This window comes from Acinetobacter lwoffii, assembly GCF_024129735.1.
Taxonomy (GTDB): Bacteria; Pseudomonadota; Gammaproteobacteria; order Pseudomonadales; family Moraxellaceae; genus Acinetobacter; species Acinetobacter lwoffii_H.
This window is the reverse complement of sequence record NZ_JAMXXK010000006.1, coordinates 1-57,671: the sequence shown is the minus strand read 5'-3', so window position 1 is coordinate 57,671 and position 57,671 is coordinate 1. Positions and strand designations below refer to the sequence as shown.

The 57,671-nt window shown below is 45.5% G+C and carries 55 protein-coding genes and 1 riboswitch (1 of these 56 running past the window's edge); of the genes, 27 read left to right on the top strand and 28 right to left on the bottom strand.

What is annotated here, in order from left to right; genetic code table 11:
- Positions 1-762, bottom strand: partial view of a triose-phosphate isomerase gene (tpiA, locus tag NI469_RS03165; protein ID WP_253174413.1) — the 5' portion only. 30 nt of this gene lie to the left of the window's left edge; 762 of the gene's 792 nt are visible here — the first part of the coding sequence; the start codon lies at positions 760-762; its stop codon lies off the left edge, out of view.
- 277 nt (positions 763-1,039) lie between these two features.
- Here tpiA and pilB point away from each other — a divergent pair, with 277 nt between their 5' ends.
- Genes pilB through coaE form a run of 4 tightly spaced genes read left to right on the top strand, consistent with a single transcriptional unit; the run spans position 1,040 to position 5,471 of the window.
- Positions 1,040-2,749, top strand: coding sequence for a type IV-A pilus assembly ATPase PilB (gene pilB, locus NI469_RS03160; protein ID WP_253146323.1), 1,710 nt, complete (start codon positions 1,040-1,042; stop codon positions 2,747-2,749).
- Between the two features lie 31 nt (positions 2,750-2,780).
- Entirely contained in the window at positions 2,781-4,010 is a 1,230-nt protein-coding gene (locus NI469_RS03155) for a type II secretion system F family protein (protein WP_253174412.1), read from the top strand.
- Entirely contained in the window at positions 4,010-4,870 is an 861-nt protein-coding gene (locus NI469_RS15825) for a prepilin peptidase (RefSeq protein ID WP_276534052.1), read from the top strand. The genes NI469_RS03155 and NI469_RS15825 overlap by 1 nt, the downstream gene beginning before the upstream one ends.
- 1 nt (position 4,871) lies before the next feature.
- Positions 4,872-5,471, top strand: coding sequence for a dephospho-CoA kinase (coaE, locus tag NI469_RS03140; RefSeq protein ID WP_253146321.1), 600 nt, complete (start codon positions 4,872-4,874; stop codon positions 5,469-5,471).
- Between the two features lie 21 nt (positions 5,472-5,492).
- On the opposite strand, the gene NI469_RS03135 is transcribed toward coaE, so the two are convergent.
- The 3 genes from NI469_RS03135 to ppnP all read right to left on the bottom strand — a co-directional run bounded on the left by NI469_RS03135 (position 5,493) and on the right by ppnP (position 7,630).
- A complete protein-coding gene (locus NI469_RS03135; protein WP_005108480.1) occupies positions 5,493-6,416 on the bottom strand; it encodes a DMT family transporter in 924 nt (307 codons plus the stop codon).
- Positions 6,417-6,422: 6 nt separating this feature from the next.
- Positions 6,423-7,172 carry a 23S rRNA (guanosine(2251)-2'-O)-methyltransferase RlmB gene (rlmB, locus tag NI469_RS03130; protein WP_180086789.1) on the bottom strand — a complete coding sequence of 250 codons (750 nt, stop codon included), beginning with the start codon at positions 7,170-7,172 and terminating at the stop codon, positions 6,423-6,425.
- Positions 7,173-7,306: 134 nt separating this feature from the next.
- Entirely contained in the window at positions 7,307-7,630 is a 324-nt protein-coding gene (gene ppnP / locus NI469_RS03125) for a pyrimidine/purine nucleoside phosphorylase (RefSeq protein WP_004281089.1), read from the bottom strand.
- Positions 7,631-8,072: 442 nt separating this feature from the next.
- Between ppnP and recN the strand changes: the two genes are divergently transcribed.
- A complete protein-coding gene (recN, locus tag NI469_RS03120; RefSeq protein ID WP_253146320.1) occupies positions 8,073-9,734 on the top strand; it encodes a DNA repair protein RecN in 1,662 nt (553 codons plus the stop codon).
- Positions 9,735-9,820: 86 nt separating this feature from the next.
- Here the strand turns inward: recN and NI469_RS03115 are convergent, their stop codons facing one another.
- From NI469_RS03115 to NI469_RS03100, 4 genes are read right to left on the bottom strand one after another with little or no spacing between them, the layout of a single operon-like run.
- The gene (locus NI469_RS03115; RefSeq protein ID WP_222110689.1) at positions 9,821-10,807 is read right to left on the bottom strand and encodes a CsgG/HfaB family protein; all 987 of its coding nucleotides are present in this window, start codon (positions 10,805-10,807) and stop codon (positions 9,821-9,823) included.
- Positions 10,808-10,859: 52 nt separating this feature from the next.
- The gene (gene lpoB / locus NI469_RS03110; protein ID WP_005108476.1) at positions 10,860-11,459 is read right to left on the bottom strand and encodes a penicillin-binding protein activator LpoB; all 600 of its coding nucleotides are present in this window, start codon (positions 11,457-11,459) and stop codon (positions 10,860-10,862) included.
- Between the two features lie 12 nt (positions 11,460-11,471).
- A complete protein-coding gene (locus NI469_RS03105; protein ID WP_005248406.1) occupies positions 11,472-11,873 on the bottom strand; it encodes a YcfL family putative periplasmic lipoprotein in 402 nt (133 codons plus the stop codon).
- Between the two features lie 19 nt (positions 11,874-11,892).
- Positions 11,893-13,251, bottom strand: coding sequence for a COG3014 family protein (locus NI469_RS03100; RefSeq protein WP_034438391.1), 1,359 nt, complete (start codon positions 13,249-13,251; stop codon positions 11,893-11,895).
- Positions 13,252-13,914: 663 nt separating this feature from the next.
- Here NI469_RS03100 and NI469_RS03095 point away from each other — a divergent pair.
- Together NI469_RS03095 and ruvX are read left to right on the top strand one after the other, a co-directional pair.
- A complete protein-coding gene (locus tag NI469_RS03095; protein ID WP_004281085.1) occupies positions 13,915-14,469 on the top strand; it encodes a YqgE/AlgH family protein in 555 nt (184 codons plus the stop codon).
- Complete coding sequence (gene ruvX, locus NI469_RS03090; RefSeq protein ID WP_222110688.1) at positions 14,462-14,905, top strand: Holliday junction resolvase RuvX; 444 nt, start codon at positions 14,462-14,464, stop codon at positions 14,903-14,905. Before NI469_RS03095 ends, ruvX begins: the two co-directional genes overlap by 8 nt.
- Before the next feature lie 64 nt (positions 14,906-14,969).
- Here the strand turns inward: ruvX and NI469_RS03085 are convergent, their stop codons facing one another.
- Positions 14,970-15,590: an alpha-ketoglutarate-dependent dioxygenase AlkB family protein gene (locus tag NI469_RS03085; RefSeq protein WP_253147142.1), complete on the bottom strand. Its 621-nt coding sequence runs from the start codon at positions 15,588-15,590 to the stop codon at positions 14,970-14,972.
- Positions 15,591-15,741: 151 nt separating this feature from the next.
- Here NI469_RS03085 and NI469_RS03080 point away from each other — a divergent pair, with 151 nt between their 5' ends.
- Positions 15,742-17,544, top strand: coding sequence for an ABC transporter ATP-binding protein (locus tag NI469_RS03080; protein ID WP_148334354.1), 1,803 nt, complete (start codon positions 15,742-15,744; stop codon positions 17,542-17,544).
- 60 nt (positions 17,545-17,604) lie between these two features.
- On the opposite strand, the gene phoU is transcribed toward NI469_RS03080, so the two are convergent.
- Both phoU and abuO read right to left on the bottom strand, forming a co-directional pair.
- A complete protein-coding gene (gene phoU / locus NI469_RS03075) occupies positions 17,605-18,324 on the bottom strand; it encodes a phosphate signaling complex protein PhoU (protein ID WP_253174411.1) in 720 nt (239 codons plus the stop codon).
- A 91-nt stretch (positions 18,325-18,415) separates the two neighbouring features.
- The gene (abuO, locus tag NI469_RS03070; RefSeq protein ID WP_253174410.1) at positions 18,416-19,774 is read right to left on the bottom strand and encodes a multidrug efflux outer membrane protein AbuO; all 1,359 of its coding nucleotides are present in this window, start codon (positions 19,772-19,774) and stop codon (positions 18,416-18,418) included.
- Between the two features lie 291 nt (positions 19,775-20,065).
- On the opposite strand from abuO, the gene NI469_RS03065 reads away from it, so the two are divergent.
- The 7 genes from NI469_RS03065 to NI469_RS03035 all read left to right on the top strand — a co-directional run bounded on the left by NI469_RS03065 (position 20,066) and on the right by NI469_RS03035 (position 26,821).
- The gene (locus NI469_RS03065; protein WP_253174409.1) at positions 20,066-21,097 is read left to right on the top strand and encodes a hypothetical protein; all 1,032 of its coding nucleotides are present in this window, start codon (positions 20,066-20,068) and stop codon (positions 21,095-21,097) included.
- A 108-nt stretch (positions 21,098-21,205) separates the two neighbouring features.
- A riboswitch (TPP riboswitch) is annotated at positions 21,206-21,338 on the top strand.
- Positions 21,339-21,425: 87 nt separating this feature from the next.
- Positions 21,426-23,321 (top strand): phosphomethylpyrimidine synthase ThiC, encoded by a 1,896-nt coding sequence (gene thiC, locus NI469_RS03060; RefSeq protein ID WP_253174408.1) that lies wholly within the window; start codon positions 21,426-21,428, stop codon positions 23,319-23,321.
- Between the two features lie 76 nt (positions 23,322-23,397).
- Positions 23,398-24,033 carry an NUDIX domain-containing protein gene (locus tag NI469_RS03055; RefSeq protein ID WP_253174407.1) on the top strand — a complete coding sequence of 212 codons (636 nt, stop codon included), beginning with the start codon at positions 23,398-23,400 and terminating at the stop codon, positions 24,031-24,033.
- The gene (locus NI469_RS03050; protein ID WP_004281073.1) at positions 24,030-24,842 is read left to right on the top strand and encodes a metallophosphoesterase; all 813 of its coding nucleotides are present in this window, start codon (positions 24,030-24,032) and stop codon (positions 24,840-24,842) included. Before NI469_RS03055 ends, NI469_RS03050 begins: the two co-directional genes overlap by 4 nt.
- 210 nt (positions 24,843-25,052) lie before the next feature.
- Positions 25,053-25,580 (top strand): RNA polymerase-binding protein DksA, encoded by a 528-nt coding sequence (gene dksA / locus NI469_RS03045; RefSeq protein WP_004281072.1) that lies wholly within the window; start codon positions 25,053-25,055, stop codon positions 25,578-25,580.
- Positions 25,581-25,582: 2 nt separating this feature from the next.
- Entirely contained in the window at positions 25,583-26,503 is a 921-nt protein-coding gene (gluQRS, locus tag NI469_RS03040; RefSeq protein WP_253174406.1) for a tRNA glutamyl-Q(34) synthetase GluQRS, read from the top strand.
- Between the two features lie 57 nt (positions 26,504-26,560).
- Entirely contained in the window at positions 26,561-26,821 is a 261-nt protein-coding gene (locus NI469_RS03035) for a zinc ribbon domain-containing protein (RefSeq protein ID WP_004281070.1), read from the top strand.
- Here NI469_RS03035 and ftsW read toward each other — a convergent pair.
- From ftsW to NI469_RS03010, 5 genes are all read right to left on the bottom strand, one after another.
- A complete protein-coding gene (gene ftsW / locus NI469_RS03030) occupies positions 26,810-28,006 on the bottom strand; it encodes a putative lipid II flippase FtsW (protein WP_004281069.1) in 1,197 nt (398 codons plus the stop codon). The genes NI469_RS03035 and ftsW overlap by 12 nt on opposite strands.
- Positions 28,007-28,026: 20 nt before the next feature.
- A complete protein-coding gene (murD, locus tag NI469_RS03025) occupies positions 28,027-29,373 on the bottom strand; it encodes a UDP-N-acetylmuramoyl-L-alanine--D-glutamate ligase (RefSeq protein ID WP_253174405.1) in 1,347 nt (448 codons plus the stop codon).
- A 162-nt stretch (positions 29,374-29,535) separates the two neighbouring features.
- Complete coding sequence (locus NI469_RS03020) at positions 29,536-29,787, bottom strand: DUF6587 family protein (RefSeq protein WP_180086774.1); 252 nt, start codon at positions 29,785-29,787, stop codon at positions 29,536-29,538.
- Positions 29,788-29,846: 59 nt separating this feature from the next.
- Positions 29,847-31,703 carry a ferrous iron transporter B gene (gene feoB, locus NI469_RS03015; protein ID WP_247143098.1) on the bottom strand — a complete coding sequence of 619 codons (1,857 nt, stop codon included), beginning with the start codon at positions 31,701-31,703 and terminating at the stop codon, positions 29,847-29,849.
- Positions 31,700-31,960, bottom strand: a complete 261-nt coding sequence (locus tag NI469_RS03010; RefSeq protein WP_253147148.1) for a FeoA family protein — start codon at positions 31,958-31,960, stop codon at positions 31,700-31,702. The genes feoB and NI469_RS03010 overlap by 4 nt, the downstream gene beginning before the upstream one ends.
- 174 nt (positions 31,961-32,134) lie before the next feature.
- Between NI469_RS03010 and xerD the strand changes: the two genes are divergently transcribed.
- The 4 genes from xerD to thrC all read left to right on the top strand — a co-directional run bounded on the left by xerD (position 32,135) and on the right by thrC (position 36,589).
- Positions 32,135-33,052 (top strand): site-specific tyrosine recombinase XerD, encoded by a 918-nt coding sequence (gene xerD / locus NI469_RS03005; RefSeq protein WP_005248421.1) that lies wholly within the window; start codon positions 32,135-32,137, stop codon positions 33,050-33,052.
- Between the two features lie 99 nt (positions 33,053-33,151).
- The gene (locus NI469_RS03000; protein ID WP_253174404.1) at positions 33,152-33,961 is read left to right on the top strand and encodes a DsbC family protein; all 810 of its coding nucleotides are present in this window, start codon (positions 33,152-33,154) and stop codon (positions 33,959-33,961) included.
- A gap of 126 nt (positions 33,962-34,087) precedes the next feature.
- A complete protein-coding gene (locus NI469_RS02995; protein ID WP_253147149.1) occupies positions 34,088-35,395 on the top strand; it encodes a homoserine dehydrogenase in 1,308 nt (435 codons plus the stop codon).
- 54 nt (positions 35,396-35,449) lie between these two features.
- Positions 35,450-36,589: a threonine synthase gene (gene thrC, locus NI469_RS02990; protein ID WP_005094446.1), complete on the top strand. Its 1,140-nt coding sequence runs from the start codon at positions 35,450-35,452 to the stop codon at positions 36,587-36,589.
- A 54-nt stretch (positions 36,590-36,643) separates the two neighbouring features.
- On the opposite strand, the gene NI469_RS02985 is transcribed toward thrC, so the two are convergent.
- Positions 36,644-37,705 (bottom strand): serine hydrolase, encoded by a 1,062-nt coding sequence (locus NI469_RS02985; RefSeq protein WP_253174403.1) that lies wholly within the window; start codon positions 37,703-37,705, stop codon positions 36,644-36,646.
- 219 nt (positions 37,706-37,924) lie between these two features.
- Here NI469_RS02985 and gacA point away from each other — a divergent pair, with 219 nt between their 5' ends.
- The 3 genes from gacA to NI469_RS02970 are packed head-to-tail and all read left to right on the top strand — an operon-like array spanning position 37,925 to position 41,587.
- A complete protein-coding gene (gene gacA, locus NI469_RS02980; RefSeq protein WP_253174402.1) occupies positions 37,925-38,560 on the top strand; it encodes a response regulator transcription factor GacA in 636 nt (211 codons plus the stop codon).
- 22 nt (positions 38,561-38,582) lie between these two features.
- The gene (locus tag NI469_RS02975) at positions 38,583-40,148 is read left to right on the top strand and encodes a sensor histidine kinase (protein WP_253174415.1); all 1,566 of its coding nucleotides are present in this window, start codon (positions 38,583-38,585) and stop codon (positions 40,146-40,148) included.
- A gap of 14 nt (positions 40,149-40,162) precedes the next feature.
- Positions 40,163-41,587, top strand: a complete 1,425-nt coding sequence (locus tag NI469_RS02970; protein ID WP_253174401.1) for a sigma-54-dependent transcriptional regulator — start codon at positions 40,163-40,165, stop codon at positions 41,585-41,587.
- Here NI469_RS02970 and NI469_RS02965 read toward each other — a convergent pair whose 3' ends face one another.
- The 4 genes from NI469_RS02965 to lptF all read right to left on the bottom strand — a co-directional run bounded on the left by NI469_RS02965 (position 41,588) and on the right by lptF (position 46,636).
- Positions 41,588-42,760, bottom strand: coding sequence for a S41 family peptidase (locus NI469_RS02965; protein ID WP_253147152.1), 1,173 nt, complete (start codon positions 42,758-42,760; stop codon positions 41,588-41,590).
- A gap of 30 nt (positions 42,761-42,790) precedes the next feature.
- Positions 42,791-44,338 carry a 2,3-bisphosphoglycerate-independent phosphoglycerate mutase gene (gene gpmI, locus NI469_RS02960; protein ID WP_253147153.1) on the bottom strand — a complete coding sequence of 516 codons (1,548 nt, stop codon included), beginning with the start codon at positions 44,336-44,338 and terminating at the stop codon, positions 42,791-42,793.
- A gap of 124 nt (positions 44,339-44,462) precedes the next feature.
- Entirely contained in the window at positions 44,463-45,533 is a 1,071-nt protein-coding gene (gene lptG / locus NI469_RS02955) for an LPS export ABC transporter permease LptG (RefSeq protein WP_004281054.1), read from the bottom strand.
- A gap of 2 nt (positions 45,534-45,535) precedes the next feature.
- On the bottom strand, positions 45,536-46,636 hold the full coding sequence (lptF, locus tag NI469_RS02950) for an LPS export ABC transporter permease LptF (RefSeq protein ID WP_004281053.1): 1,101 nt from the start codon (positions 46,634-46,636) through the stop codon (positions 45,536-45,538).
- Positions 46,637-46,792: 156 nt separating this feature from the next.
- On the opposite strand from lptF, the gene NI469_RS02945 reads away from it, so the two are divergent.
- From NI469_RS02945 to blhA, 3 genes are read left to right on the top strand one after another with little or no spacing between them, the layout of a single operon-like run.
- Entirely contained in the window at positions 46,793-48,241 is a 1,449-nt protein-coding gene (locus tag NI469_RS02945) for a leucyl aminopeptidase (RefSeq protein ID WP_253174400.1), read from the top strand.
- A complete protein-coding gene (locus tag NI469_RS02940; protein ID WP_004281051.1) occupies positions 48,234-48,641 on the top strand; it encodes a DNA polymerase III subunit chi in 408 nt (135 codons plus the stop codon). Before NI469_RS02945 ends, NI469_RS02940 begins: the two co-directional genes overlap by 8 nt.
- A 26-nt stretch (positions 48,642-48,667) precedes the next feature.
- A complete protein-coding gene (gene blhA, locus NI469_RS02935; protein ID WP_253147155.1) occupies positions 48,668-49,297 on the top strand; it encodes a cell division protein BlhA in 630 nt (209 codons plus the stop codon).
- A gap of 61 nt (positions 49,298-49,358) precedes the next feature.
- On the opposite strand, the gene NI469_RS02930 is transcribed toward blhA, so the two are convergent.
- From NI469_RS02930 to glnK, 7 genes are all read right to left on the bottom strand, one after another.
- Positions 49,359-49,904: a VTT domain-containing protein gene (locus NI469_RS02930; RefSeq protein WP_004281049.1), complete on the bottom strand. Its 546-nt coding sequence runs from the start codon at positions 49,902-49,904 to the stop codon at positions 49,359-49,361.
- 109 nt (positions 49,905-50,013) lie between these two features.
- On the bottom strand, positions 50,014-50,673 hold the full coding sequence (locus tag NI469_RS02925) for a riboflavin synthase (RefSeq protein WP_004644909.1): 660 nt from the start codon (positions 50,671-50,673) through the stop codon (positions 50,014-50,016).
- A 22-nt stretch (positions 50,674-50,695) separates the two neighbouring features.
- Complete coding sequence (locus NI469_RS02920) at positions 50,696-51,988, bottom strand: DNA adenine methylase (RefSeq protein ID WP_005248430.1); 1,293 nt, start codon at positions 51,986-51,988, stop codon at positions 50,696-50,698.
- On the bottom strand, positions 51,985-53,073 hold the full coding sequence (gene ribD / locus NI469_RS02915) for a bifunctional diaminohydroxyphosphoribosylaminopyrimidine deaminase/5-amino-6-(5-phosphoribosylamino)uracil reductase RibD (RefSeq protein WP_253174399.1): 1,089 nt from the start codon (positions 53,071-53,073) through the stop codon (positions 51,985-51,987). Before ribD ends, NI469_RS02920 begins: the two co-directional genes overlap by 4 nt.
- Positions 53,074-53,075: 2 nt before the next feature.
- Complete coding sequence (nrdR, locus tag NI469_RS02910) at positions 53,076-53,540, bottom strand: transcriptional regulator NrdR (protein ID WP_004281044.1); 465 nt, start codon at positions 53,538-53,540, stop codon at positions 53,076-53,078.
- A 140-nt stretch (positions 53,541-53,680) separates the two neighbouring features.
- Positions 53,681-55,093: an ammonium transporter gene (locus tag NI469_RS02905; protein WP_253174398.1), complete on the bottom strand. Its 1,413-nt coding sequence runs from the start codon at positions 55,091-55,093 to the stop codon at positions 53,681-53,683.
- A gap of 59 nt (positions 55,094-55,152) precedes the next feature.
- Positions 55,153-55,491, bottom strand: coding sequence for a P-II family nitrogen regulator (gene glnK, locus NI469_RS02900; RefSeq protein ID WP_004281042.1), 339 nt, complete (start codon positions 55,489-55,491; stop codon positions 55,153-55,155).
- Between the two features lie 277 nt (positions 55,492-55,768).
- Between glnK and NI469_RS02895 the strand changes: the two genes are divergently transcribed.
- Positions 55,769-55,996 carry an accessory factor UbiK family protein gene (locus NI469_RS02895; protein ID WP_004281041.1) on the top strand — a complete coding sequence of 76 codons (228 nt, stop codon included), beginning with the start codon at positions 55,769-55,771 and terminating at the stop codon, positions 55,994-55,996.
- Between the two features lie 66 nt (positions 55,997-56,062).
- On the top strand, positions 56,063-57,553 hold the full coding sequence (locus NI469_RS02890; RefSeq protein WP_004732527.1) for a YifB family Mg chelatase-like AAA ATPase: 1,491 nt from the start codon (positions 56,063-56,065) through the stop codon (positions 57,551-57,553).
- Positions 57,554-57,671: the final 118 nt, after the last annotated feature.

Genomic DNA, 57,671 nt, shown 5'->3' with positions numbered 1-57,671 from the left:
TTTATGGAACGACTCAGCATTGAGTGATGCACCACCGACCAATGCCCCATTGATATCTGGGCAGGCTGCTAACTCTACTGCATTTTCCGGCTTGACACTACCACCATATAAAATCGCCATACTCTCGCCATAGCCCGTAATCTGGCTTAAACCTTGACGGATTTGTGCATGCATGGCCTGCGCATCTTCAGGAGAAGCTGTTTTACCTGTACCAATCGCCCAGATCGGCTCATAGGCAATCACGATATTTTTCCATTGTTCGGCTTCAACCACAGCAGCGATATCACAAATTTGTTGCAATACTACAGCTTCTGCCTGCCCTGCTTCACGTTGTTCCAGGCTTTCACCGACACAATAAATTACCGTCAAACCAGCACTTAAAGCATTCTTGATTTTAGCATTTAAAATATCAGCATTTTCTACAAATATTTCACGGCGTTCAGAATGACCCACCAGTACATACTGGATTTGACTGTCGGCCAGCAATTCAGCACTAACTTCACCGGTGTAAGCGCCCATTCCTGAAATACGTGAAACATCTTGTGCTACGGTATAAATTGGACGAACCGCAGATGATAGCTCTGCCTGAATCTGGCTTAAGGCAATCGCAATCGGTGCCACACCTAAATGACATTGATCTTCGGCAATTGGTGCAGTCTCCAGCAAATTCTTAATATCACGTACCAAGCTCAATGCCTCTGCCTGCACTGGATTCATTTTCCAGTTACCTATCACCCAAGGGGTAATCGTCGAAACCGACATAATTAACCTATTTCATTTACATATTTTGAATTGGGCACATTCTACACGGAATTGGAAAATTAAAAGAATAGTTTTCTTATCACTCATTCTCAGTTTAGACTATCCAAAATGGTTATTTTTTGTTATCACTTAAAAAAATGAGGACTTCTTCTAACCAGTTCATGCTTTTACTGGAGATGAGGAAGCTAGCAGCACTCTTGGCTATGGTATTTTTACGTAACAAACGTATAATTTTAATATAGCAATTAAAAGAATTTGATGAGTAGGCATTTATAGCATGACAGCATTACAGGGGTCGCCAAGATTTACCGGATTTATTCGTCGTTTGGTCGAGGAAGGCGTCATCTCGGCTGAAGATATGCGCAGTGCGTTGGCGCATGCCAAGCAAGAAAAAATCGATATCGTGGCTGAGTTAATTAACCAGCAGCAACTTTCCCCGACCGTCATTGCTGAAACGATTTCAATTGAATTTGGCGAACCACTGTTTGATATCAGTGCCTATGATCCTGCCCAAATTTTGCGGGATGTGATTGATGAAAAGCTGATTACCAAGCATCGCATCCTGCCGATTTTTAAAAATTCCAGTATTTTATATGTTGCGATCAGTAACCCCACCAATATCGAAGCAATTGATGCAGTCCGTTTTTCCACCAAACTCAATATTGAAACGATTATTGTTGAACACAATAAACTTGAAAAACTGATCGAGCAGAATTTTACTGAAGAAAGCACGTTTGAGTTTGATGAAGACTTTGATCTGGATGTTGATGTTGAATCCACCGATCCGAATAAAGAAGATGATGAAAGCAATAAAGGTGATGAAGCACCAATTGTCAAATATATCAATAAGTTACTCATCGATGCGATTCGTATGGGTGCTTCAGATCTACACTTTGAACCTTATGAAAAAATCTATCGGGTACGGTACCGGGTTGATGGAGTGCTACGCCAGATTGCAACACCACCACTACAGCTGGCAAATCGCTTGTCTTCGCGTCTTAAAGTCATGTCGCAAATGGACATTTCTGAAAAACGGGTACCGCAAGATGGTCGTATTAAATTAAAACTTTCTAAAAATAAAGCCATTGATTTCCGTGTCAACTCTCTCCCTACCCTGTTTGGTGAGAAGCTGGTACTGCGGATTCTGGATCCCTCCAGCGCGATGTTGGGAATTGATGCACTAGGTTATGAACCGGAACAAAAAGACCTTTTTATGCAAGCGCTGGACAAACCGCAAGGCATGCTCCTGATCACTGGTCCAACAGGTTCCGGTAAAACCGTTTCACTGTATACCGGTCTGAATATTCTCAATCGTGAAGATACCAATATTTCGACAGCGGAAGATCCAGTCGAGATTAACTTACAAGGGATTAATCAGGTCAACGTCAATAATAAAGTTGGCCTGACCTTCTCTGCGGCACTAAAGTCCTTCTTACGTCAAGACCCGGATATCGTAATGGTCGGTGAGATCCGGGATCTGGAAACTGCCGAGATTGCGATTAAAGCGGCGCAGACTGGTCATATGGTGATGTCGACGCTGCATACCAATAGTGCGCCTGAGACTTTGACCCGTTTACGCAATATGGGGGTGCCTTCTTTCAATATTGCCACTTCAGTCAACCTGGTCATTGCACAACGGTTGGCGCGTCGTTTGTGTTCACAATGTAAAAAACCTGCCGATATTCCGAAACAAAGCTTACTGGAGATGGGTTTTACCGAAACCGACTTGCAGCAACCTGAGTTCCAAATTTATGAACCGGTGGGCTGCAATGAATGTCGCGAAGGATATAAGGGTCGTGTGGGTATTTATGAAGTTATGAAAGTAACACCCGAAATTTCCAGAATTATTATGGAGGACGGCAATGCACTTGAAATTGCCGATGCTTCCGCACGCGCAGGTTTTAACAATTTACGCCGATCAGGTTTAATCAAGGTGATGCAGGGGGTGACTTCTTTACAGGAAGTCAATCGTGTCACCAGCGAATGATCGGGCGCTGATCTAAAATAAGGATAAAGGTATGGCAGTAGTAAAGAAAGGCCAGATGATGCCGATCTTCAGCTATGAAGGAATTGATCGTAAAGGGGCAAAGATCAAGGGGGAATTGCCAGCGAAAAATATGGCTTTGGCCAAGGTGACTCTTCGAAAACAAGGCATCAGTATCAAGACCATTCGGGAAAAGAAAAAAAATATTCTCGAAGGCTTGATGAAGAAAAAAGTCTCGACACTGGATATTACGATTTTTACCCGACAGTTGGCGACCATGATGAAAGCCGGGGTACCACTGGTACAAGGCTTTGAAATTGTCGCAGAGGGTCTGGAAAATCCAGCCATGCGTGAAGTCGTACTGGGTATTAAAGGCGAGGTCGAGGGTGGTAACACTTTCGCTGGAGCACTGCGTAAATATCCACAATACTTCGATAAATTATTCTGTTCGCTGGTGGAATCAGGTGAACAGTCTGGTGCTTTAGAGACAATGCTGGATCGTGTTGCAATTTATAAAGAAAAAAGTGAACTGCTCAAGCAAAAAATCAAAAAAGCCATGAAATATCCGGCTACAGTAATCGTTGTCGCCCTGATTGTTACCATTATCCTGATGGTCAAAGTAGTCCCGGTTTTCCAAGATGTTTTCTCTTCATTTGGCGCTGACCTGCCTGCTTTTACCAAAATGGTGGTCAATATGTCGGAATGGATGCAAAAATATTGGTTTATACTGATTATTGCCATTGGAATAGTAATTACCATTTTTCTTGAAGCCAAAAAACGTAGCAAAAAATTCCGCGATTTTCTGGATAAGGCGGCACTTAAAGCACCGATTTTTGGAGATTTGGTATATAAAGCGATTATTGCACGTTATAGCCGCACCTTGGCCACGACTTTCGCAGCCGGTGTACCGTTGATTGATGCACTGGAATCTACTGCCGGCGCCACCAATAATGTGGTGTATGAAGATGCCGTGATGAAAATCCGTGAAGATGTCGCCACAGGTCAACAACTACAGTTTGCCATGCGCGTGACCAACAAATTCCCATCCATGGCAGTACAAATGGTCGCGATTGGTGAAGAATCTGGTGCACTAGATGCCATGCTAGACAAAGTAGCCACACATTATGAAAATGAAGTCGACAATGCAGTTGACGGCTTAACCTCGATGATGGAACCGCTCATTATGGCTGTTCTCGGTGTGCTTGTCGGTGGTCTGGTGATTGCCATGTACCTTCCAATTTTCCAAATGGGTTCTGTGGTTTAATGCAAGATCTTATTCAATATTTTATTCAAAACCCAACGGCGTTGTATATCGCAGTTGGGCTTTTTAGTTTATGTATCGGCAGCTTTCTGAATGTCGTGATTTACCGCACTCCCAAGATGATGGAACAGGAATGGCGTACTGATTGCCAGATGTTCCTGCATCCGGAACAGCCGGTGATTGATGAAACTAAGTTAAGTTTAAGCAAACCCGCTTCAGCTTGCCCCAAGTGTCATCAGCCAATCCGCTGGTACCAGAATATTCCAGTTATCAGCTGGCTGGTCTTGCGCGGCAAGTGCGGCAACTGCCAGAATCCCATCAGTATCCGCTATCCACTGATTGAGCTTCTGACCGCGGCCTGTGCGCTGATGGTGGTGGCTGTTTTTGGTCCGACTGTCCAGATGTTATTTGGCCTGATTCTGACTTATGTCTTAATTGCACTGACTTTTATTGATTTTGACACCCAGTTATTGCCGGACCGTTATACCCTGCCCCTGGCCGCGCTGGGTCTGGGCGTCAATAGTTATGCCCTCTATACCTCACCGAGCGCTGCCATCTGGGGCTATATCATTGGCTTTCTGTGTTTGTGGGTGGTGTATTATGTCTTTAAAATCATCACCGGCAAGGAAGGCATGGGTTATGGCGATTTTAAATTGCTTGCGGCTTTGGGTGCCTGGATGGGTCCATTATTACTGCCTTTAATTGTGCTGCTGTCTTCCCTGGTAGGTGCGATTATTGGCATCATTCTGCTAAAAGTTCGCAAGGAAAATCAGCCTTTTGCTTTTGGTCCTTATATTGCTATTGCCGGTTGGATCGCTTTTCTTTGGGGTGAACAAATTATGAAAGTGTATTTAGGTCAGTAAATTGAAATTTGTACTCGGTTTAACCGGCGGGATTGGCAGTGGCAAGTCTGCTGCCAGTCAGTGGTTTGAAGCACAAGGGATCACGGTAGTCGATGCCGATGTGGTAGCGCGTGAAGTGGTCGCGATTGGCCAGCCTGCACTGACCCAGATTCAGCAGGCTTTTGGCGATTGGGTATTGCTTGCCGATGGTTCACTGAATCGTCGTGCCTTGCGTGAATATATCTTCCAGTCTCCTGAAGCACGCAAAACTCTGGAAAGTATTACCCATCCGGCAATTCGCACTTCCATTATCCAGCAACTACATGCTGCGCAAAGTCCCTATGCCATTCTGGTTTCTCCTCTACTGTTCGAAACCAATCAGCACGAACTCACTCAGCATACCTTACTGATTGATGCCACAATCGAACTGCAAATTGAGCGGGCCTCACAACGCGACGGGCAGAATATCGAACAAATTCGCAATATCATTGCTGCCCAAATGTCCCGCGAACAAAAGCAGACCATGGCCGATGATATTGTCCTAAATGATGGTCATCTGGATCATCTCTATGCTCATCTCAGACTATTACATCAAAAATATTTAAACATGGCAGCCAGCTGAAGCATAAAAAAAACAGTCTGATTAAGACTGTTTTTTTTGTTCTGCTAATTTTCGGCTTAGACTGTCCTGATGCTGTAACCAGCGCCATGGCTGTAAGGCCCCAACTGCCATACCCATCAGGCCACACACCATGGCCAGACTTAAAGTTTCATTTAATAAAGGTACAGCCAGAATTGCCGCAATAAAAGGTGCAAGATTGGTAATACTGCCTGCCTTAAATGCACCAAGACGCTTGATGGCTTCTACATAACTTAAAGTAGCAATAATCACCACAAATATGCCGTGAAAAATGGTCTGAAACAGTAAATGCTCGGGTTCAGGCACACTCAGGTTTTTCGGTAAAAATAGCAGATAAATCGGCACATAAACCACTGCCGACCAGATCGCGACACCACACATTGCCTGCCATGCAGTTAGCTGATATTTACGCAATAAAACGGTAAAAATCGCCCAAAGTATAGCACTAATAAAAAACAGTCCGTCTCCTGCTCCAAAGGCCACACCAGTTTCCCTATACATCAGCATACTCATGAGACATAGTACTACGATCATAATGATCAGGCTGGCCCAGGTATGTTTATCAAAAGCCTGCCCCATCAGAAAAAAAGCCATAATCGCGGTACAGATTGGAATACAGCCATTCAAGAAAATTGCAGCATGGGCGGTAGGTGCGTAGTGAAAAGCGCTATAGGCAAACAGGCAGTAAATCACCCCACCAATCATCGCTAAAATAAAAGGCTCTTTTTTCAGTAAAAAAGCGGCCTCTTTACGATAGAGCAAGATCGGCATCAGAATCAGGAAGGCCAGAGAAAAACGCAAGGCCACAATATCCCAGGCACTGATCTGCCAAAGTGCATTCAGGCGGGCCGTTAAGGTAAAACCGCCCCAGATGCACATGGTAACAACTAAAAAAACATAGCCTTGGGTACGGTCTGACAATGCCATCATCAATTAAAGGTTACGCTGACGGCAGGCTTCATACAGTGCCATACCTGTAGCCACACTGACATTCAGACTTTGCAGATTACCTGCCATCGGGATATACACGGTCTGATCACATTGGCTTTGCGTAATTGGACGCAGACCAGTATCTTCCGCACCCATCACCACACAGACACCAGTACCGGTGAAATCAAACTCCTGAATCGGCAGCGCTTTTTCATCCAGCATGGTACCGACGACTCGCACATTAAAGTCTTCTTTGATTTGACCCAAAGTACGCGCCAGATTAGTCACCTGAATAAATTTGACTTTGTCCGCACCACCAGCAGCCACTTTACGTGCTGTCGGGGTTAAAGTTGCAGAACGATCACGTGGCGCAATCACTGCCTCAACGCCCATTGCAGCGGCTGTACGGATACAGGCACCGAGATTATGCGGATCAGTAATATGATCCAGAGCCAATAACAATGCTTGAGGATTCGCACTCAACAATGATTCAAGATCTTTTTCATTCAGGGTTGGATGAGCACGTACCGCAGCGACCACGCCTTGGTGAAACGGTTGCCCGGCCAGTTTCTCCAGTTTGTCACGGCTGGCTTGCTGCACACTGATCCCAAACGGTTCAGCCAGTTCCAGTACACGCTTTAAACGCTGATCATCGCGTCCTTTGAGAGTGAATAATGTCAAGACACGTTCAGGCTCAAGCTCTAACAATGACTCCACTGAATGTACGCCATAAAAATATTCAGGTTTTGCCATGAACGACCTCTAGATTAGTTATATACAAAAGAAAAATCCCGTAAAGCTGACTTCACAGGATTTCTATAGCTGATTAGTTTAACCGATTCGCACTGAAATTTCTTGCCCGGTTTGCACTGATCTTGAATCTGGACTTAACCTTCAAAATGGCAGACATAATCCAGCACATCATCGGTTTCAATTTTAAAACGGCTATTGCCCGGCACATAGAAAGACTGACCGGCACGGAACAGCTCACTTTCTTCGCTATCACCAATCTGAACACGGCATTCACCTGAAACAATTTCCATACGCTCAGGAACATGTGTTTCAAAGGTCAAAGCATTTTCTGATGGCAGAATGACACCCAACGTTTTCTTGGTCCCGTCTTCAAATTGTACAATGTGACTAATACACAACCCGCCGAAATATACATTAGATTTTTTAAGTACCGATACATGATCAAACTGAGCTGACATGCGATTTCTCCAGATAAAGCATTTTGTAATATTTTGATTGCTGTAGTTTAAATGTGCACCCTCAACTAATCAATCGAAGTTTGTCGGCGTCGATCAAATATTCTGTATCACCTGAACCCCTTCTATTTACAGCATGTTTTGGCCTGTATTTTGCTGATAGATAAACTTAAGTTTCGATCTGCACGCGCTCTTTTAAAAACAGGCTCAATTGAGTCTTTAATTTAAAGATTGGGGATGTCAAAAATATGAAAATCAGCAGTGAATTAACATACTTCTGAGTCAGCTTCTTGCGAAAATACAGTGAAATAAGCATATATGAATCGTTAAAATTTAAGATAGAATGAAATTGATTCGTCCTGATTTATAATAATCACAGCCATGTTGTGACCCAAATCCAACATCAGGCTATTTCAATCAAACTTTTCGCAGCCCGGATGCGTTTATGCTGACACATTTAACTCTGATCAATTTTGCTTTAGCCGAGCATCTTGCTATTGATATTGATAAAGGTTTTAACGTTTTAACCGGTGAAACCGGTGCAGGTAAATCCCTGTTACTGGATGCATTGTCTGCCTGTCTGGGTGAGCGAACCGATACCAATTATGTGCGTTATGGTACGGAAAAGGCGGATGTCACCGCCAGTTTCAGCTATCAGGAACACAGTCCTGAAGCCGCATGGTTAAAAGAACATGAACTGGATGATGAGTCAGGTGAAATTCATTTACGCCGGGTGATTTTTGCCACCGGCCGTAGCAAGGCCTGGATCAATGGACGTCCGAGTAGCCTGTCTGAACTAAAAGAAATTGGGCGTTTACTGGTACAACTCTATAGCCAGCATAGTCAGCAACAATTATTAGAACCGCCTTATCCGAAGCACTGGCTGGATCGTTATTATCATTTTTATGTGCCGGCGCAAGCCGTACGTGATGCGTATAGCACTTGGCAAAAAAATATCCGCCAGCATCAGGCAGCTTTGGATGCACAAGCGACACGCAAGCAGCGTCTGGAAACCCTTGAGCTGCAACTCGAAGAACTGGAAGAAATTGTTCAGACGGATTATCCTGAAATTGAACAGGAATTTGATCGGCTCTCGCATCATGAAGCGATCATGCAGGACTGTGTCTATAGCCTGAATAGTCTGGATGAAGGCGAACAGAATATTTCCCAAGAACTGGCTTCCATTCTACGTCGCATGGAATCACATGCCGGTCGTAGCGAACAGCTTTCCGGAATTTACACCTCCCTGCTGAATGCCCAAAGCGAACTTGAAGATGCAGCAGCGAATTTACGCCAGTTTATGGATCGGCAGAGTTTTGATCCGGAACGCATGGAAGTACTAAATTCGACTTTAGAAATCTTCCATCGTCTGGCACGTAAATATCGTACCCAGCCAGAATTACTCAAAGAAGAATATGAAGCCTGGCAAACCGAATTAGAACAGCTGCATCAACTGGAAGATCCGGAAACACTGGCTGAACAGGTCGCGGTTTCTTATCAGGAGTTTCTGGATAAAGCCCAACATCTGGATCAGATTCGCCGTGAAGCCGCAGCACCGTTGGCCAAGCAGCTCACTGAGCAGGTCAAACAACTGGCATTGCCTGAAGCACATTTTGAGTTCAAGTTTGAGCCTTTGGAGCATCCCTCTAGTGAAGGTCTCAGCTTTATTCAATTGCTGTTTACTGCCAATAAAGGCATTCCGGCACAGCCTTTGGCCCGGGTTGCATCAGGCGGTGAACTCTCGCGTATTGCGCTAGTGATGCAAGTCATGAATGCGGAAAAAACCGAAGCTGAAGTGCTGGTCTTTGATGAAATTGATGTCGGGATTAGTGGTGGTACCGCAGAGATTGTCGGGCGTTTACTGGCCGATCTGGCCCAGCATGTACAGATTCTGTGTATTACCCATCAGGCACAAGTGGCAGCACAATCTGATCAGCATCTACTGGTAAAAAAACAGCAGACTGATCCTGCCAGCAGCACAATCATTGACCTTGAGGAAAATGAAATTATTCAGGAGCTTGCAAGAATGACAGGCGGTGTAGAGATTAGTGAAACCACCTTGCAACATGCCCGCCAGTTACGTCAGCTGAAATTTCAGCAGGCTTGAGCTACTTGTAAAGCGACACATAAAAAATCCCTGCATTTAGGTCAGAGATTCTTTATGTGTTAAAAATCATTCGAACTAATATTAACTTACCATTTTACAGGTTGATCGCTTGAACCTGGCGTCATTTCATAGCCCGGTGATGAATCATAAGATTGACCAGTCTGCGACTGTACAGGCTGTAATTTTAAGCCCTGTAAAATTTCCGGGTTTAAGCCCTGAGCAATTTTATCCGCCGTACTGTCATTTAAACTATTGGTCAGAATATTCTGTGTCATTAAATTAGACAGAGTTCGATTGAAAGTGCCCGCTGCTACCACTTTACTGGTATTGGCTTCAATGACACGCCAGCTTAAACGCACTTGTTCAGCGCCGGCATTCAAACCATACATTTGCTGATGGCTGGCACTAGACAGATCATTAATTCGTCCCACCAGTAAATAGTCTGCTCCAACTTTCTGACCGATACGCGCCAGCTCATGCGGTGCACCATCCCAATACAGGAATGCATTTTCAGACTGCATTTCATCCAGATAATGACGATCTACCACACTCAACTGTCCGCTTTGAGCCAGATAATTTCCTAAAGTATCGGATAATTCCTGACTAAACTCATAGGCAGATGTGTCATTGGCCAGTCGGTTATTTTTCTCGGCCATCTGGAATGGCAATACTGCAATCCTGCGCAAATGCTGGTCTTGTACAGTCGATTCAAACTTCACCACATGTGCGCGAACTTTGGCACGGTAATTATTTTTTGCACCCGTCACACTCAGCACCTGAAACTTGGTCACTGAACCTGAACCTTGATTTGCCACACTAAAAACTGGTGAAACTTTACCGTTATAACTCCAGCCCTGATTATTCACCGATACAGAAACAGTCTCTTCATAATTCATTTGGGAAGAAACTGAAGCACCATTTACCGATTGCACAGCAATTAATAAGGCTTCAGAAATCGCCTGGTATTGAGTTGGACCACTTCCACTGGCTTCTTTAACCACTTCTTTAATGGCTGCAAAGGCCGGAGCGCTCAACAATCCAGACAACAGGCCTGCAAGTAATATTTTTTTCATATTATATTCTTCTACAGTCACTGTGCCAAAAGCACAGTGACCTTCATTGAAATTACAGACCAAAAGTCGAGCGTTTGCCTGCCTTACGGATTTCTTTCTCGCCAGTCCACTCTACGATACCAGTTTGCAGGTTTTGCAATTTAAAAGTGAACTTGTAATACACATCACTCTTGCCACCGGCATTCTTCACAATACTCGACAAGTTGCCATTTAGCATAAATTCGGCACCAATATGACCACCGGCACGTACTGCTGTTGACTGGTTCACCATACCGCTTTGCTTTTGATAAGCTAGCTGCTGTGCCACCGCATTCACCGATTTCATATCAACAAAACGAAATTTTCCAGAATTGATTAGTTTGTTCTGAATACTGTCAGTAATCGATTCGGTATCGATATGTTCCTGGGTTTTGTTATGAATCCGATCAAGGACAATGACCGGACGGCGGTTTTGGGTCATTTGCACCACTGGCGGGAACATCAACATGTCATCCACCATTTTGGCTGCAATCATTTGCAAGTCAGTTGAACCAAAGTCTGTGGTTAAGGTTTCGACTGCTTGGGCATCACCATAACTTACTGAACCAGTAGAGGCACAGCCACTAAGCAGTGTCGTAGTTGCCAATGCGGCGAAAATCAATTTTGCGTTCATTTCAAGTCTCTCTTATTTTTTCAAATACACAACAACATCAACAGCAGATGGATTTGGCGCCAAGGACTGCACACCTTTGGTTTCACGTCCGGTTAACTGGATCGGCTTCCAGATGGCACCTTCAGGATTAACTTCCACACCTTGTGCATCCACCCAAACAATCTTGTAGCTAAAATCTTTATTGTTAAAACGGCGGTTTTTGATCGCGATTGAAGCACGCTTTAAATCACCAACCAAGCTCATATTCACACGTTCCACAAAGACTTCCGTAGTTAATACCGGATTATTGGTAATGGTGCGGATACTCATTTCATTATTGGCATTGGTTTGGGTAGATAAGGCATTCGGTGCGGTACAACCCACCATGAACAGCGCCCCTAAACCAAGTACAGCAAAGCTAAATTGACGTTTCATATTGTTCCCTTATTTATGATTAATGTGGAATGGTGCTTACACTAGCCGTAATTTTGTCATTAACATGATGGGCATAGACAAACACTGTTTGATTGGCTTTCACATCTAGGGTGACCGGAGAGCTAGATACACTCCCGCTAGAAAGTTGTAAATTATGTTTGCCCGGCGTTAAATTTAAGCGCGCAATCTGGGCATTACTCGGCAAGGTACTCCAGCCACGCAAGTCAGCACGCTCAGTCGCCATATTTAAGACGTTACCGGCAAGTTGACCAAACACACCAAACTGGTTACCAAGTTCTTTTTGTGCGGCATATTTTGCAGTGGCGCGCAGCACCTGACTGCTCACATTCGCCATAATTTTTTCTTTGAGGTCCTTGACGGCCAAAGCACCAATATCACTAATCACATAACTGTCTTGTAAAGCTTTATTATTGACTTTCACTTTCAGGCTAGTTGGTATCACATAGGTACTTGGTTCATAGGTCGCAAAAGCAATATTGATTAAACCGCCCGGTGTAGGGACATCAATTTTATTTTCCACCTTTTGCGGTACAATTCCCTGTTCGATAAATACAATCACCGGAACACTACCCTTCTTATGCTGTGTGACCAGTTGATCCAGACGTTTCACGTCTTCGGAAATTTGCTTATCTGGTTGTAACTCATAAGCTTTCTTATAATCAACCAAGGCATCATTGTATTCACCCAAGGTTTCCCATAAATTGGCTGCCATATAAAAAGCGTAGGCATTCTGATAGCTGTTCTTAATCTTGCCGGCTATGGGGTCCAGACCGACAAAAGCTTCATCCAGCACACTTAGATTCTTCTCTGCTTCCGTGTTTTTAGCTACTTTGTCTTTTTTCTTTTCTAGTTCTTTTTGGTGCAACAATTCGATTTCACGCTGGAGGCCCTGAGCCACGCGCATTTCTACCGCAGCAGCTTCCAGATCCTTTAAGAAAATATAGTTTTTAGCTTGGGAAATATGCGCCAGCACCTGCTCATGTGCTGGTACCAGATAAGGCACTACAGAGTCATTGCTGACCATGGCAAGAGCCTTAAACCCCATTCGGGACACACTAATTTTGGCCCGATTTTTTTGTTTTTCTAACAGCGTAAAGGCTTGCTTATAATAATCTCGGCTTTCTTCATATTGATGGTTAACTTGTAATAAGCGGGCTTGTTCAAGTAAATATAAAACTCCATCCTTTGAATCAGCTTTGTCCTTAAACTGAGTAATGAGGTTTTCAGATAAAGCGCTATTCAAATGACTACGGAAAAAACTACCTTCTTCATTATAACTACTAAATACTGCTGCCTGTGAAGTGACCGACACAGAAAATAGCGCAGAAATTAAAGTCCCTTTTAAAATATGATGCATAACAACCCCATTAAAAAAATAAATTAAAGATGAAAATTTCTGCATTCTACGAACAAAGCAATATGGTTTCAATATGTATATTTTGTATAACAATTGAAATATTCTGTACAATATATCGCAAATTTATTACATAAATAAACAAATATTATAGTTTGCTATCTAATATTGACCATTTTTTAATCACTAGAAACTATGTATCGAAATATAGTTAGAGCTTAATTAATGAGCTGAGATTGTAATAACTTGCCTTTAGTTTTCAGATAAATTCTATTTAAAAGCAAGAAACTATATATAGTCTACTTTTAACCATGAATGATCTATTGTTATTATTCATCATTCCACCACAATATATTTAATATTTTTTATTAAAATTTAAGTAAGTTTTTACTCGGTTTATCTGGCTGTTTTAGCATAAATAAAAAACGCTTAAAACTACCTCCCATCATTTAAATAAAATCACTGAAAGTCTTTTTAAAAGGAGTTTTAAAACCGGCCTTAACCTGTTCATGCCTGATTTACCCCATATCCAAGTTGTCAGCCTAAGCATTTTATGGGATAACTAGCAGGAAGAAAGCCGCTGTTTGAGTGATTACAATTAGGCCCGTAGGCCATGCTTCACTTTTTCAGACTGCATAGCATACTGACTTTGGGAGAACTGCTCAGGTGACCAAACAGTTTCTGACACATCGTTGTCTGATTGCACCACCGCATGCGAATGATGATTTTTTTGCACAGACGGTCATTTATCTCGCGCGTCATGATGAAGATGGTGCCCAAGGCATCATTATCAATCGACCTGCCGGCATTCAAATTAAAGAATTGCTGAATGATCTGGATATTGAAGCAGATAATGTCAATCCGCATGAAGTATTGCAAGGTGGCCCTTTGCGCCCTGAGGCCGGCTTTGTCTTACATACCGGTCAGCCGACCTGGCACTCCTCCATTGCCGTGGGTGAAAATGTCTGCATTACCACCTCCAAAGATATTCTGGATGCGATTGCGCATAATGAAGGTGTCGGTCGCTATCAGATTGCCCTCGGTTATGCCAGCTGGGGCAAGCATCAGCTGGAACAGGAAATTGCCCGTGGTGACTGGCTGATTTGTGATTCCGATATGGATCTGATTTTTAACTTACCTTATAACGACCGTTGGGATGCTGCCTATAAAAAAATGGGCGTAGACCGCAACTGGTTATCTTCCGAGATTGGACATGCCTGATGTAAACGCGCCACAAACCATTATGGCGTTTGATTTTGGTACACAAAAAATGGGAATGTCGGTTGGACAATCCCTGATTGCAAGTGCCAATCCCCTGCCCTTATTTCCCATGAAAGATGGTATCCCCAACTGGGATGAGCTGCTCAAAATCGTGAAAAGCCATCAACCGAATTTATTTCTGGTCGGTTTGCCATTGAATATGGATGATAGTGAATCCGAGCTGTCGACACGGGCGCGAAAATTTGCCCGCCGTTTACGTCATCAGACCAATATTGAAACCTGGATGGTAGATGAACGTTTGACTACCCGTGAAGCACGCGATGAACTGGATCATTATCAGGCTCAAGGTCGCGGCAAAAAACTCTCTGCCGACAGTATTGCGGCTACCTTGTTGATTGAAAGCTGGTATCGCCATCCTGCTGGAATCACGCCTTAATCTGTTTTGAAAATTTTTTAAATCAGCATCCGTCAGGGTGCTTTTTTATGCTCCAAAATGCTTCTTAAGGATAAAAATAACGAAAAGTCAGGTTAATTCTTGGTGTTAAAACTTTGCTGGTTTTGCTGATACTGTGCTTCCAGTGTTGCTGTGTCGCGCCACGCATCACAATTAATTGCCCACTATGTAACAGCACATCGACTTTATCACTGCGAATTTTATGCTTAAAGCTCATTTTGCGGGTGGCTCCCAGACTCAGAGAAGCGATGACATTTTCCCGAGAAGTACCTGTATATAAAGCCGGCTCATCATCACTATGCCAACCCAAGCCTTGCGAACCATCTTCATACAAATTGGCCAGACAGGAATTAAAGGGATGACCGACCAGAATTTCAATATGTTGCTTTAAACGGAATAATCCGGGTGTCCATACCTGAGCTTGTTTGAGCGTACCAGAATAACGATACTGATAATGTTCATCGCCATACCAGACCACCTGGCGACCTGTGACATGGTGCTTACCAAATAAATGCACTTCATCATGTTGCCAGGCCAGCTGACTGAGAAAATGCTGTAGATACTGCTGGCTTTGTCCCTCATCCAAAATCAGGCCATAATCTTCTACTACCCCATCAAAAGGTAATACATTCGCTTGCGGCTGGGGTGCAAATAAATCGAAAGTCATATCAATCAGATCCAGTATCCACATGAAAATACTGACATTCGACCTAAAGGATTACAACTGCTCTTCACAAATGACTACAACATTTATGCTTGTGGCTGGCATGATTCCTGCCTAGACTGAATTCAACTTTCACAATAAAAATAATCCTTTTATGAACTTATGGCAGCTGTTTCAGAAACTTCGTCCCTTTGTTCAGCCTTATCGGTTGCTGGTGATTGCCACGCTGATTCTGACCCTGATCGGTTCATTCACCGCACAGGTCAATGCCATTACCTTGCAATATGCGGTCGACAGCATCAATTCGCTACTCGAAGCCGGTCAAGGACTGGAGCAAGGCTGGCATATTCTGATTACTATTTCGGCAATTTTGCTCGGCAAAGAAATTATTAATGCCTTTGTCCAGTTCGGGCAGAAGTTCTATGGAGAGAAACTGCGAATTTTTGTCTCTCAGGATCTGGCCCAAGGGATTATTGAAAAGTTTTTAAAATATCGTCTGGAATTTTTTAATCAGGAAAATAATCAGGCCGGTAAATTACAGACCCGGATTGACCGTGGTATTGGCTCACTGACCCGTCTGGTACAGATCTTTTTCATTGATATTTTACCGTTATTTACCAGTGCTATTGTGGCTTTGGGGTTGATGTACTATGCCAATGTCTATGTCGGTCTGGTTGCAACTGCCATTGTCCCGATCTATTTCTGGTTGACCTATAAACAGGCGCAAAAGCTGGGGGGCTGGCGCCGCAGTCTTCGCGATGGTCGGGAGAAAAAGAGTCAGGGCATTCTCAGCATCATCAACTCGATTACTGTGATCAAATCCTTTAACCGCGAGTCGATTGAATCGGAAAAGCAGTTGGGATTACAGCGTGAATTGACCAACAATCAGATGAAAACCCGCCAGACCAGTTTCCTGTTTGATGGCCTGAAAACTTTTCTGGAACAGATCGGGATTGTACTCATCATTATTCTAACCTCCTACTTTGTGCTGGATGGCCAGATGAGTATTGGCATGATCATGTTTCATGTGTTGCTGTTTAATAATGTCTCTGCCCCAATCCGATCCCTGCACCGGATTTATGATGAAGTAAATGACGCCATGATCTATTCAGAAAGCTTTTTCAAGATTCTGGAAGCAGATGATGAAATTGAACAAAGCGGTCAGCAGAAACCGATTGTCCAAGGAAAATTTGAACTGAGTGGCGTGAATTTTTATTATCCAAACGGCCACCATGCCCTGAAAGATATTGATATGGAAATTCGTCCCAATAAAATTACCGCCTTGGTGGGCTTATCGGGTGCCGGAAAATCCACCCTGATCAGTTTGCTGGATAAATTTTATGAACCACAGCAAGGCCAGATCAAACTGGATGGCATTGACCTGAAAGATTATGACACCCAATATCTACGCGATCATATTGGTCTGGTCTTACAAAAAAACCATATTTTTCAGGGCACCATCTTTGACAATATCCGTTACGGCAAAACTACTGCCTCAATGGAAGATGTAATTGAGGCGGCAGAAAAAGCCTCGATTCATGAGCAGATTTTACAGTTACCGGATGGCTATGACAGCGATGCCTTGATGCTGTCTGGCGGCCAGCAGCAACGGATTGCCTTGGCACGGATGTTCCTGAAAAATCCACCGATCATTTTTCTGGATGAACCGACGGCGAGTCTGGATGCAATTGCCACGGAACAGATCAAACAAAGTCTGGACCAGATCAAGCAAGGCCGTACCGTGATCATCATTTCGCATAGCCTGTCGCAGATTATTGATGCGGATTATACCTATGTGATGAAAGAAGGAACGATTGCTGAACATGGTGAACACGATCAGCTTTATCATCAGCAAGGCGTATATAAGGAAATCTTTGATGCGATGGCCAAAAGCCTGAATATTGAAAAAATTGCCAAAACTTTTGAAGATGATGCTGAGGAAGAAACTCATAGTTAGCTTTTCTATCCCAATAAAAAACCTCCGAGCTGGAGGTTTTTTTATTTAAGTCTGGAACGTTTAACGCTGAACTTTCTGTTCAATTTCTTCAACGCTGGTATGACGCACATCAAAACCTTTGACCATATAGATCACCTGTTCCGAAATATTCCGGGCATGATCGCCAATTCTTTCTAGCGAACGCAGCACCCATAATACATTGATGACACGACTGATATGCCGCGGATCTTCAATCATATAAGTCATAAGCGTACGTGTGGCTGATTGATACTCACGGTCAATATCCGCATCTGCCAACATGACCTTCAAAGCTTGATCTACATCCAGACGCGCAAAAGCATCCAGTGCATCATGAATCATCACCCGCACCTGGTTGCCAATATGCCGGGTTTCCATATAACCGCGCGGTGAGCCGCCCTCTTCACATAAGCTTTGTGCAATTCGGCCTATTTTCGAGGCTTCATCGCCGATCCGTTCCAGATCGGTATTGGCCTTGGACATGGCAAGCACCATACGTAAATCAATCGCGGCAGGATGACGGCGCGCCAGAATCAGGGTCAGCGCTTCATCAATATCTCGTTCCATCTGATTGACGACATTATCTTGAAACTGCACATCTACTGCCATTGAGACATCTGTGTCCAATAGGGCATGAATGGCATTAGCTACCTGCTGTTCTACCAGTCCGCCCATCGACATGAATTTGGTATTTACGTCCTGCAGTTCTTCATTAAATTGCGAAGAAATGTGATGACTTAATACAGGATTATTTGGACACAAGGAAAGCTACTCCTGAACGATAGAGGACAATGATCAATAATAAATCATATTAAAGCATATCTATGATGAAAGTTTGATGACAATAGTAGCCTCATAGAGGCTGAGGCGAATCATATTCAATCAGCCAGGCATTCAGCTCTGCCAGTTCCTTTTCGGTTAACTGCCCAACCGAAGCCTGCAATTGCAGCACATGTAGAAGATAATCATATTTGGCATTTAAATAATCGGTCTTGGCGGAAAAGGCATTACGCTGTGCCAGCAACACATCGACCATGGTTTTTAAGCCTTCCTGATATTGGGCTCTGGACGCTTGTGAGACAATTTCCGAAGAGTCCATCGCGGCTTTACGTGCATTCAGTTTGGCCTGATCGGTTTCTACCTGCATAAATGACTGTTTCACATCGGTATTGGCTTTACGGATGGCTGCATCCAGTTGCGCTTCACTTTTTTGCACATTAACGCCGGCCTGACGGATACTTTTTTGCGTGCGTCCACCACTAAATACATTCCAGTTCACTTCCACCCCAATCTGGTCAAAAGCTCCATTGCTGGACAGGCTCGTGGCCGGACTTTGTTTTAAATAGCCATAAGTTCCGACCGCTTCGACCTGCGGATAGAGTGCAGCCTGTTCGACCCGTTTGGCATCTTCAGAATAGCGCTTTTGCAGACGCGCTTGCAGAATATTCAGATTCTGGTTTTGTGCCAATTCGGTCCAGGACTGCATAGCACTTGGAACCGGTTTCTGAAACTGGAAATCGTTGCGTAATACGGCCAGATTTTCCTGATAAGGGCCGATTAACTGTGCCAGTTGTTCTTGGGCCAGTACCAACTGAACTTGAGTCGAAATCCGGTTGGCTTGGGCACTTTGATACTGGGCATTGGCTTCACTGACCTCACTGCGCGCTATCAGACCTTCTTTCAGTTTGGCATTCATCATCCGTAACTGCTCAGACAGTGCCTGCTCTTCCTGTAAATAAGCCGTAGTCAAGGACTGCTGACGCAAGACATTAAAATAGGCTTCCGCCACCTGTAAAATATGCTGCTGTTTTTGCAGACGCAGATTGACTTCACTGAGTTCGACCGAGGTCTTGACCTGCTTATAACCTTGCCAGGCATCCCAGCGAAATAAAGGCTGGCGGGCGGTTAAAGCCACCTGCCGGCTGGTGGTACTGGAACTTTGCAACTCACCAAACCCAGGTGGCAAACCTGCAGACTGCGAGTTATTGACGGACTGGTTTTTACGGGTGACATTGCCTGAAAGGGACACGGTCGGCAGCAAATTGCCGCTGGCAATCCCCAGATTGAGCTGATCGGCCTGATACTGCAACACATTCGCCTGCCAGTTCGGGTCATTTTGCTGGGCGCGCGCATAGGCTTCTTGCAAATCCAGTGCAAAAACTGCCGGACTACTTGCCAATATCCCCGCCATGACACTGAGTTTTAGTTTCATTTTATAGTGTTCATCCCTAACATCCATTCAGATCAAAAAATGCTGGCGCTTTAAGCTAAGCCATACTAAAGAGATCTCTTGAATTTTTACGTATGATTTTTATTAACTTTTTAATATAACTATCGCGTTTTATTCACGATTAATTCAATTTTCAAGATCTCTGTCTGCAATGTAACAAAGCAATTCACAATACTAAACATAGTATTTTAATTTGATCTATACAATATACCTCCCAGTAAGGCCGTTATTTTCTGAATTCACCTATATACAGAGTCCTGAAGCATAGTGTTAATGCCATTCCCGTCGATATTCAAAGCCTGTTTGATTGCTGGTAGCGTGCTGCTTCTTGGGGGCTGCCAACAGCCTTCAGATCCACAGATCCAGGTCGAACAGACTGAGGCAAAGCAAACGCAAAGTCCAGTCAATGACTTTAGCCTCATGTGCCAGAATATTGAAAAAAATATGTCCCAGATTAATGACCAGCGCACGACGTTTGCGCTGGAGCAGATTAATCAGGATCTTAAAGTATGCCTGCCGTTGATGGACTTGGCGGAGCAGAAGCACCTGATGCAGCGCTCTACCGAAATGTATCAGCGCTTTTTAAAGGTGGATCGCACCGAGTTCCAGCAACGCGCCTTTGAGCAGTATGCACTGGAAATGGCCCAGCATCCGACCATTCAGCATGCGCATTTTCAACAGCTCACCTCACGTGACCAGTATCTGTTAAAACACAAGGGGCAGGCTTATGTAGAACTGCTGGATCTGGGGGATGGCACTTTACATTATCGCCGCAGTCCGGAATATCTGGCGCGTATTTTTGCCCCTTATTTACCGGCCGCTGAAAAAGCCTTTATTGAAAATCTGGCGGAACAGAATATGGAACCGGTGCTGGTGGAAAAACGCCTGCAGATTGAAGCCGCTGATATTGCAGCCCGCAGCCTGCTTTGGGAAGACTATCTCAAGACTTATCCGAATAGCAGTTATAACCGCGATGCCGAATATCTGCTGAAGCAATATACCTATTTTCTGTTTAGAGGTACCGAGCAATCACCGGTGTCTGAAGATTATCGTGATCGTTATGCGGTCGATACCAGTCATCTGGAAACCATTATCGGGCTGTCGAGTGGCCAGAAATCAACGCTGTCCACACAGGCACGCCTGTTTCTGGAATTTCTGGACATGACTCCGGAACAGCGCCAGCAAACCTTGCCTGCCGATTATAGAAACCGTTCGGAAGCAGAACAGATTCTGTACTATGCCCAGATCAGTCCGCCCTCACAAAAATACGATAAGGACTGCTTTACCGATGCCATCTGTATCTAGTTGGGATCAGTTTCACCTTCAATCAGTAGGACCATGTCTAAATCAATCCTCGCTTAAAGTTGAGCGATTTAGACCTGTTTATTCTGCCTAAACTGAGCTAAGCTTTAGCCTCGCTTGACGGAGCGCGAGTAATGCCTCGCTGAGATCATGTGATTCCTTTTATCATTATCAGGAATTGAGCATGAGTACCGTTGAACCTGATCAGGTTAATACCTGCGTAGGAATCAAGCCAGCTAAAAACCCAGCCCTTGCTTTATCTGTTCAGGATAAATCTGCCTACGTTTTTGGTCGTGCTTGATTCGTTGATGTCATCATAAGGATCATAGCCATGAACCAGTTAACGAATCTTTCTTCTGAAACTTCTCTCTCCACTCATGAACAGGAAGCACGCGATTTAACGCGAATTCTACCCGCTTCACGTAAAGTCTATCTGCAAGGTTCCCGTCCTGATATTCAGGTACCCATGCGGGAAATTTCCTTAAGTGAAACCCCGACCAGTCTGGGCGGCGAACATAATCCACCTTTGATGGTCTATGACACTTCGGGTGTGTATACCGACCCCGACGTGACGATTGACCTGAACAAAGGTCTGCCGAATGTTCGTGAAAGCTGGATTGAACAGCGCAACGATAGCGAAATTCTGGATCAGCTCAGTTCTGAATTTGGTCGCCAGCGTTTACGCGATATCCGTACCGCCGCAATCCGTTTCGCCCATATCCAGAAACCTCGCAAAGCCAAATGCGGCCGCAACATCACCCAGATGCATTATGCCAAGCAAGGCATCATCACTCCGGAAATGGAATACATCGCCATTCGTGAAAATCTGCGTCAACTCGATGGTGTCGATATGCGCCAGCATCCGGGCCAGAATTTTGGTGCAAAAAACCTGACTGAAATCACCCCTGAATTTGTCCGCCAGGAAGTCGCTGCAGGACGTGCAATTATTCCGGCCAATATCAATCATCCGGAACTGGAACCGATGATCATCGGACGTAATTTTCTGGTGAAAATCAATGCCAATATCGGTAATTCTGCACTCGGTTCAAGTATTGAAGAAGAAGTCTCTAAAATGACCTGGGCGACGCGCTGGGGTGCAGATACCATTATGGACCTTTCGACCGGCCAGAATATTCATGAAACCCGGGAATGGATTATCCGGAATTCTCCAGTGCCGATCGGAACCGTACCAATTTATCAGGCACTGGAAAAAGTCAATGGTGTGGCCGAAGACCTGACCTGGGAGATCTTTAAAGACACGCTGATTGAACAGGCTGAACAAGGTGTGGATTACTTTACCATTCATGCCGGCGTGCTTTTAAGATATGTACCGCTGACAGCCAACCGTTTAACTGGGATCGTCTCTCGTGGCGGTTCGATCATGGCGCAGTGGTGTCTGGCACATCATCAGGAAAACTTCCTGTATACCCATTTCGATGAAATCTGCGAGATCATGAAAGCTTATGACGTATCGTTTAGTCTCGGCGATGGCCTACGTCCGGGCTGTGTGCAGGATGCCAATGACGAAGCGCAATTTGCCGAACTTCGAACTTTGGGCGAACTGACCCATCGTGCCTGGGAGCATGATGTTCAAGTGATGATCGAAGGTCCGGGGCATGTCCCGATGCATATGATCAAGGAAAATATGGACCTGCAACTGGAAGTCTGTAAGGAAGCGCCATTTTATACCTTGGGGCCACTCACCACCGATATCGCACCGGGTTATGACCACATTACTTCAGCCATCGGCGCTGCGATGATTGGCTGGTATGGTACTGCAATGCTGTGTTATGTGACGCCGAAAGAGCATCTCGGTTTACCCAATAAAAAGGATGTCAAAGACGGCATTATTACCTACAAGATTGCCGCGCATGCAGCCGATCTGGCCAAAGGTCATCCGGGTGCACAGGCCCGGGATAATGCCCTGTCCAAGGCGCGTTTTGAGTTCCGCTGGGAAGACCAGTTTAACTTGAGTCTGGATCCGGACACGGCGCGCAGCATGCATGATGAAACCATGCCGAAAGCGGCGCATAAATCTGCGCACTTTTGTTCCATGTGCGGACCGAAGTTCTGTTCAATGAAGATTAGCCAGAATGTTCGTGATTATGCCAGTCAACAGGCTAATCCTGATCAGCCAGCAAGCTCTCAGGCCGAAATTGAAGCGGGTATGGATCAGATGAAAGCCAGCTTCCACAAATCTGGTCAAAATTTATACCACAAACTATAAAACTGTAAAAAAAACAGTTGTCTTCAAAAAAAACTCAGATAGGATGAAAATAAATCAATTCATTCTATCTGAGCATATGAATATTATTAAACAGGCCTCTTATAATAAAAAAGACTTTAGCGTAGAGGCACGTGAGTTCTTGTACCGGGGATTTATTCAGGTAGAACAAGTCAGCCTGAAACACCGTTTATTTAATCAGGAAAGCTCAACCCCTGTTTTGCAACGTGAGCTGATTCACCGGCCAGAAGCAGCGGGTGTGCTGATGTACAACCATCAACAGCAGAAATTCGGCCTGATTGAACAGTTCCGGATTGGTGGACTGGATGATATCGATTCTCCTTGGCAACTCGAAGTGATTGCTGGCGTTCTGGATGGCGATGAAGCGCCTGAAACATGCATCCGTCGCGAAGCACTCGAAGAATCAGGCTGTACCCTAGATGAGCTGCAGCACATTTTCAGCTTCTATCCGTCCGCCGGGGCATGTTCCGAATTATTTCATTTATATGTGGCGCAGACCGAATTGCCTGAACAGGGCGGTATTTTTGGCATGCCGGATGAAGGTGAAAATATCCAGCTGCATATTCTGGATTATGCTGATATTCCGTCCTTGCTCACGAATGGTCGCTTAAGAAATGCACCTGTCATTATGGCCTTGCAATGGTTGCAACAACATATTCATACTGCAGGAATATGTCTAAGGGGAAAGACATGAGTTTTCAGCAGTCAAGCATAAACACACAGCCAGATTGGACCATTATCCAGATTTCTGATACCCATTTGATGGATCGGGAAGAGCTGGAATTTGCCCGGATGAATCCCGAGCAGAGTTTTCACGAGGTGATGCAGCAGATCCAACAGCGCTTTCCCCAAATGGATGCACTGATTCATACCGGTGATCTGGCACAGGTGCCGGTCGAGCAGACTTATCAACGCTATTTAGCATTTGTCCAGTCTTTAAACGTGCCGTATTATCAGATTCCAGGTAACCATGACGATTCTCGGGTGTTCCCTTTTCACCAGCATGCGAATCAGGTACATGCCATTCATTTTGGCACCTGGACCATGATCCTGTTAAATAGTGCCGTTCAAGGCAAGATCGATGGCTGGGTGGAACAAGCTCAACTCGATCAATTGGACCAATTATTGCTTGAATTTAAGCATCAGCATGTCATTGTCGCTTGCCATCATCATCCTTTTGCGATGAAATCGTACTGGATTGATCAGCACCGGCTGAAAAATGCTGAAGATTTAAAAGATGTACTGGCTCGGCATCATAATATCAAGCTGGTTCTGTTTGGTCATGTGCATCAGGATTCCTGCAACGAATGGCATGGCATCTACTTTTTATCCACGCCATCGACCAGTGTGCAGTTTAAACCTAAAAGTGAAGATTTCGCGCTAGATCAGGCGGCACCAGGTTATCGTGTATTACATTTGCAACAAAATGGTGAGTTTGATACCTATATTGAACGGGTGGCATTGAGCCAGCAAAATATTAATACCGAAATTTCAGGTTATTAACTTTTCAATTTGTTTTTTTTGCATTACTTTATTGCAACCAAAGGAAATGTGATATGCATAGTCCAGACATCAAAGACTATCAATAAGCATAAAAAGTCTATATGATGACGGCCCCCATAGGAGGATAATCTTTCTACAGGGTGGATAAAAAACTGCATATCACCATATTTTTTGCGTAGCAATCATACGCATAGATGAGGAATGCCCTAAATGGCGAATGACAACCAAAATCAAGTCTTAGACAATCAAACTGATGTTGTAGAAGAGAAAGCTGCAAAGCGCGTACGCAAATCTAAGCCTAAAACGACTGACGGTGGTTCTACTGCTAGCTTATTTGGTATTGAACCTTATCAACCTAAAAAAAATGAAGAATACATGTCTGAAGGTCAGCTTCAGCATTTCCGCCAAATCTTGCTGGCTTGGAAAGCTGAGTTGATGTCAGAAGTGGATCGTACCCTGAATACGATGCAAGACGAAAATACTGCTCTTCCAGATGTGAATGACCGTGCGACTCAGGAAGAAGAGTTTGCGATTGAGTTACGTACCCGTGACCGTGAACGTAAACTGATTCGTAAAATCGAACAGTCGATCGAAGCAATCCAGAATGATGACTATGGTTTCTGTGAAACTTGTGGTATCGAGATTGGCTTGCGTCGTTTAGAAGCACGTCCAACGGCTACTTTATGTATTGACTGCAAAACCCTTGCAGAGATCAAAGAGAAGCAAAATAACGGTTAAGTATGTCTGTAAATAATCCTCCCCTAACCCCTCCTTTAAAAAAGGAGGGGGACAACAGGATGGCTTATGTGGGCCGGTTCGCGCCATCGCCAACCGGCCCTTTGCATTTTGGCTCCCTCATTACCGCAGTTGCCAGTTACTGCGATGCCAAAGCCAATCAAGGCACATGGCTGGTCCGGATTGAAGATACCGATATTCCCCGCATTTATCGCGGCAGCGAAGAGCATATCCTGCGTGCCATGGAAGCCTTTCAGCTTGAACCTGATGCCGAAATCATTTTCCAGAAAGACCGTTTAGATATTTACGAAGACGTCATTCAGCAATTACGTCAGCAAGGTCTGGTTTATGCCTGCCAATGCACCCGTAAAATGCTAGGTTCCAACCATATCTATCAGGATACCTGCCGCGACTTGAGTCTGGCTTTTGAGCATCAAGCCATTCGCCTAAAAGTTGAAGATGTTGAAATCTGTTTTGAAGACCGGCTACAAGGTCGGCACTGTTCAGAACTAAAAAAAGATCTGGGTGATTTTGTCTTAAAACGTCGTGATGGCATTATCAATTACCAACTGGCTGTAGTGGTCGATGATTATCTGCAAGGGATGACCCACGTGGTACGTGGAGCTGATCTTTTAGATAATACCGAACGGCAAATCTATCTGGGGCAGTTACTCGGTTATCCGCGTCTAAGCTATATGCATCTACCGCTGGCAATGAATGATCAGGGGCAAAAACTTTCAAAACAGAATCTGGCCCAAGGACTGGATTTAAGTCAGGCGCCACAATTATTAAAACAGGCACTTCAGGCTTTGCATCAGGCTGAAGTTGATTTGGACACTCCCGATCGGATGCTGCAACAGGCGGTAGTACAATGGGACATTGAGCGGATTCCACATACAACTGAGCTACAAGGTCACTATTTATAAAAACAGCTTTTCACTTAAGCTAGACTTCTAGAATGAAAAATTGATAGGAAGAAGAGTATGTTTTTTATTTTTGGCGTCGGCCCTAAAACCAAAACCATTGAGAAAAGCCAGTTTCTGTGTCCGGTCTGCCGTACTCGTTCGGGCTATGAGCTAAAACAGCAGCGTAATTATTTTTCTTTATTTTTTATACCCTTGATTCCACTTTCCAAGCCTAAATCTGCTTTTGTGACCTGTTCCAATTGTGGAACCGCAATGCCGAGCACGGTACTGGACCATGCTCAGCCAGAGCCAGGACGAAACTCGAATCTAGAAGCTTGATTCTTCGCGGCTTGGATTAACCTGTCGCGTGGTCGAATCAATTTTCAGAATCAGACTGATCATGACCGCACAGATAATCAGAGATGAACCGCCATAACTAATAAATGGCAAGGTCAAACCTTTGGTCGGCAACATGCCCATATTCATGCCGGCATTCACCAGAATCTGTAACAGGAAAATGATACTGATGCCATAAGCCAAATATCCGGCACGCAGATATTGATGCTGCAAGGCGCGGTGTCCAATGCGGATACAGCAAACCAGCATGGTGAAGGACAAGATCAGGATGGTTGAAATGCCTAAAAAGCCAAATTCTTCACCCAAAATTGCCAGCATGAAATCGGTATGCGCCTCAGGCAAATAAGACATTTTCTGGATACTATGCCCCAAGCCTACCCCTGCCCATTCCCCACGGCCAAAGGCCATAAGGGCATTAGAGAGCTGATAACCGGTGCCTAAGGGATCTTCCCAAGGATTCGAAAAAGACAGCAGACGTTGCAGACGATACGGTTCCAACAGAATCGCGGCAGCAAATGCGCCGACCAAGGTCATAAAAGCCACACCGAACTGAATCCACGGCGCACCCGCCAGAAAGAACACGCCAAGCATGGTTAAGGTAATTACCACGGTTGCACCCAAGTCAGGCTCGAGAATAATCAAACCGACGGTAGCACCCATGATGGCACTTAAACGGACCAGACCCTTGATATTATTCCGTACTTCTTCCGCACGGCGCACCACGTAGTCTGCAGTAAAAATTGCCATCATCACTTTGGCGACTTCCGAAGCCTGTAAGGTAAAGCCTGCGATCCGAATCCAGCGTTTGGAACCATTGACTTCCGTCCCGACAAATAGCACGGCCACCAAAAGTACGATGGTAATAATCCACAAAAAGAAAGTGTTATTAAACCAGACTTTTAAGGGGATTTTATAAGCCAGAAAAGCTGCTACGGCAGCGACAAAAATCGAAATCCCATGTCGGCTAATATAGTGAAACGGATTTTCATGCATACGTTCTGCATAGGGCATCGAGGCCGATGCCACCATGATCGAACCAATGCAGAGCAAAGCCAACACACAGAAAATCAATACATTCCGTGGATTCACTTCAGCAGGTATTCTAGGTATCCACTGCGTATAAAATTGATTTAATTTATTGATCGTAGTCTGAGCAAACCCAGCCATATCACGAATCCTTGTTATTCTTAATTGAGTTCATTCACATACGCAACAAACTTGCGACCACGCTCAGGATAACCCGAGAACATATCAAAACTTGCGCATGCAGGAGACAATAGCACGACATCATGGGTCTGAGTGTGCTTTTGGCAGATTTCTACCGCCTGCTGCAGGCTGTCCGCATGGATCAGTTCAGTCGTGCCCGCAATCGCTGCTTCAATGATGGGACGATCTTCACCGATCAATACCGCTACTTTGGCATATTTAGCGAGTGATTCCCGTAAAGCTTTAAAATCCTGGCCCTTACCTTGTCCACCAAGAATAATCGCAACCTTACCGCCTTGGGCTTCAATCGCCATGCCCAGACCGTCCAGTGCCGCCAAGGTTGCGCCGATATTGGTACCTTTGGAGTCGTTATAATAGCGTACGTCCTGTACTTCCTTGACGAATTCACAGCGATGTTCCAGACCTTTAAACGTCTTCAAGGTATTCAACATGCTGTCCAGTGGCAGACCAATCGCCTCACCCAGCGCCAGACAGGCCAAGGCATTGGCAACATTATGCGTGCCCTGCATATACATCTCGGTACTTTTCAGCAGACGCTCACGACCACGCGCCAGCCAGATGCTGCCATCCGTATCCTTGAGAATACCGTACTGGTTCATATCCGGTGCATTTAGACCAAAGCTTTGTATCGGTGTTACGTCTGGCACCAGAGGACGGGTCAAAGAGTCATCACGGTTATAGACGACTTTTTTTACACCCTGGAAAATCCGGTGTTTCGCCGTGTGATAACCCATCATATCGCCATGACGATCCAGATGATCTTCACTCATGTTCAACACTACCGCGACTTCAGCCGCCAGATTTGAGGTGGTTTCCAGCTGAAAACTGGACAGCTCGAGTATATACAGCTCAGGATCGTCTTTAGTCAGGTCTAGCGCAGGACGACCTAAGTTACCACCGATAGCGACTTTTTTACCTGCATCCGCTGCCATCAAGCCAATCAAGGTCGTCACGGTACTTTTGGCATTAGAACCGGTAATTGCTACGATTGGCTTGTCTGTAGCACGGCGTAAAATCTGGATTTCACTGACTACTGGAATGCCCTTGTTGATGGCTGCCTGAATTTCAGGAAGTTTAGGATCAAGTCCTGGGCTGATCACGATTTCTTCCGCAGACAACAACAGCTCGGCATCAAACTGACCGAAACTGGTCTGAACTTCAGCGGGTATCTGCTCATGCCCTGGCGGGTTAGCTCTAGAATCTGTTACTGCAACGCGGTAGCCCTGACTATGCAAGAAATTGACTGCTGCAACACCTGATATTCCGAGTCCTGCAACGACTTTTAACCCACCACGTTGTATTAACATTTTCGCCCCATATTTTGGTCTATTTTGAAACTGACGAAATGGTAGCACTTTGCTGTTTTGAATGCCTTTTCTGATTGGCTTTTCTGCACATTTTTTTTGTGTCCATGCGTAAAAAAACCGTCATGATCATGACGGTTTTTAAAATTCAGCCAGAAAAGGAAATTATTTCCATTTCACCGCTTGTTGGGCTGGCTTTTCTTCTGAACTTTTTTCTGAAACCGGACAGGCACAGTTGCCACCACAGCCTGCAGCCATACCCGGTTGCAGCCATTTGGCCAGACGCTTCCAGCCCTTGGCTGCACAGGCATCAGACAGCTTCTGGAAGACTGAGTTAGAGGTGTTCGGAAACACCTTTTTGAATACGACCAGCATGCTCCAAAGCACCAGTGCTGTCACAATTAGAATTTCAATCATCTCAATCTCCCATACATATACAATACAGCAAATTCAACTGGCCAAGGCCCAGCTGAGATTTAGCCCAAATAATATGAAGCAATTTGATAAGTCAGGAATGACATGAAATATGCCAGACCGAACAGGTAAACAGTCATGATACTGACAGTTTTCCAGGAACCTGTTTCACGTTTAACCGTTGCTAGGGTCGCCAGACAATGTGGTGCATAAATAAACCACACCAGCAAAGACAAACCTGTCGCCACTGACCAGCCCAGATCACCTCCACCGCTGATCAGCGCAGCCAGACCTTCAGACATCGCATCTTCATCAACTGCCGACATCGCATAGACTGTGCCCAGTGCTGCAACGACCACTTCACGCGCTGCCATCGCCGGAATCAGGGCAATACAGATCTGCCAGTTAAAACCGAGGGGTGCAAAGATCGGTTGCATCAGATGACCGAGCATCCCTGCCAATGAATAATCAATGGCCGGCAGGGTTGCACCTTCTGGTGGCTGCGGGAACGTACACAGGAACCACAGCACAATCGATAAGGCGAAGATGATGCCGCCGACACGTTTCAAGAAGATTTTGCCGCGATCCAATAAGCCGATCCAAACGTTCTTCAAGTCCGGAAAACGGTAGCTTGGCAGTTCCATCAGCAGCATGTGCTGTGATTTATCTTTGTGGAAGAATTTCAACACAAAAGACACCAGCAAGGCACTTACGATACCTGCCATATAAAGACCGAAGAGCACCAGACCTTGCAGATTCAGGAAACCCCAGACAGTTTGTGCGGGTACAAATGCCGCAATTAGCAAGGCATAAACTGGCAAACGCGCCGAACAGGTCATTAAAGGTGCAACAAAAATCGTGGTTAAACGATCTCGTGGATCACTGATGGTCCGCGATGCCATGATGCCGGGAATGGCACAGGCAAAGCTGGACAATAACGGAATAAAGGCACGTCCTGATAAACCGGCTTTAAACATCAGCTTATCTAATAGGAAAGCAGCACGCGGTAAATAACCTGATTCTTCCAGTACCAGAATAAAGAAGAACAGAATCAGAATCTGTGGCAGGAACACCACCACGCCACCGGCACCGGCAATAATCCCATCCACCACCAGACTATTCAGTAAGGGATGCGAAATATATTCGCCGAGGAACTCACCCAGCCAGCCGAAGAAGGTTTCGATGCCATCCATAAACGGCGCAGCCCAGGCAAATACCGCCTGGAAAATCACGAACATCATTACAGCTAGGCTGAGTAAGCCCAATACCGGATGCAGAAAAATCTTGTCAAGAAAATCGGTACGCTTATCTTCCTGATCGACGAAATTGACCACGTCATTCAGAATGTTTTCTACGCGCTGGTGACTATCACCTTTCAAGCCACTGAGCTCAGTCTGTGGCACAGAATACTTGCCTTGATCTAGCGCATTTTTCAGGTTTTCAATGCCTGAATTGCGCACAGCCACCGTTTCTACCACAGGCACGCCCAGACGTTCAGACAGCTTCTGGGTATTGATCTGCATGCCACGACGACGTGCTTCATCCATCATGTTCAGCACGACCAGTACTGGACGACCCAGTGCAATCATTTCCAGCACCAGACCCAAATGCAATTTCAGATTGGTGGCATCTACCACACACAAAAATGCATCCTGCTCCTGCTCTTCCGCAATTTTACCTTGTACGACGTTGCGAGTAATCTCTTCATCCGGACTGGTCGCATCCAGACTATAAGTCCCCGGCAAATCCAGTACCCGTACCGCTTTGCCTGAAGCAAGCTGAAAGGTACCGACTTTACGTTCAACCGTGACACCCGCATAGTTACCGACTTTTTGGCGTGTTCCGGTTAAGTGGTTGAATAATGAAGTTTTACCGCAGTTAGGGTTACCGACAAGGGCAATACGTAATGTATCACTCATGCCGACACCGCCTGTTCGATTTCAATTTTGGCTGCTTCTGATTTACGCAAAGCAAAACGTGTGAATCCAACTTGAATCAAAATGGGATCTCCACCAAAAATACCTTTAGTAATGACCTGTACCTTTGTACCTGGTACAAAGCCTAAAGTTTCCAAACGACTCGCGACGACATCGTATAGAGCACTTTCACCATCAGCTGTTCGACTCACTTTTCGAATGATGGCAATTTGTTTTGCTTTTAAATCAGACAAACGCACCGTGAAATTCCTAAACTATTTTGTACAGTATACAAACAAATGAGAATAATTAACAAATAAGATTAATTACATTTCGATTTAGCCTTATACCACATCGACACCGTCATAAAATTACACTACAGTGGAGAATACCAATCCCGATTATCGCTTTTTCAGATCAGATCCTTTCACCTTATGCTGAATAAAAAACCCCGTATTCCTGCCCCTGTCCAGATTCCTGATGCGTTCAGTTATTTACAGGGTTTTCGTGATTATCTGATTGCACAAACGGTCAGCCCGCATACCCGCAATGCCTATTTGTCCGACCTGGTGCAATGTGCAGAATGCCTGAGCAAGCCTCTGCCGGAATGGAATCATGATGATATTTCCGATGTGCTGATTGCACTGACCAAACAGCAAAAAAGTCCACGTTCGATTGCCCGCTGCCTGTCTGCCTTGCGTTCATTTTATAAATTTTTACGTGAGCAGAAACTGCGTAGTGACAATCCGGTGGCTGCACATAGAACCCCAAAACTGGGCCGGGCCTTACCTAAAGATTTGTCCGAAGCTGATGTCGAAGCCCTGATTCATGCCCCGGATATCAACACGGCATTAGGACTGCGCGATCGTGCCATGTTTGAAGTATTGTATGCCTGCGGACTCCGGGTGACCGAACTGATTAATTTACGTCTGGAACTGATCAACTTAAAACAGGGTTATTTACGTATCGTCGGTAAGGGCAATAAAGAACGTCTAGTTCCGATGGGACAAATGGCTTGTGAATGGGTGGAAAAATATCTGAACGAAGCCCGTCCGCAACTGTATAAGACTTCGACTGATTATCTATTTCTGACCCAGCATGGCGGCATCATGAGCCGGCAGAATTTCTGGTATGCGATTAAGCGTTATGCGCTACAGGCCGGAATTCAGTCCGAACTGTCACCGCATACCTTGCGCCATGCCTTTGCGACGCATTTACTCAATCATGGCGCAGACTTACGTGTGGTGCAGATGCTGCTCGGCCATAGTGATCTATCTACCACCCAGATTTATACTCATGTGGCACAGGTACGAATGCAGCAGCTACACGCGACCCATCATCCACGGGCTTGAATCAGATCCGGACGGAATAAACTGAGAAGTTTGACGTGTGGGTATTTTTTTTTGTTATGCTAATACTCTGTTTTTAATCCAAGAAGAAAAGGGTTTTTTATGACATTTGCCCGCTCAAAAATTTTTATGGCTTGCACAATTGCTGCTGGTTTGGGTCTGACTGCATGTTCCAATTCCACTAACAACGATAAAAAGCAAGAGTTGACTGCAAGCGCACCGGCGACGGGCGAAGCCTCTACCCTAACCGAACGTAATGCAGAACAGCGTCTGGCGTCTACGTTGGAAAAGCATTTCAAAACTGCTGGCATCAGTGCCAAAATTACCGACATTAAAGCCACTGAAGTTCCAAACCTGTACTGGGTGAGTCTGGAAGGCATGTCTGCGGTCTATGTCACCAGTGACGGTAAATACCTGATTCAGGGCGATGTGATCCGTCTCGGTGACAAACAGCTGCACAATGTCAGCGAAAACCTTCAGGCAGGCATCAACAATAAACTCTTTGCTGAACTCAAGCCAGCAGACTTGCTGGTCTATCCAGCCAAAGGCAAAGCCAAGCATGTGGTCTATGTGTTTACCGATGTCAGCTGTCCGTATTGCCATAAATTCCATGAACAAATGGATGAGATGAATGCCAAAGGCATTGAAGTGCGTTATATCGCCTGGCCGCGTGGTGAACAGCATATGCCAGCCATGGAAGCGATCTGGTGCAGTGCCGACCGTCGCAGTGCCTTTGACCAGGCGATTTCAGGCGCACAGATTAGTGCAGCGAAATGTGAAAATCCTGTTCAAGATCAATATCAAATGGGTCTGAATATGGGTGTGAATGGTACCCCTGCCATTTATAATTCAGCAGGTACTTATCTGGGCGGTTACCTGTCTACATCGGAATTATTGAATCGGCTTAAATAACTCATTTTAATAAGTTATTTAACTTTATTTTATAGATAAAGATATTCTGAAATGACCCTAGAGTCAGGCGGGTTTTTTAGCTATGATCTAGGCTCTTGTAAAAAACTGTTTAATTTGGAGTGTGACGTGAAACCAGTTCGTCTGGCAATCCTCGGTCTTGGTACTGTAGGTGGTGGTGCCTTGAAACTATTAAAAGAAAATGCTGCTGAGATCAAACGTCGCACCGGTCGTGAAATTGAAATTACCCATGTAGGCACCCGTCGTCCACGTCCTGATCTGGATCTGCCAGAATCGGTTAAACAAAGTGCCGACTTGATGGACATCGTACGTCAACCTGATGTAGACGTCGTGGTTGAAGTCATGGGCGGAATTCATCCTGCTTTTGAAATTATTATGGAAGCCATGAAACATGGCAAACATATTGTAACGGCCAACAAAGCACTCTTGGCTGAACACGGCAACGAGCTATTTAAAGCGGCTGAAGACAATGCCGTACAGATTGCCTATGAAGCGGCAGTGGCCGGTGGCATTCCGATTATTAAAGTGATTCGTGAAGGTCTGGCAGCCAACAAGATTGAATGGCTGGCTGGTATTATTAACGGCACGGGTAACTTCATTCTCAGTGAAATGCGTGAAAAAGGCCGCGCTTTTGAAGATGTGCTGAAAGAAGCTCAAGAACTGGGTTATGCTGAAGCCGATCCAACTTTTGACGTGGAAGGAATTGATGCAGCGCACAAGCTAACGATTCTGGCCTCATGTGCCTTTGGTATTCCACTTCAGTTTGACAAAGTCTTTACTGAAGGCATTGGTAAAATCACTGCACAAGATGTGAAATATGCCGAAGACCTCGGTTTCCGGATTAAACACCTGGGTATTGCACGCCGTACCGATGCCGGGATTGAACTCCGTGTACACCCGACCCTGATTCCAGATGACCAGTTAATTGCCAATGTCAACGGCGTGAAAAATGCGGTTCTGGTACAAGCCAATGCGGTCGGCCCAACATTATACTATGGTGCTGGCGCAGGTGCGGGACCAACGGCTTCTGCGGTTGTTGCCGATGTGGTTGATATTGTCCGTGACATTATTTACACAGAAGACGGCGCAGGCACCATTCCGCAACTGGCTTTTGAAGCGCTCAGTGATTTACCGATCTTGAGTCGTGAACAAATGACCACCGGCTATTACATCCGTATTAATGCCGAAGATCAGATGGGCGTGCTTGCTGATGTGACCACGATTCTCAGTCGTGCCGGCATCAGTATTGATGCGATCATGCAGCAACCGCGTTTATCCAAAGACCTTATTCCTATCGTGATTCTGACCGATCCAGTCAAGGAATCAAAAATGGATGCAGCGCTTTCACAAATTCAAGCATTACCCGTCATTCATGGCGAAATTGTACGAATTCGTTTAGAATCGCTTGATAATTAATCGGGTTGAGGGGAGGATTCCCCTTGCCAAGCTCTACACAATTGGAACATCATCATGTCGAATGCCAATCGTTATACTGGTTTAGTTGACCGCTATCGCGACCGTTTACCAGTGTCTGCAACTACTCGTGCGATCTCTTTGGGTGAAGGTAATACTCCACTGATCAAGCTTGAGAATATTCCACGCATTATTGGTAAAGATGTTGAAATTTATGTGAAGTACGAGGGCTTAAACCCGACTGGTTCATTTAAAGACCGCGGTATGACTATGGCGGTGACCAAAGCCGTTGAAGAAGGCTCTAAAGCCATCATCTGCGCATCTACTGGTAACACCTCTGCAGCAGCGGCTGCATACGCTGCGCGTGCCGGCATTAAAGCATTCGTGCTCATCCCTGAAGGCAAAATTGCCATGGGTAAAATGGCACAAGCGATGATGTATGGTGCGATCACCATGCAAATTCGCGGTAACTTCGATGACGGTATGCGTCTAGTTAAGGAAGTTGCCGATCAGGCTCCGGTGACGATTGTAAATTCAATCAACCCGTACCGCCTGCAAGGTCAAAAAACCATTGCTTACGAGATCGTTGAAGCTTTAGGTCGTGCCCCGGATTACCACTGCCTGCCAGTGGGTAACGCAGGTAATATCACTGCACACTGGATGGGCTATACCGAAGCGGTGGCCAATCAGTCAAAAGAAGAATTTGAGCAAGTGATTTACGATGCTGAAACCGATGCTTTCACTGGTCCTAAACCGGCTGGCTTGCCAATCATGGCCGGTTACCAAGCGTCTGGTGCTGCTCCGTTCCTGCGTGGTGGTCCAGTAGAAAATCCGGAAACTGTTGCAACTGCAATTCGTATTGGTAATCCGCAAAGTTTCAATCATGCCAAAGCCGTCGTTCGTGATTCAAACGGCTGGTTTGATGAACTGACGGATGCTGAGATTCTTGAAGCACAACGTCTGCTGTCGATGTATGAAGGTGTATTCGTAGAACCTGCATCTGCTGCGTCTGTTGGCGGTGCAATCCGTGATATCAAAGCAGGTAAAATCGCTGAAGGTTCAGTAATCGTATGTACCGTAACCGGTAATGGTCTAAAAGATCCAGATACCGCGATCAAACAATGTGCCGATGCGGTGATGCTGTCTATCGACGCAACCATGGCTCAGGTAAAAGACTCTATTCTGTCGAACATGTAATTTCAGCCAGAATAAAAAACCCTGCATTTGCAGGGTTTTTTATGAGCGCAGAGATTAGATTCGTTTTGGTTGCTGGCTCACCCAGCTCATCAAACGGGTCGCATCATTGGTACGCGCCTGTGAGCTATTTGCACCTAACAGTACCACTGCCACCGGACGGTTATTCAGGGTCGTATGCATCACCACACAGCGCCCTGCTTCATTAATAAAACCGGTTTTAGAAATATTGATATTCCAGCCGCCGTTACGCACCAGTGCATTGGTATTATTCGATTTCAGTACACGATAACCCAAGTTAAAGTCATAGCTTGGTGTGGTCGAGAATTGACGAATCAAACCATATTGAGAAGCGGTATTCACTAAAATACCCAAATCACGTGCTGATGCCACATTTCCAGGGTGTAAGCCGGTTGATTCCATAAAGCGGGATGAATTCATGCCTAAGGCCTTGGCCTTACTGTTCATCGCTGCAATAAATGCACTGCGACCACCTGGATACGTTCGCGCCAAGGCTGCAGCTGCCGGGTTTTCAGACTTCATTAGAGCAAACAATAAAGCTTCGGCACGGTTCATGCTATCGCCAGCACGTAAGGTCGAGCTTGAGCTTTTACAACCTGCGCAAGAGAAATCAGCCTGTTGCAGCGTGATTTTTTCTGACATGTTTAAACGTGCATCGGAAATCACCACTGCTGTCATTAATTTGGTAATAGATGCAATCGGCAAAGCGGTATTGGTGTTTTTGCTAAACAGCACCTCACCGGTTTTCGCATCCATAACCAATGCAGCACGGGCATTGACAGAAGGTTGATTATTAAAATGATTCGTATCAATAATCTGCGGCGCAGTATAAGCAGGTTTGACTGCTGTTGGCGCTGCTGTGCCGGCCTGACGCAAAGTGGTAGTCACTGTGGCAGACCCAGGTGGCGAAGGCTCATTGGCAGATGCATTAAAATCGTCGCTCATTAACTGGTTAACTTCTTCAGAAGACCAACTAATACTGGAACCGCCCTCTGCCGTGCCAGAATTCATAATGATTTCAGCAAAACTTGTCGTGCTCATGCTGATTAACACGGACAGGCCGAGTAGATGCCTTAAAGACTTGTTTATTTTCTTCACTATTCCTTCACTCAACTAACAGAGGTAAGATTGATTTGCGTATTACCTCTAATATGCCTTACATTTAAACACAATGCCGAACATTTTTTGTTCTTGACACTGTGTGATAAGTTTCAGATTTAATCTTGCGAATAGGATTGCTAATTTTGTACTTTCATTGCAAGCTTATTTTGCTTTATGTAACAAAAAAATGATTTTTTTAACAGAGGGAGAGCGTAGGTGATCACAGTTTTAGTTGTGGACGACCATGAATTAGTTCGTACTGGAATTTGCAGAATGCTAGAAGACCATGCGGAGGTTCAGGTAATTGGACAAGCTGAATCTGGTGAAGAAGCGATTTCTATGGTGCGCCTGCACCATCCTAATGTAGTTTTGTTAGATGTGAATATGCCGGGCATTGGTGGCGTAGAAACCACGCGCCGTCTACTTCAGAGTGCGCCGGAAACCAAAGTTTTAGCGGTTAGCGGTCTGGCAGAAGAACCTTATCCGTCCCTGCTATTGAAAGCCGGTGCCAAAGGCTATATCACCAAAGGGGCCCCGATTTCGGAAATGGTCCGTGCGATTAATAAAGTCATGCAAGGCGGCAAATATTTCAGTGCCGACATTGCCGAACAGTTAGCCAGCTCTTACCTTTCTGATACACAACAATCCCCTTTTGATGCATTGTCAGAACGTGAAATGCAAGTGGCGATGATGGTGGTGAATTGTATCAGCGCCCAGGAAATTGCCGACAAGCTCTTTGTGAGTGTTAAAACCGTGAATACTTATCGTTACCGTATTTTTGAAAAACTGAATATCGATAGCGATGTCAAACTGACTCATCTGGCCATGCGCTATGGACTCATTAAACCTTAGCTTTTAACGAGTTCCGGTGCATATGGCACAAAAATCCAGTTATTCTGCGCTCAATCAATATCATCTCGGTATCTGGTATAGCGCTTATCGCTTGCTGATCAGCACCGGCCTACTGCTGATTTTTCTGCTGACCTACCCCGAACTCACCACCGATTATCAATATCCGCAGCTGTATTATTATGCGCTGGGAATCGGGGTTGCGATCAATACCGTACAGCTGTTTGCGCTGAAATGGATCAGACGACTGATCCAGCCGCAGCTGATCATGATTTTCTTTAGCGATGTCTGCGTTCTAAGTTTGCTGACTTTGGCGAGCGACGGTCCTAATCTGCAAATCGGGCTGCTGTTTGTGATTACCATCTTTTCTGCATCTTTATTATTAGATGCAAAAAAGGCCTTAGTTGTCACCCTTATTGCGGTCATCAGCGTTATTTATCAGCATTTTATCGGCAGTATTTTTGCGTTTTCTTCACTCAGCAATATCAGTAATAGCGCCCTGCTGGCCTTTTTGTTTTTTGTGGTTTATGGCACTGGACAAATTGCCGTGCGCCGTTTTCAGATTCTGGAAAATTTGAATTTTTCTCAATCGCTGGAACTGCATCGCTTACAGAATATTAACCGCTATATTCTGGAACAGATTGAAACCGGTTATCTGGTGCTGGATGAAAACTACCATGTGGTACTCAGTAATCCTGCCGCCTGCAATCTTCTTGGAATTGAGTCCAAATACGGCCATGAGAAATTCACCTTATCTCAGTCACAGCCAGATTTATTTGAACTGATCCATTTTGAAACGCTGGAAAATGGTGAGCGCTTTCAGTTTGAATCCCAGCAAAGTCGCTATAATATTCATGTGCAAGTACAAAAGCTGATTGTGCCGCATCAGACTCTAATGCTACTGGTGTTACAGGATGCCAAAAAACTGAATCAGCAGGTGCAGCAACTTAAACTTGCTGCACTGGGTCAACTCTCGGCCAGTATTGCCCATGAAATTCGCAATCCATTGGCGGCCATTGTGCAAGCCAATGATTTATATCTGGACTCGGAAACTGAACAGCAACAGCTACTCCAGCAGATGATTGGCCGACAGGCGACCCGGATTGACCGGATTATTCAGGACACGCTGAATATGGTCAAAAATAAAGAAACCCATCCTATACCGATTCATCTCAATGAATTTATCCCGTTATTTATCCAAGAAGATCTGGCCGATATTCATGATCAGATTCAATTTAATATTGATATCCCTTTGGTAATTCAGTTTGATGAAGCACAATTCCGGCAAATCCTCATTAATCTGATTCGTAATGCCATTCGTCACAATTCAGCAGATGCAGCCTATATTCAGCTGAATGTGCATCCCTATGAACATCGGGTCTGGATTGATGTACGGGATTTTGGCTCTGGCGTAGCCGTACATGATCAAGCTCTATTGTTCAAACCCTTTTTTAGCACATCGATTAGTGGTACCGGATTAGGATTGTATTTATCACATAGTTTTTGCGAAGCAAATCAGGCACAATTAAACTATATACAACAAGAACAGGGCGCATGCTTTCGCATCAGCTGTCAACGTATTACGCTTTAAAGGGGTCAAGGAAGATGAATGGGGAACAACAACCACTGGTGCTTTTGGTGGATGATGAGGAAGATTTGTGTACCCTCATGCAAATGTCATTGCTGCGCATGGGAATTCGTACGCACATTGCCCACCGTTTGGAAGATGCTAAAAAATGCCTTGCCAATCATCAATATGATGCCTGTCTGACTGACCTAAACCTGCCCGATGGCAATGGTTTGGAGTTACTGGACTGGATTGGCAGCCTCTATCCGGCACTTCCGGTCGCAGTTCTGACCGCCTATGGCAACATGGAAATCGCTATTGCTGCGCTCAAAGCCGGGGCCTTTGATTTTGTCAGCAAACCGATCAATCAGAAACATCTGGAACAACTCTTACAAAAAGCCCTGAATAAACCGGTGGATTATTCGCATAATAATCCAAATGAAGCGCTTGAACATAAAATGCTGATTGGACAATCCCTGCCGATCCAGCAACTACGTATTACCTTACAAAAAATTGCCCGATCCCAAGCACCGGTTTTTATCACTGGTGAATCGGGAACAGGTAAAGAAGTCGTGGCCAATCTGGTCCATCGCCTGAGTAACCGCAATGAAGGTCCTTTTATTGCGATTAACTGTGGCGCCATTCCGACTGAGTTGATGGAAAGCGAACTGTTTGGGCATAAAAAAGGCAGCTTTACCGGCGCTGCTCAGGACAAACAGGGCCTGATTCAATCTGCCCATGGTGGCAGTCTGTTTCTGGATGAAATTGCAGAATTACCGCTTTCTATGCAGGTCAAATTGTTACGTGCCGTACAGGAAAAACGTATTCGTCCACTCGGTTCGGATACCGAAATTGATGTGGATTTCCGTGTGATCAGTGCCACGCATCAGGATCTGGAAGCCTTGGTGCAACAAGGCAAATTCCGTCAGGATTTATATTTCCGTATTCATGTAATGGATCTGACTTTACCGCCGCTGCGTGAACGCGGCCAGGATATTCTGTTATTGGCCGAACACTTTATTCAGAAGATTTGCCAGGAATGGGGCATTTCCAATAAAAAATTGACCGAACGCAGCAAAGAGTTCTTATTGGGACAATATTATCCAGGTAATGTACGTGAATTACGTAACATTATGGAACGCGCGATTACTTTAAGTGATGAAGAGCGGATTGATCTTCAGCATTTGCAGAGTGCACCGCTGCGTCAGGCGCTAAACAGCCCTCAGGAGATGAATACGCTCACGAGCGAGATTATTGCGACCGAAACCCTGATTGCACCTAAAAAGCTGCCTGAAGAGGGTCTAGAGCTGTATTTGGAAAAGGTCGAAAAAGAAATTTTACTCAATGCGCTGAATCTGACCCACTGGAACCGGACACTGGCCGCCAAAAAACTCGGCATGTCGTTCCGTTCCCTGCGCTATCGCTTGAAAAAGTTCGGACTGGATACCGAAGAAGATGAATAATTATTTTTGCAGGAGCAGTAAATCTGTAACATGTTCCAGATAGCTCTCCTCACGCATTTCCTGCTTAAACGGATAGTTGAAATGCGGCTGTATGCCCCGCCCTTCAATCATCTGGCCACTTGGGCTAAAGTATTGCGATACTGTCATCTGTAAAGCCGAACCATTGCTTAAAGGAAAAAGTTTCTGTACTACGCCTTTGCCATAGCTCTTTTCTCCGACCACCCAGGCACGGTTATGTTCTTTCAGGGCTGCAGTAAACACTTCTGCTGCAGAAGCAGAGCGGTTGTTAATCAGCACCCCAACTTTCAGATTCTGGAACTCAAAACTCGGCAAGGCCTGAAATTGCTGGTTGCCTTCAGCACGACTTTTGGTCGATACAATCACGCCCTGATTCAAAAATAAATCGGCAGATTCAACTGCGGCCGAGAGTAAGCCACCGGGATTATTGCGTAAATCAAATAGCACGGCTTTTAGGCGCTTGTCGGCATAACTTTCAATCAGGCGCTTGATTTCATTGGCAGTATCTTGCTGAAAAACCTTGACCTGCAATACCAGTACCTGATTATTGTGCAAGCTCGATTTAATTTCAGTATCTAGTTTGGTATTGCGGACCAGACGAACGGCCGGACTTTGCGGGGAAAGCTGGATCGTGAGCGTAGAGCCAACTGCTCCGCTCAATAACTGCCGGACTTGTTCCTGATTCAGGCTACTTAATACCTGATCGTCAATTTTATAAACAGTGACGCCATTACGCAGTCCCTGCTTGGCTGAATCTGCATCGGCATTCAAGCCCTGAACCACCCATTGCTTCATCCGCGGGTCAAATTGCAGATCAAAATCAATGCTGGCCAGATCACCTTCGGTATATTCACGCAGCTGCTTATAATCTTCAGGCGACAAATAGCGGGAATAGCGGTCTAAGCCACTGACCAGACCCTGAATGGCCTGTTGGAATAAGGCATCGTCATTTTTATCTTGAATATAATTATCTTTGACAATGCCATAAATTTGCACAAATTCCTGAATGGATGCTACGGGAATTTCAGAATAGACCTGCCCATCCATTTCCATATCATCGAATGCCGGCTCATTTGAACCCGCACCCCAGGCTGAATGACTCAAACACATCAGTAAGCATGGTATTACAACAGACTTCCAGCGTGTTCTTGCCATTCTTTGACCTTTTTAGAATTTTATCGAAAATTATGCATCAAGCTGAATCAGGTTACGACCTTGCATTTCAGCAGGTACCGGAACTTGCATCAGGCTTAGTAAAGTCGGTGCGACATCTGCCAGTACACCGCCTTCTGCGATCGTGGCCTGAGTTGGACCAACATAAATAAAGGGAACCAATTCAGTGGTATGCTGAGTATGTACCTGACCACTGTGATAGTCCTGCATCTGCTCTACGTTACCATGATCGGCAGTCACAATCATATGACCTTTTTGCGCCATCACGGCTTCGTAAACCCGGCCCAAACAGGTATCGACCGCTTCAACAGCTTTCACCGCAGCATCGAATACGCCTGTATGACCGACCATATCACCATTGGCAAAGTTCACCACCAGCAGGTCAAATTCACCTGAATTGATCGCAGCCACCAGCTCATCAGTCACTTCATAAGCACTCATTTCCGGTTTAAGGTCATAAGTGGCTACGTTTGGCGATGGAATCAGGATACGTTTTTCACCCGGGTATTCATCTTCACGGCCACCGCTGAAGAAGAAGGTCACATGCGCATACTTTTCTGTTTCCGCGATACGCAGCTGAGTTTTACCCAAATCAGATAAGTATTCACCAATCGAGTTTTTCAACGCTTCTGGCATGTAGGCCACAGGCGCATCAATCGTGGCTTGATAACGCGTCAGCATGACAAACTTCGCCAAATTCGGCACGACTTTACGTTCAAAACCTGCAAAGTCTTTTTCTACAAATGCACGGGTCAATTCACGGGCACGGTCAGCGCGGAAGTTCATGAATACGACACTGTCGCCATCCTGAATTTTTGCCAGCTCGCCAATACGGGTCGATTTGACAAACTCATCCGACTCATCAGCCGCATAAGCCTGTTCCAGACCTTCAACTGCGCTGGTAGCCGTACGAACTGCTTCACCTTCAGTGAGCAAGCGATAGGCCTGTTCAACACGATCCCAACGATTATCACGGTCCATGGCAAAATAACGGCCAATCATAGTCGCAATACGACCTTGACCTGGATATTGTGCGAATAAGGCATCAAGCTTTTCTAAAGAAGGTTGTGCGCTTTTAGGCGGCGTATCACGACCATCTAAGAATGCATGTAAATAGACTTGCGCACCGCGTTTTAGCGCTAGCTCTGCCATCGCCACGATATGATCTTCATGTGAGTGCACACCGCCTTCAGACAAAAGGCCAAGCAAATGTACTGCCCCACCTGCAGCTTTGGCTTTCTCCACCGCATCGACCAGAACTTCATGTTCAAAGAAGTCGCCCGTACGAATGTCTTTGGTAATCCGGGTAAAGTCCTGATACAGCACACGACCTGCGCCGAGGTTCATATGTCCGACTTCCGAGTTACCCATCTGGCCATCTGGCAGGCCGACATCTTCACCTGAACCCGAGATCAAACCATGCGGATGCTTGTCCTGTATCGCAGTTAAATTTGGTCGTTTAGCTGCTAAAAACGCATTGTCTTCGACCGCTTCGCGATGACCCACACCATCCATAATCACCAAAATGTGAGGGATTTTGCCAGCAGTTGCATCCGTCATAATGAAATACTCTGTTCGTCTACGAATTAATCGCTCTATTTTAGCGAAGTTTATAAAAAGAGGCCATGACCCGTATATGGTTTAAGCCTCTCATGATGATTGATTTGTTCTATTTTCCTGTACCTTAGCGTGCCCGATGCAGCAAGTATCCGCCGATGCCGAACATGATCAGAATCGGAATAAACACGAACCAGGCCGGAGACGGTGCATAGATCAAGCTGGCATAGCCGAGGAAATCCTGCAGATAGAAGAAACCCAGTCCGGCAAATAAAGCTATCACCAGACGAAAACCCATGGATTGCTGACGTAATGGCCCGAAGATAAATGAACAGGCGATCACTACTAGTGCAATCAGGGCAAAAGGCGAGCCGAGTTTTTGCCAGAAGGCCAGCTGATAGGTTTTAGGCACCTGGCTGTATTCATGCATATAGCTCATGAAACTGACCAGTTGACTCGGCGATAAATCTTCAGGATCAATCGTCACCATATGCACATATTTAGGCTGTAATGCTAGCGCTAAAGGTTGCTGTTGCTGCTTAACCAGTGTGGCATTACCATTTTGGAGAATATCGAACTGCTCTGTGTTGTCCAGCGTCCAGGAACCATCTTTAACAAATTGGCCCTGATCTGCCTGCAAGGTACCGCGCAAACGATAGTTCTGGTCAAAGTCCAGCATCTGCACATTTTTCAACTGACCTTGCGAGTTAGCATAATCGATATAAATAAAGCGCTGCCCTTCCCGAGTCCAGTAACCACGAACTTCACCGAGCTGAGCGGCTTTACTGGCACTTTTTACGCTTTTGGCCTGTTCATTGGTATAAGGAATGACCCACTCGCTCAGGGCAAATGACAACACCACCAACAACAGTGCTGAACGGATCACCCACCCGACAATACGCCATAAGCTCACGCCGACCGAACGCATCACAATCAGCTCACTATTCGAGGCTAATGTACCAAGACCTAAAACTGCACCAATCAGTGCAGAAATCGGCAGGATTTCATATAAATAATTTGGTGCGCCCCAAAGCACATATTTCAAGGCATCCCAGGCACCATAACCATCTTTGAGCGAACCAAGCTCACCCAGATAAGTAAATAATACCTGTAAACCCGCCAATACCGCGGTTGCACCCAGCATCGCCAGCGCAGTGGTTTGGGTCACATGTTTTGCAACTATACGACGTGCCAACATTGTTAAGACCTCACTCGCTGAATCTGTTTCTTGATTTTCGGGCCTAATTTCTGTTTACGCGAGAACAAGGCACCCGCAATTGCATAGGCAATCAGAATCAATGGATAGGCCCAAATGCCCATTTCTTCTTTACTGATCCGCGTCTTCACTGCCATCAGGGCCACAATCAGACTGGCAAAAATCATGAGGGCAGGAAATAACTTGAGATATCGACCCTGTCGTGGACTCACTTCAGACAAGGCCACAGCCAGAATCAGGGCAATCAGAATCGCAAAAGGAACAAACACCCGCCAGCCCAACTCACTGGCCACCACAGGATCCTGACGGTTCTGCCACAATTGCGAGGTCGGTAAGGCCTCAACTTCAGTACTGGCAAATTGCGCTTCTTCATCGCTTTCTAAGCGCAGACGATAGCTTTCAAATTCAGCTTGAGTATATTGCGGTGTACCCGGATAGATCTCATAACGGCGTCCATTAACCAGATCGACCACATTGGCAGCATCATTCGGCACCTCGATACGGGTGGCTTCCTGCGCCAGAATCATCACATCCGGTTTGCCTTCTTTTTCCGCACGCTGATAAAAGAAAATATCTTTTAAATTTTTACGGTCTTCTGACAGGTCACCGGCATAAATGGTATAGGGCCCAGAGGAGATAAATTCTTTCGGTCGCACCAGGTCAAAGCCGGTACGTACCGCCTGACTGGTGGTCAGGGCTTCAAACTGGCGAATGCCCCACGGCGCAGCCCACAGCATCAATCCGGCCTGAGCAATCAAAAACACCAGGGTCATCGGCACCAGTAGACGCGCCAATTGATGCCGACTGACGCCACTGCCATTCATCACGGCCATTTCATGGTCGACATATAAACGGCCAAACACCAGCATCAGTCCAATAAAGAAACCGAGCGGAAGAATCAGGGTCAAGAATTCAGGCAAACGGTAGCCAATAATGCTAAATAAAATGCCTGCATCCAGACGGCCTTGCGCCGCGACACCAAAATACTTGATCAGTCGACCGCCCATCATGATCAAGGTCAATAAGGCAATCACCACCAAGGATGTCGAGACAACTTGCTTGACCAGATAACGCCGAATAATCAAATTAATTCTTCCAAAATAAGGTCCATAAAACGAGTGCTAGTTTACCCGAATAGCAAAAATATAAAACCTAGGCCGCCCTGCCCATTGAAAATCTATTCGGATAAATGTTTCAATGACTGAATGATTTACCCATCTAGACAGGCGTGAAAACAGAATATGAAACTTACAATTAATACGTCATTCCCAGAGAATGGATCAAGTCAATCTTTGTTGATTTTAGTTGACTCGGAACAACTTCAGAATACAACCGCAACCTATCAAATCAATAATTTAGACACATTAATTGAAGCCTCTCAATTCAAGGCAGCATTGGCAGAAAGCCTGAGCCTGATTGGTCAGGTGAACCAGTCCAGCCATGCAGCGCTGATTGGTTTAGGCAAGGTCGCTGAACTGCAACCGGCCAAACTTGCAAAAATCGCGCAAACTATTATTCAAGTCACTCAAAAAAAATTCAAACAGATTTCTGTAGATCTGACACAACTTCCACAAGAATTCCACTATCTGTTTGCGCTCTTCCTGACTCAAGCCAGCTATGGTTATGATGAATATAAATCCAAGAAGAATGAATTTGTGCTCGAGCAGATCGACCTGATTGCCACTCATAGCGTCTTAACTACCGAACAGTTGCAACTGGTACAAGCAGTGCAAAGCGGACAAAATCTGGCACGTGACCTAGGCAACCGTCCGGGCAATATCTGTTTCCCTGAATATCTTGCAGAACAGGCGGTGGCTTTGGCGGCTGAATATCCAGACCTACTTAAAGTCACAGTGCTGGATGAACAGCAAATGGCAGATTTAGGCATGGGCGCCTTCCTTGCGGTAAGTAAAGGTTCAGAGCGTCCTGGTCGGATTATCAGCATGGAATATCAGTCAGAGCGTAGCGAAGCACCGGTAGTCTTGGTGGGTAAAGGCATTACGTTTGATACCGGCGGTATTTCCCTTAAACCAGGCGCAGGCATGGACGAGATGAAATACGACATGTGCGGTGCAGCTTCTGTACTCGGTACAATGCGTGCATTGTGCGAAGCCCGCTTACCTCTACATGTGGTGGGAACCATCGCTGCAGCAGAAAACATGCCTTCAGGCAAAGCCACCCGTCCTGGTGATATCGTAACGACCATGAGCGGTCAGACGGTTGAAATCCTGAATACCGATGCCGAAGGTCGTTTGGTCCTATGTGATACCTTGACCTATGTAAAACGTTTTAATCCTGCTTTGGTGATTGATATTGCGACCTTAACCGGTGCCTGTGTGGTCGCTTTGGGTTCAGTACTAACGGGTCTGTTCACGCCAGATGATAAACTGGCAGCAGAACTAGAAGCTGCCGGCCAGCATTCCTTTGACCGGGTATGGCGTATGCCGGTACTGGAAGACTATCAGGAACAACTGGATTCACCATTTGCCGACATTGGCAATATCGGTGGTCCAAAAGCTGGTTCTGTGACTGCAGCCTGCTTCCTGCAACGTTTTACCCGTGAATATCGCTGGGCACATCTCGATGTTGCAGGTACGGCGTGGAATTCAGGCACAAATAAAGGGGCGACCGGCCGTCCAGTTCCATTATTGATGCAATTCCTGACGAGTCGCGTTCAAAGCAATGGCTAAAGTCAGCTTTTATTTATTTGAAAAAAGCCCTGAACGACAAGTGGACAGCACTTGTCGTTTATGCCGTAAGATTCTGCGCCAGCCGGCGCGAATCTGGTTATTGTGTGCCGATACAGATTTGCAACAGCAGCTGGATGAACGCCTATGGAGTTTTGATCCCGCGAGTTTTATTCCGCATGGTATTGACCAGCCTCAGGCGACGGTCTGTATTTCGGCAACACTGCCGGAACAGTCCGACTGGATTATTTTCAATTTTAATCCGGAAGCACTTGAACCTTACACAAAATTTAGTCACATTATTGAGATCATTGAAAACCATGAAACGGCTAAACAGCTGGGTCGTGAAAAATTCAAGCAATATCGTCGTTTAGGTATTGAACCGGACACCCATAAGCTTTAACCGATATCATCCACAAGGAGAGGCACGTGGCATTAAATGTAGGTCCCGATTTTAAACAGCGCTGGTTAAATGTGCCGGAAGCTGTACGTCAGACCTTTATCGATGACCTCTCTCGGATCTGCGATATTTTAAAGCCAGAAACGTCTTTGGAAGAATGGCAGAGTCGCGACCAGCGCTTGCAGCAGGAATCTGAACGCAAGATCGAAGCCGCCTATGCGCAGCGCAAAGCCGAATTGATTGAAGAAGCCCGTATTCGTAAACAGCTCGCGCTTGAAAAAGCCTTGGCCGAGAAACGTGCCGAAGAACAGGCCTATCAGGAACAGCTACATCTTGAAGAACAGCGCAAATTTAGCGAACAAAGTCAGGCGCTTGCTGAAATAAATACGCATCTAGAGACTGAAGTTCAGCACTATGTCGCACGTTATGCAAAAAATCCTGAGACGACTTTTGATTTTGCCAGAGGTCGCATCCAGATTGAGGACCAGAGCATTTTATCCGAATTAGAAAGTGTGCGTTTACGTCTGGAACTTGAGGCAGAAACCGTGATTGAACAGACCGTCAATGCACTGCGTGAAAAAATGCGTGCGGCGGCCAAAGAAGAAATTGAGTATATGCTGAAAAATTCTGAATTTTCTGACCAGCCACGCAATATTTAAATGATCCTTTCACATTAAAAAAGCCCGAAAATTCGGGCTTTTTTATCTTCTATGTCGCATCTTACAAAAAATCTGCCAGCATAAAGGCAGCATTTCCGAGCAGATAGCCAATGCTTAATAAAGTGCCAATCCAGAGGATGCCACCCGCAATATTATAAAAGCTGAATGTGGCAAAGCTCATATGCGCTGAACCGGCAGCAAAAGGGCCAAATGAGCGGACAAAGGGAATAAAACGTGCGATTAAAATAGTTTTACCACCATGTTTCATAAAATAGTGGTTGGTTTTCACCATATATTCCGGCTTAAAATAGCGTGAATGTTGATTGAAATATTTTAAGCCAAGAACTTTTCCGGTGTAATAATTCACGCTATAGCCCAGCACCGAAGCAGTGAATAACAACAGCCCCATCGAATGCAGGGTCACCAGATCGCTGCTGGCACATAAAGCTCCCACAGCCAGCAATAGACTGTCGCCGGGCAGGAAAAAGAAAAACACTGAACCGGTTTCTGCAAAAATCACCAGAAACAGGATTGCATAAATCCATACCCCATATTGATCGAGCAATAGCGGCAATGACTGTTCCAAGTTAAGTAAAAAATCGAGCATTCGACCCGTCCACCAAGGCAATATTTGCAAGTTGAACTGCTGATTATCCCGAAAAATAAAAAAACAGTCTAATTTTTCAATCAGACTGTTCAGTAAATCAACATTTCTCTTATTTTAAGAAACCATTTTCAGCCAGGAAATCCATACTGATTTTTGATTGTTCAGTGGTTTGGGCGGCTTTATCACCGAGCAATAAACGCTCGATATAACGTGCCAATACATCCACTTCCAGATTGACCTTGCTACCGACTTTCCAGGTACCGATATTGGTACGTTCAGCAGTATGTGGAATCAGGTTCAGACTAATCACGCTACCACGCAAATGATTAATCGTTAGACTGATGCCGTCGACTGTGACCGAGCCTTTTTCTGCGAGATATTTGGCAATTTCAGCAGGTGCAGTCACTTCATAATAAATTGAACGTGCATCTTCACGTACCAGGGTGATCTCGCCGACTGCATCGACATGACCTGACACAATATGACCGCCAAAACGCGTAGTCGGCAACATGGCTTTTTCGACATTGACAGGTTGACCCGCTTTCCAGGTGCCGAGCGTGGTCCGGTTCAGACTTTCACGGGAAACATCAGCCGCATACCAGTTCTCGCCCCAGTCGATCACGGTCAGGCAGATACCATTGGTCGCGATAGAATCACCCAGATGTACATCAGACATGTCCAGATCGGTCTGGATGCGTAAACGTACATCACCACCAACGCTTTGCAGACTTTCGACTTTGCCGAGGCTTTCGATAATACCTGTAAACATTTTTATTTCCTTTTCAATTCTTTTACCAGAGGGCCAACTGGGTACTAACGCCGGTCGTATCCACACCACCCAATTCTGCATAATGATGCAGCTGGCTGAGTAATTGACGGATCGGTGGACCTGACTTGGCGTGGGTATCGGTAATCACAATAAATTCCAGCACGCGTGCACGTTCAGACTGACGCTGTTTGCTGACCCGATACCGTGGCACGTCCTGGGTCAGCAAGGTCACCCGACCACGTTTCAAGTTGGCCTGCAATAAATCAGTAGCGCTGATATTGCCGTCGGTTGAATAACTGGTCAGGATGAAACGCGCATTAATGGTCGCCAACAGGTTTTCATAGGCTTCTTGTGCATATTTGGAAGAGTTGTACTGACTCGGACGTTCTTTACGCCATGCCCGGTCAATCCCGCTCTTAAAGCCTTTGGTATCCGGAGTCGGTAAATCGGCCTGATCCCATAAGGTCAGCGCATTCAGCACATGATAATTACTGCTATAAGCATGCTGATTATACGGTGGATCCAGATAAGCTACATCTACTTCAAAGCCGCTCATCTGGTTAGCCAGATGCTGGGCATCGACACACCACATTTCTGCGGCCATTCCCTTTTTCTGATCCGACTCACAAAAACGGCTTGGAGTCAACCACAGTAAAGATTCAATCCGTTCCAGCGCAGTTTGGGTTTTTCCGCCCCAACCATGATGGAAGCTTTTGAAAACACCAGAAGTATTGCTGACAAAACTGGCGGAATAAAGCAAAGGGGCCAACAATGCAGACATCTCTACATCATCAATTGCACCTTGGGCCTGCCAGGCGGCAATCTGCTGACGGATAGCATCAATACGCATGCCGTTACGACGTTTAAAGAACAACCGGTCACGGGCTGGATCATAAATTTCATCATTACGCGGACAGAGGTTATGCGTCACCCAGCCTTTGACTTCCGGCAAACGGTTCAGATAATCAATCGCTTTCTGATAGCCACCGAGTTCTTTAAATGCCGGTGCTTCAGTACAGGCCAGTACCGCATGATTCAACGCATGGCTATACGGTTCCCAGTCATTGGCAATGACGCGATAACCATTCTGACGGGCCAAACGTGAAACCACACCTGAACCGGCAAAAAAATCAGCAAAGATTGGAGCACGGCCATCGCTACGTTTCAGGGTTCCTGTACTCTCCAGAGCTTCCAGAATTAAATGCAGTAAACGGCGCTTATTGCCCAGATAGGGAACCAGTTGATGGAAAAGATATTCATCGGTGGTACGTGCCGCATGGCGACGTTTATGATAAACAGTAGACTCTGAACTCATAATGTCTCTTGAAAAGGAATTAGCCTAAAGCGCACGTCATCACCCAAGCGAGTTACATCGCGCAGCTTAAATCGGAGTTGTTCGGCCATATGGCTAAATTCTGCATTAAACATGGTACGCGCAGACTGACCCAATAGGGTCGGTGCAACGTAACTGATCAGTTCATCAACCAATTTTTGTTGTAAAAATGCCGTAGATAAGGTCGCCCCTGCTTCCACCAAGACATCATAAATCTGATGCTGTTGAACCAGTTGCTTTAATAATTCTGCTAAAGGCTGTACCGGCAAGTGTAGCACACCCAGATCTGCAAGCTCCTGACGAAATGGCCCCATCACCATTACGGTATCGGCTTGCGCTAAAATTTTTGCGTTTAGTGGTAAACGCCCCTGACGGTCTAGAATAATTCGTTTCGGTTGCACCACGGTCTTGATATCTTCAATCCCATCCAGTTGCCGCACATTCAGCTGACAGTCATCCGCAAGAACCGTATCAATTCCGGTGATCACCGCGGCTGAAATCGCACGCCAATGCTGTACATCCTGACGCGCTTCCACACCGGTAATCCATTTCGATTCACCCGATGCCATTGCGGTACGGCCATCCAGGCTTGAGGCAATTTTTAAACGCACATAAGGCATGCCAGTCGCCATGGCTTTCAGGAAACCTTGATTCAGCTCATGCGCTTCATCTTCACAGATGCCAACGTCTACCTCAATGCCCGCATCTTTCAGGATCTGTACGCCCTTTCCGGCCACTAGCGGATTGGGATCAGGACAGGCCACGACAACTTTAGCCACACCTGCTTCCACCAGACCTTTGGCACAAGGCGGTGTCCGGCCATAATGCGCACAAGGTTCTAGAGTCACATAAGCGGTTGCACCACGTGCCTGTTCACCGGCCTGACGCAGCGCAAAGACTTCAGCATGTGGCTGGCCGGCTTGGGGATGAAAGCCTTCACCAATCACGATGCCATCTTTAACAATGACACAGCCGACATTCGGATTCGGTTTGGTGGAATATTGCCCCTGACGTGCCAACTCAATGGCCCGGCGCATCCAGACTTGATCTTGATTCAGTTCAACCATGCTTATTCTTGTAATTCTCGTTGTTGCATCTGTTCAATCTGATGACGAAAAGCTTCAACATCCTGAAAATCCTGATAGACCGAAGCGAAACGCACATAAGCAACATGATCCAGAGCAAATAAAGACTGCATCACGATTTCACCAATAGTACGAGATTTCACGTCACGCTCACCTAAACGACGAATCTGTAGCTGAATATCGCTCAGCACCGTTTCAATCTGCTCCTGGGTCACCGGGCGTTTTTGCAAGGCATGCATCAGGGAACGACGTAATTTGGCTTCATCGAAAGGTTCATTCTTGCCATCCGACTTGATGACGCGCGGCATCACCACTTCATAGCTTTCAAAGGTAGTGAAGCGTTCATTACAACTGACACATTCACGGCGACGACGAATCTGACAGCCTTCAGCTGCCAGGCGTGAATCAATCACTTTACTGTCTGCAGTATTGCAAAATGGGCAATGCATAGCGGTTTAATTGAACAAATCCAGATGGATTCCGAGTGTAGCAAAAATTACAAACTTTGTAGAGTTTTACGCAACATATAGAAAAAAAACAGCCCATTCGGGCTGTTTTACACTATATATTGATTATGGTGTATTTATTATTATTCGACACGTTCGCCATGTTGGCTTAAATCCAGACCCATACGCTCATCATCAGATGCCACACGGATTCCAATGATCAAGTCGATGACTTTCAGGATAATGAAGGTCATGATCGCAGAGTAAGCAATTGTCGCCAGTACACCTTCCACTTGCACCCAAAGCTGATGCATGACATTGGCAGGGGCATTGTCACCCATGATGAATTCGCTAGCAAAGAACGCGGTTAAAATCGCACCGACAATACCACCTACACCATGCAAGCCAAAAGCATCTAAAGAATCATCGGCTTTCAATACGCGTTTCAGTGCTGTAATCCCCCAGAAACACACCACACCACCGATCAGACCCATCGCCAATGCACCGCCTACAGTCACAAAACCTGCAGCTGGAGTAATGACCACCAGACCAGCAACTGCACCCGATACGCCGCCCAGTACAGAAGCTTTACCACGTGCCAGTTTTTCAGTGATTAACCAGGAGATAGCTGCTGCCGCTGCTGCGACTTGAGTCACGACCAAAGCATAGCCTGCAGAACCGTTGGCACCTAATGCAGAACCACCGTTGAAACCGAACCAGCCTACCCAGAGTAAAGATGCACCGACCACAGTAAGCGTCAGGTTATGCGGTGCCATAGATTCACGGCCCAAGCCCATACGTTTGCCTAACATATACGCTGCGACCAGACCGGCAACACCCGAGTTGATATGTACAACCGTACCACCGGCAAAATCAAGCGCGCCGTCATTACCTAACCAGCCACCACCCCATACCCAGTGGGTAATTGGTGCATAGACAATCACCACCCAAAGTGCGATGAAAGCAACGAAAGCACCAAATTTCATACGCTCTGCAATCGAACCGCTGATGATGGCAACCGTAATGATGGCAAAAGTCATTTGGAAAATCACAAACAGGATTTCAGGAATCGTGCCTGAAAGCGCCTCTGTGGTGATACCAGCCAGCATGAACTTATCCAGGCCACCTACAAAGGCATTGCCTTCACCGAAAGCTAGGGTATAACCAATAATCACCCAAGCAATACTGACCACCGCCGCAGCAATAAAGCTATGTGCCATCGTCGCCAGAACGTTTTTCTTACGGACCATACCGCCATAAAATAGCGCCAAGCCAGGAATGGTCATGAGTAAAACTAGAGCGGTAGAGGTTAAAACCCAAGCGGTATCGCCGGTATCTAGAGTTGGTTCTTCTTCTGCAGGTGCTGCAGCTTCAACTGGCGCTGCTTCAGCAATTGCTGCTGTAGTGTCTGTTGTTGTATTTGTTGTATCGCCTGCTTCTTCAACAAGCACAATTTCTTCTGTCGGTGTTGTTGCTGTTGCAGCTTCTTCAGCCCATGCAACAGAACCACCAAAAAGAGCGCCGGCCATGCCGAACGCGAGTAGCATTTTTTTCATTCGTATCCCCCAACCAAGTTTTTGTGAGTTATTAGGTACTCAGCAAACTTCGTGCCAAGTTAGACAGCGTCTGCACCTGTTTCACCTGTACGAATACGGATGACTTGTTCTAAGTTAGTCACGAAAATTTTTCCGTCACCGATTTTTCCAGTGCTCGCCACACGAGTAATAGATTCAATCACCGCGTCTACCATTTCATCGCTAATCGCGATTTCAATTTTGACTTTCGGCAAGAAATCTACAACGTATTCAGCACCACGATAGAGTTCAGTATGGCCTTTTTGACGACCAAAGCCTTTCACTTCAGTTACAGTGATGCCTTGAACACCAATTTCAGACAATGCTTCGCGAACATCATCTAATTTAAAAGGTTTTACAATTGCAGTTACGAGCTTCATGTTTGTTTTCCTTCGGCTTATTTCACCAGTAAGGTTTTACGTTCAAATTTCATGCCAAGATTCCTAAGGTCGGGGGAAGTTAGAAAGCCCGGCATGTGGTTTATTTATACCTTATTTTATACGGATAAAGGCTTTGAATCTTCAAAAAATAGACATTTTTTATGTGGATTTTTACAATATCTTTAATTGAATAAGTCTATATTTTGTCTGAAATACTATAGTCTGCATTTTAGCAATGCTAAACTGTGCGCTCCTTTCTACGGCGATGGATCAGACGATGATTGAAACTTTATTACAAGCAATTTTGCAGCAAGTCGAACAACCTAAGAAAGATTTGGAACATAATATCCGTGCCCTGTTAAATGAAGCTGTGGCAAAAATGGATTTGGTGTCTAAAGAGGAAATAGAACGTCAGCGTACTGCCCTAAATAATGCCAATCATCGCTTGAATGATTTGCTGAAACAGGTAGAAGCATTAGAAGAGAAAATTTCGAATAAAAAATAAGCACAACTACAGTGCACAAAAGACACCAGAACTATAAAAATAACGCACCAAATTGGAACAATAATAATGTCTTTTGCCAAAATTTATACGCGAGGCTTGCTGGGCCTGCATGCGCCTTTAATTGAAGTCGAAGTTCATGTCAGTTCGGGTATGCCTTCGCTCACTATAGTGGGGCTTCCCGAAGCGGCGGTACGTGAAAGTAAAGACCGGGTCCGTTCTGCCATTTTGAATAGCGGCTTTCAATTTCCGACCAAACGTCTGACCATTAATCTGGCCCCTGCAGATTTACCGAAAGATGGGTCACGTCTGGACTTACCGATTGCTTTAGGTATTTTAGTGGCCTCTGGGCAGCTGCCTGAAAATTGCACCGAGCATCTTGAATTTATTGGAGAATTGGCCCTCGATGGTCAATTACGTCCTGTCAGCGGCACCTTAAGTATTGCCATTGCCTGTCAAAGTGACCAGCATCAACTGATTTTGCCTGGCCCCAATGCACAGGAAGCCTGTCAGCTCCCAGACTTTAAAGTCTTTGCAGCCAATCATTTAAAAGAAGTGTGTGAACATCTTTCCCAAGCGCAGCGCTTACCGCAAATAGAAGCCAGTCCACTCAATACAGACCATTTTTATAAGTTTGATCTGGCGGATGTAAAAGGACAATTACGACCACGGCGTGGCTTGGAAATTGCTGCGGCAGGTGGTCATTCCCTGCTGTTTCGAGGCCCACCCGGAACAGGCAAGACCTTGCTGGCTTCTCGATTGGCCAGCATTTTGCCGCCCTTAAAGACGCAGGAAAATCTGGAAGTGGCCAGTATTTATTCGGTGGCGAATGCCAATCACCCTTTTGGACAACGGCCGTTTCGAGCACCACACCATACTGCTTCTGCGGTGGCATTGGTCGGTGGCGGCTCACACCCCAAGCCAGGAGAAATTACCCTGGCACATTTAGGGGTTTTATTTCTGGACGAACTGCCTGAATTCGACCGCAAAGTGCTGGAGGTTCTACGTCAGCCTTTGGAAGCGAAAGAAATCGTCATTTCCCGGGCATCACGCCAAATTACCTTTCCGGCTAATTTCCAGTTGGTGGCTGCCATGAATCCATGTCCATGTGGGTATGCATTCAATCAAGATATCCGCTGCCAATGTTCACCCGAAAGTATTAAACGCTATCAGAACCGGATTTCAGGCCCGTTGCTGGATCGGATTGATTTGCATATTGATGTACCGCCATTACAAGCGCATGAATTACAGGACAATCGACCTACAGAAAACTCAGAAACGGTTAGACAACGCGTCATTGCAGCCTATGAAATTCAGATGCAACGGCAAAATACCTTGAATATGAGTTTGAGTCCAAAGCAGTTAGAGCAATATGCCGCATTAGATCAGTCTGCTCAGAATATGCTTGAAATGGCTCAGCAAAAACTGAATTTATCAGCGCGCGGCTATCATCGGGTCTTGCGTGTTGCACGCACCATTGCCGATTTAAATCAAAGTCCAGATATTCAAAGTCAGCATCTTTCGGAGGCCCTGTCTTATCGCGGGCAGCAGCAGATTTAGATCATTAAAAAAAGGCAACCTAAGGTCTAATGCCAGTCAGTTAAGCAAAAAAAGTTAAAATGCTGTAAAAAGAGCGTATGTAAATACGCTCTTTTTTTATGAATTTATCTCAGAATCT

Bases quoted from the DNA above. Each gene is read 5' to 3' on its own strand.
- xerD (WP_005248421.1), top strand. From the start codon at position 32,135: ATGCTGAATAAAAAACCCCGTATTCCTGCCCCTGTCCAGATTCCTGAT.
- NI469_RS15825 (WP_276534052.1), top strand. From the start codon at position 4,010: ATGCAAGATCTTATTCAATATTTTATTCAAAACCCAACGGCGTTGTAT.
- abuO (WP_253174410.1), bottom strand. From the start codon at position 19,774: ATGAAACTAAAACTCAGTGTCATGGCGGGGATATTGGCAAGTAGTCCG.
- NI469_RS02965 (WP_253147152.1), bottom strand. From the start codon at position 42,760: ATGGCAAGAACACGCTGGAAGTCTGTTGTAATACCATGCTTACTGATG.
- NI469_RS02895 (WP_004281041.1), top strand. From the start codon at position 55,769: ATGATTGAAACTTTATTACAAGCAATTTTGCAGCAAGTCGAACAACCT.
- NI469_RS02890 (WP_004732527.1), top strand. From the start codon at position 56,063: ATGTCTTTTGCCAAAATTTATACGCGAGGCTTGCTGGGCCTGCATGCG.
- NI469_RS03065 (WP_253174409.1), top strand. From the start codon at position 20,066: ATGCCATTCCCGTCGATATTCAAAGCCTGTTTGATTGCTGGTAGCGTG.
- pilB (WP_253146323.1), top strand. From the start codon at position 1,040: ATGACAGCATTACAGGGGTCGCCAAGATTTACCGGATTTATTCGTCGT.
- NI469_RS02975 (WP_253174415.1), top strand. From the start codon at position 38,583: ATGGCACAAAAATCCAGTTATTCTGCGCTCAATCAATATCATCTCGGT.
- NI469_RS03100 (WP_034438391.1), bottom strand. From the start codon at position 13,251: ATGCATCATATTTTAAAAGGGACTTTAATTTCTGCGCTATTTTCTGTG.
- thrC (WP_005094446.1), top strand. From the start codon at position 35,450: ATGTCGAATGCCAATCGTTATACTGGTTTAGTTGACCGCTATCGCGAC.
- NI469_RS02970 (WP_253174401.1), top strand. From the start codon at position 40,163: ATGAATGGGGAACAACAACCACTGGTGCTTTTGGTGGATGATGAGGAA.
- gluQRS (WP_253174406.1), top strand. From the start codon at position 25,583: ATGTCTGTAAATAATCCTCCCCTAACCCCTCCTTTAAAAAAGGAGGGG.
- recN (WP_253146320.1), top strand. From the start codon at position 8,073: ATGCTGACACATTTAACTCTGATCAATTTTGCTTTAGCCGAGCATCTT.
- NI469_RS03020 (WP_180086774.1), bottom strand. From the start codon at position 29,787: ATGATTGAAATTCTAATTGTGACAGCACTGGTGCTTTGGAGCATGCTG.
- NI469_RS03105 (WP_005248406.1), bottom strand. From the start codon at position 11,873: ATGAAACGTCAATTTAGCTTTGCTGTACTTGGTTTAGGGGCGCTGTTC.
- ruvX (WP_222110688.1), top strand. From the start codon at position 14,462: ATGCCTGATGTAAACGCGCCACAAACCATTATGGCGTTTGATTTTGGT.
- NI469_RS03135 (WP_005108480.1), bottom strand. From the start codon at position 6,416: ATGGCATTGTCAGACCGTACCCAAGGCTATGTTTTTTTAGTTGTTACC.
- NI469_RS03080 (WP_148334354.1), top strand. From the start codon at position 15,742: ATGAACTTATGGCAGCTGTTTCAGAAACTTCGTCCCTTTGTTCAGCCT.
- NI469_RS02930 (WP_004281049.1), bottom strand. From the start codon at position 49,904: ATGCTCGATTTTTTACTTAACTTGGAACAGTCATTGCCGCTATTGCTC.
- glnK (WP_004281042.1), bottom strand. From the start codon at position 55,491: ATGAAGCTCGTAACTGCAATTGTAAAACCTTTTAAATTAGATGATGTT.
- NI469_RS02920 (WP_005248430.1), bottom strand. From the start codon at position 51,988: ATGAGTTCAGAGTCTACTGTTTATCATAAACGTCGCCATGCGGCACGT.
- NI469_RS03000 (WP_253174404.1), top strand. From the start codon at position 33,152: ATGACATTTGCCCGCTCAAAAATTTTTATGGCTTGCACAATTGCTGCT.
- murD (WP_253174405.1), bottom strand. From the start codon at position 29,373: ATGTTAATACAACGTGGTGGGTTAAAAGTCGTTGCAGGACTCGGAATA.
- NI469_RS03055 (WP_253174407.1), top strand. From the start codon at position 23,398: ATGAATATTATTAAACAGGCCTCTTATAATAAAAAAGACTTTAGCGTA.
- NI469_RS03115 (WP_222110689.1), bottom strand. From the start codon at position 10,807: ATGAAAAAAATATTACTTGCAGGCCTGTTGTCTGGATTGTTGAGCGCT.
- rlmB (WP_180086789.1), bottom strand. From the start codon at position 7,172: ATGGCAAAACCTGAATATTTTTATGGCGTACATTCAGTGGAGTCATTG.
- ftsW (WP_004281069.1), bottom strand. From the start codon at position 28,006: ATGGCTGGGTTTGCTCAGACTACGATCAATAAATTAAATCAATTTTAT.
- lpoB (WP_005108476.1), bottom strand. From the start codon at position 11,459: ATGAACGCAAAATTGATTTTCGCCGCATTGGCAACTACGACACTGCTT.
- feoB (WP_247143098.1), bottom strand. From the start codon at position 31,703: ATGAGTGATACATTACGTATTGCCCTTGTCGGTAACCCTAACTGCGGT.
- ppnP (WP_004281089.1), bottom strand. From the start codon at position 7,630: ATGTCAGCTCAGTTTGATCATGTATCGGTACTTAAAAAATCTAATGTA.
- NI469_RS02905 (WP_253174398.1), bottom strand. From the start codon at position 55,093: ATGAAAAAAATGCTACTCGCGTTCGGCATGGCCGGCGCTCTTTTTGGT.
- NI469_RS03085 (WP_253147142.1), bottom strand. From the start codon at position 15,590: ATGACTTTCGATTTATTTGCACCCCAGCCGCAAGCGAATGTATTACCT.
- thiC (WP_253174408.1), top strand. From the start codon at position 21,426: ATGAACCAGTTAACGAATCTTTCTTCTGAAACTTCTCTCTCCACTCAT.
- nrdR (WP_004281044.1), bottom strand. From the start codon at position 53,540: ATGCATTGCCCATTTTGCAATACTGCAGACAGTAAAGTGATTGATTCA.
- NI469_RS02940 (WP_004281051.1), top strand. From the start codon at position 48,234: ATGGCTAAAGTCAGCTTTTATTTATTTGAAAAAAGCCCTGAACGACAA.
- dksA (WP_004281072.1), top strand. From the start codon at position 25,053: ATGGCGAATGACAACCAAAATCAAGTCTTAGACAATCAAACTGATGTT.
- NI469_RS02925 (WP_004644909.1), bottom strand. From the start codon at position 50,673: ATGTTTACAGGTATTATCGAAAGCCTCGGCAAAGTCGAAAGTCTGCAA.
- ribD (WP_253174399.1), bottom strand. From the start codon at position 53,073: ATGGTTGAACTGAATCAAGATCAAGTCTGGATGCGCCGGGCCATTGAG.
- lptG (WP_004281054.1), bottom strand. From the start codon at position 45,533: ATGTTGGCACGTCGTATAGTTGCAAAACATGTGACCCAAACCACTGCG.
- gpmI (WP_253147153.1), bottom strand. From the start codon at position 44,338: ATGACGGATGCAACTGCTGGCAAAATCCCTCACATTTTGGTGATTATG.
- NI469_RS02945 (WP_253174400.1), top strand. From the start codon at position 46,793: ATGAAACTTACAATTAATACGTCATTCCCAGAGAATGGATCAAGTCAA.
- NI469_RS03050 (WP_004281073.1), top strand. From the start codon at position 24,030: ATGAGTTTTCAGCAGTCAAGCATAAACACACAGCCAGATTGGACCATT.
- NI469_RS03035 (WP_004281070.1), top strand. From the start codon at position 26,561: ATGTTTTTTATTTTTGGCGTCGGCCCTAAAACCAAAACCATTGAGAAA.
- NI469_RS03155 (WP_253174412.1), top strand. From the start codon at position 2,781: ATGGCAGTAGTAAAGAAAGGCCAGATGATGCCGATCTTCAGCTATGAA.